Genomic DNA, 56,799 nt, shown 5'->3' on the forward strand with positions numbered 1-56,799 from the left:
TGAATGCGGGCGACCTGATCAGCGAAGTCTGCCTCGCGATCGAAATGGGTGCGGATGCAACGGATATCGGTAAGACGATCCACCCGCATCCGACACTCGGCGAATCGGTCGGCATGGCCGCCGAGTTGTACGAAGGCGTCTGTACGGATCTGCCGCCGGTGAAAAAGAAGTAGTAGGGCGGTTCGGCTCGCCTGCTTCATGCAGGCGGCTCGACAGAGCTCGAGCCCATGAAAAAACGGCGCGCCCCGCAAAGGGCGCGCCGTTTTCTTTTACGCACGTACGTACCAACCAAAAGCCACCCACCAGCACCGCGTTGCCGTCCAACTGCCGTGACACCGTTCGACGCAGGACACATCAGGCCCGGCGCCCAAAAAAATCCCGGCCATTCGCCGGGCAAACGATACGTCGTTCAACGTATCGGAGCGTCCAGCCAATTAACACCGTGTGAGCGGCAACGGCGCGACGCTGTTGCTTAAGATAACGCCGGCGCCGCGAAAGAGCGGGGGCCGGCGTGTAGTGCTACGAATGCTGCCTGAAACTAGTGCTGTCTAAAAACTTAGACGGCCTTCTTGGCCGAGCGCGATGCTTGTGCAGCGGCTTGCGAAGCAGCCTTCGAAGCGGCCGTTGCGGCTGCATTGAAGTTGCTTTCGGCGATTTCAACAGCTTGCTTCGTTGCCTTGTGAACCGTTTCGTACGTCGTGTTAGCGGCGGTGATCGCCGACTTGATCACGGCGACAGCCGTTTCCGAACCAGCCGGTGCGTTCTTCGCAACGTTTTCGACGAGCGACTGAACCTTGCGGTTTTGCTCTTCGAATTGCGCTTCAGCGACGCGGGTGAATTCACCTTGCGTTGCCGAGACGATTTCATACACGTGACGGCCGTACGACAGCGCCTTCTCAGCAACCGGTTGCGCGAGGCTGGCTTGCAGTGCCAGCAATTCCTGGCCGTCCTTGACCGACAGCGCGCGTTGGGCATTTTCCTGGCTTTCCGCAATCGTCGACTTCACAACTTGCAGGTTCAGCTCAACCAGCTTTTCGACGCCTTCAAATGCCTTGGTCGTCAGGCCGAACAGCGTTTCAAAGTTGGCTTTCTGGGCTGCAGCGAATTGCTCAGGGGTCAGCAGAGTCATGGTTTACGCTCCTGGATTGCGGTCTGTCTGTGCGGACCGCTTTGGGTAAGTGGCGAGACGCCTTGAAGCTCGTCCCGCCGAACCGCGATGTATTGTGCATCGCAGCAATGGTTCCCATTTTAGGATGGCTGTGAGGAATGTCAAGCGCTTTTTGTGCGCCGCACAATATTAAGAAAGTGTTGATAAAACAATACCTTATGCAGCCAGCATGACGATCGTATGACGCAAGTTAAATTGACTGTCGCACTGCGCTGGTGCGCGATAGATCCGCATTTGTTACCGATCCCATGAGGTGTTTTGACCATCCGGCAGCGAGAAATGGTGCGAGGCGGTAACATCTGATCTGTGACAAAAAATCCGTAATCGACAAATCGATGTAAACCGGAAACTGTCACGGAACGTTAATGCGCTATGCGTGTCGAATGCGCGTTGGCGGTTTCCAGCAGGCGTTTAACAGCGGCGCAGCGAGACCCCAGCGACGTTCCATGGCACGGGCAATGCGTCACCCGCCTGTGCTCTGACCGTATTTCCCCTGATCAAGGTTGTCTCGATATTGCCGTTATGCTGGAAGAATCATCTCGATTCGATTGCATGGCGGCGACGACGGGGCGATGCCCGGTAGCGATTGTTTTTTTCGATCGACCGGTGGCACTTATTTGTGTTTTTGCGATCGGAGCTTACAAGCCGGTTTAAGGAGCGCGTATAAGTGCTTAAAATTGCTAATTTTTCGTTGTTTTACTACACTTGCGGAAACCTCTCGCCGCTCCCTACCGAACACCCATGAAAACCGACATGTTTTCGTCGCTAAAAGTGATCCACGGCGCGGCCCGCAGCACCGCTCTGTCGGTGGCCGCCTCCATGGTCATCGCAGCGGCGTTCGCCACGCCCGTCAGCGCTTTTGCCGCCACACCCGCCGCAGCACCCGCAAAAACCGCCAAACACGCTAAAACCGCCAAAAAGCCGGCCGCCGCTACCGCCAAGGTAGCGAGCAAGTCGGCCAAGGCCGGTAAAGGCGCGGCCGTGAAGGCCGTCGCCGCGGACGACGACGCGCCCCGCGCGAGCGTCAAGCGCAAGCGCGTGACATACACGTCGAACGGCCGCCGTCATACGGTGGTGCGCCGCGTCGCGTACGAACCGCGTCAGCCGACCGTCGGCCAGGCATTCGGTCTGCACGAAACGCCGGACGCGCTGATGCTGCGTTCGAGCGTCGCGTACGTGATCGATCAGAATTCCGGCGAATCGCTGTTCGACAAGAACTCGCGCGCCGTGGTGCCGATCGCGTCGATCACCAAGCTGATGACGTCGATGGTCGTGCTCGATTCGAAAGAGCCGATGACCGACCAGATCGAAGTCACGGACGAAGACCGCGACTACGAGAAGAACACCGGCTCGCGTCTGTCGGTGGGCTCGGTGCTGTCGCGTGAAGACATGCTGCACATCGCGCTGATGGCGTCGGAAAACCGTGCCGCCGCTGCGTTGTCGCGCTACTTCCCGGGCGGCCGTCCGGCGTTCCTCGCGGCGATGAACGCGAAGGCCAAGCAACTCGGCATGACCGACACGCACTTTGAAAACCCCACGGGTTTGACGAGCCAGAACGTGTCGAGCGCGCGCGACCTCGTGAAGATGGTCAACGCGGCGTATCAATATCCGCTGATCCGCAAGTTCTCGACCGATCACAGCTACGAGGTGTACACCGGCAAGCGTTCGCTGGCGTACAACAGCACCAATGCGCTGGTGCGTAACCCGACGTGGGACATCGGTCTGCAGAAGACCGGCTTCATCAACGAAGCAGGCGAGTGTCTGGTGATGCAGGCAACCATTCACGGCCGTCCGATGATCATGGTGCTGCTCGATTCGTCGGGTAAGTACTCGCGTTTCGCGGACGCGACGCGTCTGCGCACGTGGCTCGACAATGGCGGCGATCAGGCGCGTATTACCAGCGCGGATGCCGGCGGTCCGGGCACCTGAAGCGGTTCAGCGGCCGGTTCTTCGTGAACCGGCTGCGCCATGAAAAAAGCCTCGCAGCATGTATGTGCTGCGAGGCTTTTTTCTATCCTGCGTTTCGGCGCGAACTCTCGTTACCGAAGACTCACGCGTGATGGCCGTGCGAATGGTCCTGCGGGATTTGCGGCCGATACCCGAGCGACGCGGAAATCAGCAGCGCGGTCTGGCTGAGCTGGCCGAGCCAGGAGTCCTGCAGACGATCCGCCGGCGCGGACAGCGACAGCCCGGCGACCAGCTTGCCGGTGTCGTCGTAAATGCCGGCCGCGATACAGCGCACGCCCAGTTCAAGCTCTTCGTTGTCGCGCGCGGAGGCTTGCTGGCGAACGATCGACAACTCACGTTCGAGTTTCGTCAGATCCGTAATGCTGTTCTGCGTGTGGCCCGACAGGCCGGTACGTGTGGCATAAGCGCGCACGCGGGTCGATTCGTCGGCGGCGAGGAACAGTTTGCCGACCGAGGTCAGATGCAGCGGTGCCCGCCCGCCGATTGCCCGCACCACCTGCATGCCCGAGCGCTCGGAATAGGCGCGCTCGATATACACGATCTCGTCGCCCTGGCGCACCGACAGATTCACCGTTTGCCCTGTCTGGCGATGCAGTTCGCGCATCGGCGTGAGCGCCGCGTCGCGTACGGACAGGCGCGCTTTCACCAGATTGCCCAATTCGAGCAGGCGCATGCCGAGACGGTACGTGCCGGGGTCCGAACGGTCGACCAGCCGGCACATCACCATATCGTTCAGGATGCGGTGCGCGGTGGACGGATGCAGTTCCGTACGGATGGCGAGTTCTTTCAGGCTGACCGGGTCGCTGTGCGCGGCGAGGGCGTCGAGCAAGCGCATCATGCGTTCGATCACCTGGATCGAAGTTTTGGGATCCGGGTTCGTGTCGCTCATGGGAGGAATCGGTTGACGCGTCAAACAGCGGAAATTGATTGTATCTCGTATTGTGAAAAAAGCGAACGCGGTTGGAAAACCTATTCCAATTTAGCGCGTCGTTCGTCTTATGGCTTCCGGCCGTTGGTATTGTCCGCCAAACAGCGGATAATCAGGCACGTTTTCCCGAAGGAGGGCTCATGCGAGTCGGATTGTTCGTCACCTGCCTGATCGACCTGATGCGGCCCGAAATCGGTTTTTCAGTGATCAAGCTGATCGAAGGCGCCGGTTTCGAGGTGATCGTGCCGCCCGCGCAAACCTGCTGCGGACAGCCGGCTTACAACTCGGGGGAGCGGCGTATCGCACGCGATCTGGCCGAAAAAACGCTGCGCGAGTTCGAGCAGTTCGACTACGTCGTCGTGCCGTCCGGCTCGTGCGGCGGCATGATCCGCGCGCACTACGGCGACCTCTTCGCCGACGATCCCGAGATGATGAACCGCTTCGGCAGGCTGCGCGCCAGGGTGTTCGAACTCACGGATTTTCTCGTCAACGTGGCTAAGGTGCAGTTGCAGCCGGGCGAATTCGCGGGTCAGGTGACTTATCACGATTCCTGTTCCGGCTTGCGCGAACTCGGCGTCAAGGCCCAGCCGCGCGCGCTGCTCAAGCAGGTGGGCGTGGCCGTGACGGAAATGAAGGATTGCGAGCACTGCTGCGGCTTCGGCGGCACGTTCGCGGTCAAGTACGGCGATATTTCTACGGCGATCGTCGACGAAAAATGCGCGAATATCGGCGCGAGCGGCGCGGGCACGGTGGTGCTCGGCGACCTCGGCTGCATGCTCAATATAGAAGGCCGTCTGCGGCGCACCGGCGATTCCACCACGCGGGTGCTGCATATCGCGCAGGTATTGGCCGGCGACGTGTAACGGCGTCGGCGGCGCAGCGTGTGATCGACCGCGCTGCGCACCACGCCGGTTCGCATCGTTCTTTTCATGCATATCGTTTCGCGCGTGTTGGTGCGCGCGTTCCGATTCGCGTTCTGATTCGATTACGCATAAGGCGGCTATGCAAGTTCAAACGATGCAATTCAAGGCGCGCGCCGGGCAAAAGCTCGCCGACCAGCGTCTGCAGCAGAACCTGACCAAGCTGTCGACCAAGTTCGTCTCGGCACGCGCCGCGTCCATGAACGCGATCGACTTTCCGGCCACGCGCGCCGCGCTCAAGGAGCGCCGTGACCGCGCGCTGGAGCATCTCGACGTGTGGCTCGAAACGTTCGAGCGCGAGGCCGGCCGGCGCGGCGTGACCGTGCTGTTCGCGGAGACGACGCAGGAGGCCGCGCGGCTCGTCGGCGATATCGCGCGCCGGCATGACGTGAAGAAGGTGATCAAGACGAAGTCGATGGTCACCGAAGAAATGCGCCTGAACGAGGTACTCGGGCAGATGGGCGTGGAGTCGATCGAAACCGATCTCGGCGAGTACATCCTGCAGATCAACGGCAACGAGCCGCCGAGCCACATCATCGCGCCGGTCGTCCACAAGGATAAGGACGAGATCGCCGATCTGTTCGCGAAGACCCACGGTCGGCCGCGTCTGACTGAAGTCACCGACATGACGCGGGAAGCGCGCGAGGTGCTGCGTCCGCATTTCATGACGGCGGACATGGGCGTGACGGGCGGCAACTTCGTGGTGGCGGAAACCGGCTCGGTCGTGCTCGTCACGAACGAGGGCAACGAGGGCATGTGCACGGTGATGCCGCGCGTGCACGTTGCCGTCACGGGCATCGAGAAAGTGTTGCCGACGCTGGAGGATCTCGCGACGGCAATGCGTCTGTTGCCGCGCTCCGCGACCGGGCAGGCTACGTCGAACTATTTTTCCCTGCTGACCGGACCGCGCGGCGACGGCGACCAGGACGGCCCCGAGCATATGTATGTGGTGCTGGTGGATGGCGGCCGCACGGGGCTGATCGGCGGCGACTTTCAGGAGATGCTGCGCTGTATCCGGTGCGGCGCGTGCATGAACCATTGTCCGGTTTATCAGAAGGTGGGCGGACACGCGTACGGGTGGGTTTATCCCGGCCCGATGGGCTCGGTGTTGACACCGAGTTATGTCGGCATCGACAAGGCGCTCGATTTGCCGCAGGCCGCGACGTTATGCGGCGAGTGCAATAGCGTGTGTCCGGTGGGCATTCCGCTGTCGGATCTGCTGCGCAAATTGCGCGAGAAACAGGTGGAGCGACGGCTGCGGCCGTGGAAGGAGCGGGCGGGGCTGGCGGTGTGGGGTTTTCTGGCGCTGCATCCGGACGCCTATGCGCTGTTCACCAAGCTGGCCGTGCGGGTGCTGGAGCGGATGGGCGGCAGAAATCGTTCGATCGCGAAGCTGCCATTGGGCGGCGCCGGCTGGACCAACACCCGCGATATGCCTGCGCCGGTCGGGCGTACGTTCAGGGAGTTGTACGCGGCGCAGCGCAGTCATATTGGGTGAGACGGGGCTCCGTAGCTCGCCACCGCGCCTGCAACTTTTAAGCTGTTTGGCCTTCAGGCGCCGAATCTGAGGAAAGAGTGCCGGTCGAAAATCAGGGCCGACCTGCACTCGTTGCCGACTTGGTCACCACCCGCCTCAATGATTCGTCATCCCGGACGGGTTTCGGCCTTCGTCGCCTCGAGGCCGGCTCTGATTACCGCCGCCACCTCCGTTACCTCGTCCACCGCCGTTACCCGCTTGTTGTGGCGGTGACGGCGGTGGCCCGCCGGCACCCGGTCGCGGTCCGCTCGAGCCACCTGGCCCACCCGGGCCGCCCGCTGAGCCGCGCGGCGGCGGTCCGCCTTGCCCGCCGCCATTGGGCTGGCCATGCCAGCCGCCACCCTGGCCGCGATTGCCGTTGCCATTGTTCGGCCAATCGCCCCGATTTCCTGGATTGCCGCGATAACCCGGCCCCGGCCCGTAGTAACGCCCGGGTCCGTCGTAGTATCCCGGCCCCGAATAACTGCCATAGCCAAGATAGACGTTGCTTTGCGGCACGACCGGCACGCCGGGCGCGTAGCCGTCGTAACTGTCATAGCCGCTGTAGCCGCCGCCGTAGCCGTTGCCGACCATCGGCGTGCCGTCCGGATAGACCGCGCAGCCGCCTAGCAAGGCCGCGGTCGCGAGTCCGATAAGTGGAGCAATGCGTTTCATGTGATGAGCCGGCGCGAGGTTGTCATGTTTGTAAGACCGCCATTATCGCCAGTCGTCGCCAAAGCTTTGTATGTGTTTGTAAGGAATATTTCTCGCCGCGCGCCTTGCGTCAAGCCGGTGAGGGACAGGCGCGTCAATGCACTGTTCCAGTTGGAGCAACGCTGTATCTCGGTTGGCTGGGTTTTTCCCGATTGCGTATTCCTATAGGATTTCGACTGGGCATAGTGAGCCGCAAGCTCATCCGCCCCTAATCGGAAGAAACGACATCATGAAAAAGACAATATCGGTGTACTGGCCCCTTGCCCTCGTCGCAACCCTCGCTGTGGCAGCTTATTTGCATATTTGCGGCGACGCCGCGTCGCGCGCGAAGCAGGCGCCGCTCGCGGCCGACCAGTTGACCGCTGAACTCGCACGCGCTGTGTCCTACGGCATGATCGACGACACCTCGACGCTGCCGGCAAAACCGCTGCGCGCGGTCACGACGATGCCGATGGCGGAAGCGTCGTAAGCACTGGGTAAATCGCATCACTGCCGGGGAGGCGGGAACACGCTTGCATGAACCCGCCAGCCGGGGCTGACGCGCCTGAGCCGCCTCCGGCAAGATTTCTCCCTGCTTTGTATAATCGCGCCACCGTTTTCCAACGGCCGTTCCACGCGTTCACTACCGCGCCCTGAAGCGCCTGAAAACCTCTGATGAAAACCGTGTCCATCTGCTTCGTCTGCCTCGGGAACATCTGTCGTTCGCCGACCGCGGAGGGCGTGATGCGGCGTCTGGTCGACGAGGCGAAACTGGCGGAGCGCATCCTGATCGATTCGGCCGGCACGGGCGACTGGCACATCGGCCAGGCGCCTGACGAGCGCGCGCAGCAGGCCGCGGGCCGGCGAGGTTACGAGCTGGCCGCGTTGCGCGGCCGCCAGATCGGCGCCGCGGATTTCGAGCGTTTCGACCTGCTGATCGCGATGGACGACAAAAACGTTGCCGCGCTCCACCAGGTCAGCGCGCCCGCGCAGCGCGAGAAGATCCGCCTGCTGATGGAATTCGTGCCAGAAACGGATGCGCGCTGGGGTGGCGCCCGCGAGGTCGTCGATCCGTATTTCGGCGGTGCGGAAGGTTTCGAGCAGGTGCTGGACCAATGTGAAGCCGCGTGCCGTGGGCTGATCGCCGCGTTGCGTCCCCAGTTGCTCACGTAACTCAGATAGCTCCCGCGCCGGGGCGCCAGACATGGCGTCCAGGCGTATCCAGCAATTAAGCAAATGACCCAAATCGCGGTAGGGATACTTGACTAAATCGCTCATGTATTTATACTTGACCAAACTTGTCGAGAATTGCGGTCCCCACACCATATGAGACTCACCACGAAAGGCCGTTTCGCCGTCACGGCGATGATTGACCTGGCACTGCGCCAGGAGCAGGGCCCGGTGACGCTTGCAGGTATCAGCCAGCGCCAACACATCTCCCTGTCGTACCTCGAGCAGCTGTTTGGCAAGCTGCGTCGTCATGAAATCGTCGAGTCCGTGCGCGGACCGGGCGGCGGCTACAATCTGGCCCGCCGCGCTGAAGACGTGACCGTGGCCGACATCATCATCGCGGTCGACGAGCCGCTCGACGCCACCCAGTGCGGCGGCAAGGGCTCGTGCGAGGGCACCAAGCAGCACGACGGCCACTGCATGACGCATGAACTGTGGTCCACGCTGAATCAGAAAATGGTCGAGTACCTGGACTCGGTGTCGCTCAAAGACCTGGTCGATCAGCAGCGCTCGCGCGAAGGCGCGCCGGCGGTGTTGCGCGACCGGCGCAACGAAGCGCAGGCGGTCGAGCCGGTGCGCGTGGCGCCGAAAGGGCCCAACTCAGTTTTCAACATGGCCGGTTCGTAGCGCGCGGTGCTTGCAGTAGAGCGAAGCATCGCAGCGAGATAAAAGAACCCAAGAAGCCAGAGCATATGACGTCCCCGGAGCAATTGATGAATAACGACTCTCTCCATCTGCCCATCTACATGGACTACAGTGCGACGACGCCGATCGATCCGCGCGTGGTGGACAAGATGATTCCGTACCTGCGCGAGCAGTTCGGCAACCCCGCATCGCGCAGCCACTCGTATGGCTGGGACGCGGAGCGCGCAGTCGAAGAAGCGCGTGAGAACGTTGCGAAGCTGGTGAACGCCGATCCGCGCGAAATCATCTGGACGTCGGGCGCGACGGAGTCGGACAACCTCGCGATCAAGGGTGCCGCGCACTTCTACAAGAGCAAGGGCAAGCACGTCATCACGGTGAAGACCGAGCACAAGGCCGTGCTCGACACCTGCCGCGAACTCGAGCGTGAAGGCTTCGAAGTGACGTATCTGGATGTGAAGGACGACGGTCTGATCGACCTCGACAAGCTGAAGGCGGCGATCCGCCCGGACACGATTCTGGTGTCGATCATGTCCGTGAACAATGAAATCGGCGTGATCCAGGACATCGAGGCGATCGGCGAGATCACCCGTGAAAAGGGCATTATTTTTCACGTCGACGCGGCGCAGGCCACCGGCAAGATCGAGATCGATCTGCAAAAGCTGAAGGTCGACCTGATGTCGTTCTCGGCGCACAAGACCTATGGTCCGAAGGGCATCGGCGCGCTGTACGTGCGTCGCAAGCCGCGTATCCGGATCGAAGCGCAAATGCACGGCGGCGGTCACGAGCGCGGCATGCGTTCGGGCACGCTGGCTACGCACCAGATCGTCGGTATGGGCGAAGCGTTCCGTATCGCGCGTGAAGAAATGGCGACCGAAAACGAACGCATCCGCATGCTGCGCGACCGTCTGCTGCGCGGCCTGTCGGAAATGGAGGAAACGTATGTGAACGGCGACATGGAAAAGCGTGTGCCGCACAACCTGAACATCAGCTTCAATTTCGTCGAAGGCGAATCGCTGATCATGGCGGTGAAGGATGTGGCGGTGTCGTCGGGTTCGGCATGCACGTCGGCTTCGCTGGAACCGTCGTACGTGTTGCGCGCGCTGGGTCGCAACGACGAACTCGCGCACAGCTCGATCCGCTTCACGGTGGGCCGCTTCACGACCGAGCAGGACGTCGATTACGTGATCAACCTGCTGAAGACCAAGATTTCGAAGCTGCGCGATCTGTCGCCGCTGTGGGAAATGCACAAGGACGGGATCGATATTTCGACCATCCAGTGGGCAGCGCACTGACGCGCCGTGCTGGACGACATCGAATTTATCGAATTGCAAATTGCAGGTTGAAATGGATCAAGGAGTGTAATCATGGCTTATAGCGAAAAGGTGCTGGACCATTACGAAAACCCGCGCAACGTCGGTTCCTTCGCGAAAGACGACGACGCGGTCGGCACCGGCATGGTCGGTGCGCCGGCTTGCGGCGACGTGATGAAGCTGCAGATCCGCGTGGGCGCGGACGGCATCATCGAAGACGCGAAGTTCAAGACGTACGGCTGCGGTTCGGCCATCGCGTCGAGCTCGCTCGTCACCGAATGGGTAAAGGGCAAGACGCTCGACCAGGCCATGTCGATCAAGAACACGCAGATCGCCGAAGAACTGGCGCTGCCGCCGGTCAAGATCCACTGCTCGATCCTCGCGGAAGACGCGATCAAGGCAGCGGTCGCCGACTACAAGCAGCGTCATGGCGAAGCAGTCGTCGCAGGCGACAAGCAACACGCGTAAAGCGGTTGCGGCGCGAGCCGGGTTTCACGCCTGGGTCGCGTCTGAGTGAATCGAAGCGGGCGGCAAAGGTGGAACGCGCCGTCCGGTATGAGCGATATTTGATGCAGGCAGGGTCGCAGCGCCTGAACTGCCGCGTGGGCCATCAAACGTCCACGCAAGCAGACAGACAGGCGCCGCGCAATGAGAAACGCTATGGCAATTACGTTGACCGAAAAGGCAGCACAGCACGTCCAGAAGTATTTGATCCGTCGCGGTAAAGGCGTCGGCCTGCGCGTGGGCGTGCGCACCACCGGTTGCTCCGGCTTGGCCTACAAGCTCGAGTACGTGGACGAACTCGCGCCCGAAGACGAAGTGTTCGACTGCAACGGCGTGAAGATCATTGTCGACCCGAAGAGCCTCGCGTATATCGACGGCACGGAACTCGACTTTGCGCGCGAAGGGTTGAACGAAGGCTTCAAGTTCAACAATCCGAACGTGAAGGACGAATGCGGCTGCGGCGAGTCGTTCCGGGTGTAAATCCGGGCATTGCCGCGTGCAGCGGATCAAAGGCGGCGCGTGCCGCCTTTTTAGTTTGATCCGCGCATTCGCCCTGGGCCGAGCGCCGCTTGCCATTTACCGCGCCTTCGAGCCGCGTTTTTAGACTGCACCCCGGTGCGCTTTCCTGAACGGACTCCTTCTATCCGATGGCCTCGCTGAACGACAGCCACTTCGACCTGTTCGATCTTCCGGCGCAATTCGCGCTCGACGCCGCAGCGCTCGACCATGCGTACCGCACGGTGCAGGCGCAAGTGCATCCGGACCGCTTCGCGGCAGCCGGTGACGCGCAAAAGCGCATCGCGATGCAATGGGCGACGCGCACCAATGAGGCGTACCAGACGCTGCGCGATCCGCTGAAGCGCGCCACTTATCTGCTGTCGCTGCGTGACGTCGATGTCGGCGCGGAGAACAATACGGCGATGGAGCCGGCGTTCCTGATGCAGCAGATGGAATGGCGCGAAGGCATTGAAGACGCGGCCGCGGCGAAGAACGTCGACGCGCTCGAGGCCTTGCTCACCGAACTGCGCGACGAAGAGCGCGTGCGCTTCAGCAAGCTCGGCGCGTTGCTCGACAGCGGCGCGAATCAGGCGGCGGGCGAGGCGGTGCGGCAGTTGATGTTCATCGAGCGGGTGGCGTCGGAAATCGGCACGCAGATCGAGCGGCTCGAGAACTAGTCGCACAGGCGGGCAGGGCGCTCCAGCGCGGCGGCGTTCCGTGCAAGCCGGCGCCGCGCAGAGAGTGCGCAGACCCACCGCCCAGACACATACGCAGTCGTAGCAATACATCCAGCAACGCGAAAATTCAGGACGGGGCGAAACGGCCCCGAGAAGATCCAGATGGCCCTACTGCAAATCTCCGAACCCGGCATGGCGCCGGCGCCCCATCAGCGGCGTCTGGCGGTCGGTATCGATCTCGGCACCACCAATTCCCTCGTCGCCGCCGTGCGCAGCGGCGTGCCCGACGTGCTGCCCGACGAAGACGGCCACGCGCTGCTGCCGTCGGTGGTGCGCTACCTGGAAAAGGGCGGCCGCCGGATCGGCCGCACGGCCAAGGCCGAAGCGGCAACCGATCCGCGTAACACGATCGTGTCGGTCAAGCGCTTCATGGGCCGCGGCAAGGCGGAAGTGGAAGGCGCCGAAAACGCGCCGTACGATTTCGTCGACGCTCCCGGCATGGTGCAGATCCGCACCGTCGACGGGGTGAAGAGCCCGGTCGAAGTGTCAGCGGAAATTCTCGCGACGCTGCGCCAGCGCGCCGAAGACACGCTCGGCGACGAGCTGGTCGGCGCGGTCATCACGGTGCCGGCTTACTTCGACGAAGCGCAGCGCCAGGCCACCAAAGACGCCGCGCGTCTGGCCGGTCTGAACGTGCTCCGTCTGCTGAACGAGCCGACCGCAGCCGCGATCGCCTACGGCCTGGATAACGGCTCCGAAGGCCTGTTCGCGGTGTACGACCTCGGCGGCGGCACCTTCGATCTGTCGATCCTCAAGCTCACCAAGGGCGTGTTCGAAGTGCTGGCGGCCGGCGGCGATTCCGCGCTCGGCGGCGACGATTTCGACCACGCGCTGTATCGCCACGTGCTGGAGCAGGCGGGCATCGCGCCGCAAACGCTGGCCCCCGAAGACGTGCGTCTGCTGCTGGACAGCGTACGCGTGACCAAGGAGGCGTTGTCGAGCGCGCCCTATGCAACCCTCGCGGCGACGCTCTCGAACGGCACCCGCCTCGATCTGACGATCGACGAGGCTACTTTCGAGTCGATCACCCAGGCGCTGGTGCAACGCACGCTCGGTCCGACGAAGAAAGCGCTGCGCGACGCCAAGGTCACCACCAAAGAGATCAACGGCGTGGTGCTGGTCGGCGGCGCGACGCGCATGCCGGTGGTTCGCCGTGCGGTCGAGTCGCTGTTCGGCCAGCCGCCGCTCACCAATCTCGACCCGGATCAGGTCGTCGCGCTCGGCGCGGCGATTCAGGCCGATCTGCTGGCCGGCAACCGCGGCGCGGACGGCGACGAGTGGCTACTGCTCGACGTGATTCCGCTGTCGCTCGGCGTCGAGACGATGGGCGGTTTGACCGAGAAGATCATTCCGCGCAACTCGACGATTCCGGTCGCGCGCGCGCAGGATTTCACCACCTTCAAGGACGGCCAGACGGCGATGGCGATCCACGTGGTGCAAGGCGAGCGCGAGCTCGTCAGCGACTGCCGTTCGCTCGCGCGCTTCGAGCTGCGCGGCATTCCGCCGATGGCGGCCGGCGCGGCGCGGATTCGCGTCACGTATCAGGTGGACGCGGACGGTCTGCTGTCCGTGTTCGCGCGTGAGCAGGGCTCGGGCGTGGAAGCGTCGGTGGTGGTCAAGCCGTCCTACGGTCTCGCCGACGACGACGTCGCCAGAATGCTCGAAGAGAGCTTCTCGACCGCCGAAGTCGACATGCGCGCCCGCGCGCTGCGCGAGGCGCAGGTCGAAGCGCGCCGTCTGGTCGAAGCGACCGACGCGGCGCTGGTCGCCGACGCCGAGTTGCTCGACGACAGCGAACGCGCCGAGCTCGACGCGTTGCTGACCGCGCTGCGCGACATTGCCGGCAGCGACAACGCCGACGCGATCGAAGCCGCCACCAAAACGCTCGCCGAAGGCACCGACGAATTCGCCGCGCGTCGCATGAACAAGGGCATTCGCCGAGCGCTGGCCGGCCGCAAGCTCGACGAGATCTGAATCAACGCGCATGCCGGCCGGCTTGCAGGCCGCCGGCATGCGCACGTCACAACCGAAGCGCGTCGCGTGGACTTAAAAACTCCGCGCGACGCCAGTAAAATGGCGCGGAGCCTGCTGGCCGCCGCCGTGCCTCAGACCCAAACGGAAAATGTATGCCTCAAATCGTTGTGCTGCCTCACGTCGAACTGTGCCCGGAAGGCGCGGTGATCGATGCCGTGCCCGGCAAGAGCATTTGCGACAACCTGCTCGAACACGGCATTGAAATCGAGCACGCGTGCGAGAAGTCGTGCGCCTGCACGACTTGCCACGTGATCGTGCGTGAGGGTTTCGCCGCCTTGACGCCGTCCGAGGAAGACGAGGACGATCTGCTGGACAAGGCGTGGGGGCTCGAACCGGCCTCGCGTCTGTCGTGCCAGGCGATGATGCCGGCCGAGCAGGATCTGGTCGTCGAGATCCCGCGCTACTCGATCAATCACGCGAAGGAAAACCACTAACAGGAGGTTGCAGCCATGAAGTGGACCGATACGCAAGACATCGCGATGGCCCTGACTGACAAGCACCAGGACATCGATCCGCAGCAGGTGCGCTTCACCGATTTGCACCGCTGGGTCATGGAGCTGGAAGGATTCGACGACGATCCTGACCGGTCGAACGAAAAGATCCTCGAGGCAATTCAGGCTGCATGGATTGAAGACGCGGATTATTGATCGCGCTTCACCCTACTGGCGGTAAACAGAAAAAGGCGATTCCATCTGGAATCGCCTTTTTTTACGCCTGCCGGAAAGGCTGAAAAGCCCAAAAAAGCTCAGGCCGTCTGCGGCTAGCTTGCCACCAGCGTACCGTTCTCGATCCGCACGCGTTGTCCTTGCTGGAACGGCGGCGCTTCGTGGTACGTGAAGTAGCGGGTCTTGCCGCTTTCCATATGCACGCGCACCGAATACGCGGTCGTGCTGCGGATATGCTTCTCGACCGAGTTACCCGCGAAACCGCCGCCGAGCGCGCCGAGCACCGTCATCGCGGTACGTCCGCCGCCGGCGCCGAACTGATTGCCGACCAGCCCGCCGGCCACTGCGCCGCCGACCGCACCGATACCGGTGCCATGACCTTCCTGACGCACAGCCGAAATCGCGACTACCGTGCCGCAGCTCGAGCAGTACGCCGGTTGTGCCGGTTGCTGCTGCGCGTATTGCGGCGCGGCCTGGCCTTGCTGTTGTTGAGCATATTGTTGCTGCTGGGCGGGTGAGGGCACCGGTGCGCTTGGCGCCGGTTGCTGAGCCTGCTGCACAGCTTGCGCTTGTTGAGCTTGCTGCGCTTGTTGCTGCTGTTGTTGCGCCGACGGGTTAGCTGGCGCCGCCGAGTCGACCACGCCCGGCTGGGTCGTGACCTGCGCGGCCTGAGTCTGGTCGTTCTGCGCGCCGTTGCTCGACGCCTTGGGGAACAGACCCGTGACGGCGGCTGTGGCGGCCAGACTCGCGATGATGATTGCGCCCGCCGCAGTAGCGACGAGCGGGTGAATACGACGTGATTGCGTGGTTGGGTTCGGGTTGTCCATATTGGCCTCCGTCTTGCAGAGTCGACTGTTATTGAGACTCAGTGTCGGGCAAATCGATTCCGGCAGGGTTTCAATTTGTAACGAGCTACACGCAATCATCGTACCCAAACCGCGTCAAAGGCGCGCGCCGGCTGCCAGGCGCCTTGATTCTTCAGCGTTTGCCGGGCTTGGCAGGGCGGCGCGCATAGCGCGCTATGCGCAGCTTTTACCGACGGTTACAAAGCGTTGGCCGCTGCGGTAGCCGCTTTCAGCGGGATTTCTGCGATTTTTCCGTTGCGGCATAAAAAACCGCCCGGCATCGACCGGGCGTTTTTTGCTGCATACCACACGCAAACATCGGCGCGCCGGGCGCGCGACGCTCAGTCTTCGCGACGCAGATGCGGGAACAGAATCACGTCGCGAATGCTCGGGCTGTCGGTCAGCATCATCACCAGCCGGTCGATGCCGATCCCGCAACCGCCGGCCGGCGGCATGCCGTATTCCAGCGCGCGAATGTAGTCCGCGTCGTAGAACATGGCTTCTTCGTCGCCGGCGTCTTTCTGGTCGACCTGCTTCTTGAAGCGGGCGGCCTGGTCTTCCGGATCGTTCAGTTCCGAGAAGCCGTTGGCGATTTCACGGCCGGTGATGAACAGCTCGAAACGCTCGGTGATGCTCGGCGCCGCGTCCGACGCGCGCGCCAGCGGCGACACTTCGACCGGGTAGTCGATGATGTAGGTCGGCTCCCACAATTGCGACTCGGCGGTTTCTTCGAACAGCGCCAGTTGCAGCGAGCCGACGCCCGCATTCAGGAACTGCGGCTTCGACGCGTCCACGCCGAACTTCTTCAGTTCGGTGCGCAGGAAGTCGCCGTCGGCCAGTTGCTCGTTCGTGTATTGCGGTGCGTACTTCTGGATCGCCTGGGTGATCGTGAGGCGATGGAACGGCTTGGCCAGATCCAGTTCACGACCCTGATAGCTGATCGTGGCGGTGCCGAGCGAGTCGATCGCCGCCTGGCGGATCAGTTGCTCGACGAAATCCATCAGCCACTTGTAATCGGTGTACGCCGCGTAGAACTCGATCATCGTGAATTCCGGATTGTGGCGCACGGAGACGCCCTCATTGCGGAAGTTACGGTTGATCTCGAACACACGCTCGAAGCCGCCGACCACGAGGCGCTTCAGATACAGTTCCGGCGCGATACGCAGGAACATCTGCATATCCAGCGCGTTGTGGTGCGTGGTGAACGGCTTGGCCGCGGCGCCGCCCGGAATCGGGTGCAGCATCGGCGTTTCGACTTCCATGAAGTCGGCGTCGGACATGAACTTGCGGATCGACGAAATCGCCCTGGTGCGCGCGACGAACGTGGCGCGCGTTTCCGGCGTGACGATCAGGTCGACGTAGCGCTGACGGTACTTCATTTCCTGGTCGGCGAGACCGTGGAACTTGTCCGGCAGCGGACGCAGCGACTTCGACAGCAGACGCAGTTCGGTGCAGCGCACCGACAGCTCGCCCTTGTTGGTGCGGAACAGCACGCCGCGCGCGGCGACGATGTCGCCCATGTCCCACTTCTTGAACGCGTCGTACGTTTCCTGACCGACGTCGGCCGGCGTGATGAAGAACTGGATCGGACCCGAGCCGTCGCGCACGGTCGCGAAGCTGGCCTTACCCATCACGCGCTTGAGCATCATGCGGCCGGCGATCGCGACCTCGAGCGGATTCGCTTCGAGCGTTTCCTTGTCGGTCTCGGCGTACTGCGTTTGCAGATCGGCGGCGTGGTGGGTGGGGCGGAAATCGTTCGGATAGGCGACGCCCTGCTCACGCAACTCGCGCAGCTTTTCGCGGCGCTCGGTCATGATCTTGTTGTCGTCGCCTTCGGGCGCCGCACTCGGCTGGGTCGTTTCGGTCATGATGATTTGGTATTCGGTGGCCCGCGGGGAACGCCCCACATGCGGGTGGCCAGTCAGTGTAAAAACCTCAGGCGGTAAAAAGAGGCGGCGCGGCAGTGCAGGGCATGACCCAGGGCACCGCCGCGCCGTGTGCGCTTAAACGCCCTGTTTCAGGCTTGCGCTGATGAACGGATCGAGGTCGCCGTCGAGCACGCTCTTGGTATTGCTGATTTCGACGTTGGTGCGCAGATCCTTGATACGGCTGTTGTCCAGCACGTACGAACGGATCTGATGACCCCAGCCCACGTCGGTCTTGCCGGCTTCGAGCTTGTCCTGCTCTTCCTGACGCTTGCGGATTTCCGCTTCGTACAGGCGCGATTTCAGCATGGCCATGGCTTCGGCGCGGTTGCGGTGCTGCGAACGGTCGTTCTGGCACTGCACGACGATGCCCGACGGCATGTGCGTGATACGCACTGCGGAATCGGTCTTGTTGATGTGCTGACCGCCCGCGCCGGACGCGCGGTACGTGTCGATACGCAGATCGGCCGGGTTGATGTCCACTTCGATCGAGTCGTCGATTTCCGGGTACACGAACACCGACGAGAACGACGTATGACGGCCGCCCGACGAGTCGAACGGCGACTTGCGCACGAGGCGGTGCACGCCGGTTTCGGTGCGCAGGAAGCCGTACGCGTATTCGCCTTCGATCTTGATCGTGGCGTTCTTGATACCCGCGACGTCGCCGTCGGTCTGTTCCAGTACTTCGGTCTTGAAGCCCTTGCGCTCGCAGTACCGCAGGTACTGGCGCAGCAGCATGGACGCCCAGTCGCACGCCTCGGTGCCGCCGGCGCCGGCCTGGATGTCGAGGAACGCGTTGTTCGGGTCTGCCGGATGCGAAAACATGCGGCGGAATTCCATGTCGCCGACGCGCGCCTCCAGGCCTTGCGCGTCGGTTTCGCAGGCGATCAGCGTTTCGTCGTCGGCTTCTTCACGGGCCATCTCGAACAGGTCGAGCGCGTCGCGCAAGTCGTCGTGCAGTGCGGTGAGTTTGCCGACCGTGTCGTCGAGCAGCTTCTTTTCCCGGCCGAGGGCCTGGGCGTGTTTCGAGTCGTTCCAGACGTTCGGGTCTTCGAGTTCCCGGTTGACTTCGATTAGACGCAGTGCTTTGTCGTCGTAGTCAAAGATACCCCCGTAGGTCGGCCGCGCGCGTGCGCAGGTCCACCAGAGAGGCTTCGATCGCGTTGAGACGTTCCGCTTCCATGTCGATCTTTTATAGCTTCGTAAAAAGGGGAAATTATAGCCGATCGGCGTGCCGCGCCGATCACTCTTGAGCGATCCGGCGCGGGTTTGGGGTTGATTTTGCGGAGAATTTCGCCGCTTTGGGCGGGACCGCGAGCGACCCGCCCGAGCTTCGATCCGCTCGTTCAGCTCGCCGCGTGCTCGACGATCAGCTGCACGCGCGACACGCCGTTCCACGTGTCGCTGGCGAGCCGGTACGCGACGGTGGTGCGCGCGGGCAGCGTGTCGGTGTGGTTGAACCAGATCGCGTTGAAGCGCTGGCGGCCGCGAACGAGTTGCAGCTTCAGATGCTTGTCCTTCACCAGCGCCTGCGACGCGATATCGAATTCGCCCGAAAACACCGGCGCCGGGAAGCCTTGGCCCCACACGGCGGCGTCGAGCATTTCGACGAATTGCGGCGTGAAGTAGGCGTCTTCGAGTTCGCCGTCGGTTTCCACGGTGCGCGACAGCGCCTCTGCGGACAGCCATTCGCGGCCGACCGCCTCGAACGCGGCGGTGAAGCGCGGCACGTCGGCGGCGGCGAGCGTCAGGCCCGCGGCCATCGCGTGGCCGCCGAATTTGGCGATCAGGCCCGGCTCGCGCTTCGAGATCAGATCGAGCGCGTCGCGCAGATGGAAACCCGCGATCGAGCGGCCCGAGCCCTTGACGGTCTGGCCGCTGTCGTCGGCGAGCGCGAAGGTGAACGAAGGCCGGTGGAATTTCTCCTTCAGGCGGCCCGCGACGATGCCGATCACGCCCTGATGCCAGCTGGGATTGAACAGCGTAATGGTGCTCGCGCCCTCCGGGTCGATTGCCGAGAGGTCCTCGAGCGCCTGCTGCTGCATGCCGGCTTCGATTTCACGGCGCTCGCGGTTCATTGTGTCGAGCTGCTGCGCGAGGTCCCATGCGCGGCCGATGTCGTCGGTGGTCAGGCATTCGATCCCGAGCGACATGTCCGACAGACGGCCCGCGGCATTCAGCCGCGGCCCGAGCGCAAAGCCGAGGTCGAAGCCCGACGCGCTGCGCGCCTCGCGCGCGGCGGCGCGAAACAGCGCGGCGATGCCCGGCTGCATCTTGCCTTTGCGGATGCGCTGCAAGCCCTGCGCGACCAGCACGCGGTTATTGCCGTCGAGCTTGACGACGTCGGCGACCGTGCCGAGCGCGACCAGATCGAGCAGGCCGTCCAGACGAGGCTCCGGAAAGTCGTCGCCGAACGCGCCGCGGCGGCGCAATTCCGCGCGCAGCGCCAGCAGCACGTAAAACATCACGCCGACTCCGGCAATGCACTTGCTCGGGAACGTGCAGCCCGGCTGGTTCGGATTGACGATCGCGCGGGCGGCCGGCAGTTCGTCGCCGGGCAGGTGGTGGTCGGTGACCAGCACGTCGATGCCGAGCGCGTTGGCGGCTTCCACACCGTCGACGCTGGCAATGCCGTTGTCGACCGTGATCAGCAGTTCCGGTTTGCCCGCCGGGTTGCGCGCGGCCAGCGCGACGATCTCCGGCGTCAGGCCGTAGCCGTATTCGAAGCGGTTCGGCACCAGATAGTCGATCTGGCCGCCGAACATGCGCAGGCCTCGCACCGCGACCGCGCAGGCGGTGGCGCCGTCGCAATCGTAGTCGGCGACCACCAGCATGCGGCGCTTCTGCTGGATTGCGTCGGCGAGCAGCGCGGCGGCCTCTTCGCAGCCTTTGAGGCCGGCGGGCGGCACGAGCCGCGCGAGGCCGGTTTCGATTTCATCCGGCATGCACACGCCGCGCGCCGCATAGAGACGCGCAAGCACCGGATGCAGGCCGTGGCGGGTGAGCACTTCGGCGTCGACGGGGGAGCAGGTGCGCGTAACGATTCGAGTCATTCGGAGAGGCCGTGGGTCATGCGATCGATCTCGTGCAATCAATCATTCGATGAAGAGCGACGCGAGCACCCGCCGCCGCCAGAATTTGCGCAGGTCGCCGCGCGTGACCGTGAGCGTCACCGAGCCGGTGTCGCCGCACAGGGTCAGGCCGAGTTCGCTGAGTTCGCCGGATTGCAGCGCGGCGAGCGCGGGGTCGAACCAGTCGGTTTGCAACGCGGCGAAGGCGTCGTTCCAGCGCGCCCAGTCCTGCTCGATGTAGGGCGCGGAGAAGGGATCGAGTTCGATGAGGGTAATGCCGTCGGTGCCGGCGGTGTGCGGCGTGGACGGCGCGTTGGTCACGTTGTTCACGTTGGCCGAACCCGCCGCGTTAGCCGGCTGAGTCATGCCGCCGCCCGCGCTCGCTGCCCGCAGCGTCGCGAACGACGCCGGCGGCGCGCCGGTTTCCACGCCCGCCGTCATGGCCAGACCGCGCGTGGCCGCCGCGTCGGAAAGCACCCGGGCAAACGGGCTGCGCACCGGCTGCACGGCGCCTTGCGCGTGAAACCAGATCGAGTTCACCGCCGGCAGGCCGCGCGCCTCGCGCGCTTCGTTGATTGGGTGCTCGAACCAGGCCATCTGCACTTCGTTCTGCAGCTTCATCCACGCGCGCGACCGTTCGCCGGAATGCGCCTCGTGCGGCAGCCAGATTTCGATGTTGCGGCCGCTCGCGCGCAGCGGCGACGCGCCCGCCAAGGTGCCGAAACCGTCGCCGGACAGATACCAGCGCGCCGGTCGCGGCGCCTCGATGCGCACGCCGAGTTCTTCGATCAGCGGCCGCGCGACCGCGAGCAGCGCGCCGGCTTCGTCGTCGGACAAATCGAGCGAGGCGGGATCGATCAGCACCAGATGATCATGCGCGATGCGTACGTGCACCGGCTGCACGCACGCCCACGTCGCCGTGCCGGGGTCGCCGCCGTCGGCGCGCAGCATGTACGGGGCGAGCGGGGCTTCGTCGGCGGCGGCCGCGCCGCTGGGCAGCGCGCCGAATTGGCGCGCCACCCAACGTTCGTGCGGCAGCGTGCGCTGAAAGTCTTCGCCGACCACGCGTTCCACCAGCGTCGCGCGGGCGACCAGCCGGTCGAGAGCGGGACTCTGTATGTCGTGTAGCGCGGTGGAGGCGTCCGCTGCGGCGGGTAGCGCGAAGGGGAGAAGAAGATGGAGACGGTTGGCGTGCATGATGCTGCGCATTGTAGGGCAAAGAGTGCGAGTATTCAGACCATCGCAGACCAGACATAGCTGACATCGCCTGCCCATTCGACGGATCGCGGCGGGCGGTCGACCGGTGCGCCGCCGTCCAGGCGTCGCAGCAGCCGCGCGCGGCGGAACCGCGCTCATAAAGAGGGAGACGGGTATGCCGCGTGAACTCAAAAGCGAGCAGGAACTGCTCGCGCTGGTCGTGAAGGCGCTCGATGCCGATCCGGCCACCGCCGGCTGGATTCCAACTGGCTTTCACGAGACCGAGGACGACGAGCGGGGCTGCAACTGGGACATCAGCCATCTGCACCGCGACCGCCGCGACGCCGATGCGCGCGGGGTGGCCAGCAAGGCCGCCGCGGACATTATCAACGGGCTGCGCGAGCGCTATAACCTGCTTTAGCGGCGGCCGCGACCTGCTTCAGCGGCGACAACAAGGCTGCAGTCCGCGAGTCCGCGGGATTGTATGGCAAACTTCGCGCTTGATCGGCGGTGACGACCGCAGTGGCCGGCTTTTCAATGAGAGGTGGCGCTGTGCGGCGGCGGTGAGCCGTGGCGCGCGCATTGCTACGAGCTGGCGCGCCGCACCGGAACCATCCGCGTCGCCGCGACACCAATGATCACGACGCTCGGGCCGCACGACAGGCGCTTCACGCCCGCGTGCGCGGCACGAAGCCGAAGAACGCAGAAAAGGATTCGCTTGAAATTTCCCTACGAATGGCAGATTGGCTGGCGCTACACCCGCGCCGGCAAACGCACGACCGGTAACGGCTTCATCTCCTTCATCGCGCTGGTGTCGATGTCCGGCATCGCGCTCGGCGTCGCGGCGTTGATCGTCGTGTTGTCGGTGATGAACGGTTTCCAGAAAGAGGTGCGCGACCGCATGTTGTCGGTGCTCGCGCACGTCGAAATTTTTTCGCCGACCGGGTCGATGCCCAACTGGCAACTGACTGCCCAGGAAGCGCGCCAGAACAAGGAAGTGATCGGCGCGGCCCCGTATGTCGAGGCGCAGGCGCTGCTCACGCGTCAGGACGCCGTGAGCGGCGTGGCGCTGCGCGGCGTCGAGCCGTCGCTGGAGCCGGAAGTGTCCGACATCGGTAAGGAGATGAAAGGCGGCACGCTGAACGCGCTGGTGCCGGGCGACTTCGGCATCGTGCTGGGCGCCGATCTCGCCACCAATCTCGGCGTGCAGGTCAACGACAAGATCACGCTGGTCGCGCCCGAAGGCACCATCACGCCTGCCGGCATGCTGCCGCGGCTGAAGCAGTTCACGGTGGTGGGCATCTTCGAGTCCGGGCATTACGAGTACGACAGCACGCTCGCGCTGATCAATATCAAAGACGCGCAGGCGCTGTTCCGGCTGCCCGCGCCGACCGGCGTGCGCTTGCGCCTGACCGACATGCAGCGCGCGCCGGAGGTCGCGCACCAGCTCGCCCGGACCTTGTCCGGCGACCTCTACATTCGCGACTGGACGCAGCAGAACAAGACCTGGTTCTCGGCGGTGCAGATCGAAAAACGCATGATGTTCATCATCCTCACGCTGATCATCGCGGTGGCGGCGTTCAATCTGGTGTCGTCGCTGGTCATGACCGTGACCAACAAGCAGGCCGACATCGCGATTCTGCGCACGCTCGGCGCGCAGCCTCGCTCGATCATGAAGATTTTCGTGGTGCAGGGCGTGACGATCGGCTTTATTGGCACGGCGACGGGCGTCGCGCTCGGCTGCCTGATCGCGTGGAGCATTCCGTGGCTCGTGCCGATGATCGAGCATGTGCTCGGCGTGCAATTCCTGCCGCCGTCGGTGTACTTCATCAATGAACTGCCGTCCGAACTGATTCCGGCCGACGTCGCCCGGATCGGGCTCATCGCCTTCGCGATGTCGGCGCTGGCCACGCTTTACCCGAGCTGGCGCGGTGCGAAAGTCCGCCCTGCGGAGGCACTGCGCTATGAATGACCGAACCGCAACTTTACCCATGACTTCTCAGGACAACGTGCCGTATCCGTACGTGCTCGAAGCGACCGGCATCTCCAAAGCGTTCGTGCAGGGCGGCTTGAACGTGCAGGTGCTCAACAACACGCAACTGAGCGTGCGGCGCGGCGAAAAACTGGCGATCGTCGGCGCGTCGGGTTCCGGCAAGAGCACGTTGCTGCATGTGCTTGGCGGGCTCGACGATCCGAGCACGGGTCAGGTGTCCGTGATGGGCAAGCCGTTCACGAAACTCTCCGAGCGCGAACGCAACGACCTGCGCAATCGCGCGCTGGGTTTCGTCTATCAGTTCCACCATTTGCTGCCGGAATTCACCGCGCTCGACAACGTCGCGATGCCGCTGCGGATTCGTCGCCTGCCGACCGAAGTCGCGCGCCGCGAAGCGCTCGCAGTGCTGGAGCGGGTCGGCATGGGGCATCGTGCGAAACATCGTCCGGGCGAGTTGTCGGGCGGCGAGCGTCAGCGGGTGGCGATTGCACGGGCGCTGGTGACCAAACCCGCCTGCGTGCTTGCCGATGAACCGACCGGCAATCTCGACGGCGGCACTGCGGATACCGTGTTCAATCTGATGCTCGAACTGTCGCAAACCATGGAGACCAGCTTCGTGATCGTCACGCACGATCCCGAGCTGGCCGGACGTTGCGACCGCATCATGCGGCTGCGCGAAGGCGTGCTCTACGAAGAACCGGCGGTGCCGGTTTGAGCGGCCTGATTACACCGGCGATCTGATCGTCTGATCGTCTAACGCTGCGCGCATAGCCGGACACGCCATGTGGATCGATACCCACTGTCATCTCGACGCTTCCGAATTCGACGCCGACCGCGATGCCGTCGCGGCGGCGGCGCGCGCGGCGGGCGTCGGACGGATCGTGATTCCGGCGATCGGCCGCCAGAATTTCGCGGCGGTGCGTGAGTTGGCGCATCGGGTCGAAGGCGGCGCGTACGCGCTCGGCATTCATCCGCTGTTCACGCCGGGCGCGCTGGACAGCGATCTCGATTTGCTGCGCATGGAGATCGAGGCGAGTCTGGACGATCCGCTGTTCGTCGGCATCGGCGAGATTGGGCTCGATTATTTCGTCGACGGTCTCGACGACGCGCGCCAGCAGTTTTTCTATAACGGACAACTGCAGCTCGCGCGCGAATTCGATCTGCCGGTGATTTGCCATGTGCGCAAATCGCAGGATCAGGTGATCGCGGGGCTGCGGCGGCAGCAGATTCATCGCGGCATCGCGCACGCGTTCAACGGCAGTTTTCAGCAGGCGCAAGCCTATCTCGATCAGGGCATGCATCTCGGCTTCGGCGGCAATCTGACGTTCGAGCGCGCGCGGCAGATCCGCCGGCTCGCCGAGCAATTGCCGTTCGATGCGCTGGTCGTCGAGACCGATGCGCCGGACATCGCGCCTTCGTGGATCTATAAACAGCGCAACTCGCCGGAGCAGATTCCGGCGATCGGCGCGGGCCTCGCGCAACTGCGCGGCATGAGCGCCGACGAAGCCGCCCTAGGCACAACGGCTAACGCGCTCGCCGCGTTGCCGCGGCTGGCGCTTTCCTCTGCATAATTGACTCGATGGTTTGAAGGGTTCGCGCCGGGCGATATCCACGTCCGGCGGGCTTGCTGACGCCTGTTCGTTGGACGTTGTGCTGTCCGGCGATGGCTGGGCGGAGGCGGTATGCGGGCGTGGTGGTGCGGGTTTGCGTTGGGTGTGGCCGGGTTGCAGCGGCAGGCGGTGTTGCCGGGGTGGTGGGGGTGGCTTGGGTTGGTGGTGGTTGGGGGAGTGGGGGTGGCTGTTGCGGTTTGGGGAGCGCGTGAGGGTGGGGCCAGGGCCACCAACGCAGCTGCCGGTTTCGCTGCGGCCGCCCATATCGCCGCGGCTCCGGCTCCGGCCACGGCCAAGGCCACGGCCACGGCCACGGCCACGGCTTGGCGGCGGACTTCTGCATGGGTCGCGGCGTCTGTTCGCGCATGGAGCGTCCGCATACGCGCCATCTGTTGCAACCGGCGTCTAAGGACCTTTGCCATCTGGACCGGCATCTGGTGCGCGGCAATCTGCGCAGGCTTCGGCTATGCCGCGTGGCGCGCGGACGTACGGCTCGCCGTGGGCCTGCCGAACGACTGGGAAGGCCGCGACATTGTCGTGACCGGCAGCATCAAAGGCCTGCCGTCGCGCGATGAAAACGGCGCCCGGTTTCTATTCGAGGTCGAGTCGGCCGACGCGCCGATCGCCGCCTTCCCGCGCGTGATTCAACTGTCGTGGATCGCCCAGGAAGCGCCGCCACCGCCGCTCGAACCGGGCGAGCGCTGGCGTCTGACGGTGCGTCTCAAACGTCCGCACGGCAACGCGAACTTCGGCGTGCGCGACGCGGAAGCGAACCTGCTCGCCCGCAACGTGCGAGCGACCGGCTACGTGAGCGCACCGGCTTTGGCTTCTCGATTGCCCGGTGCCGCGCACGGTGTGAGCGTCACTGTGGATCGCTGGCGCGCGGCCTTGCGCGCACGGATCGACGCCGTGCTCGCCGACGCGCCGCATCGGGGCATCGTCGTGGCGCTGGCGATCGGCGCGCAGGACGAAGTCAGCGCGGCCGACTGGCTGCTGATGCGCGGCACGGGCACGAGTCATCTGGTGGCGATCTCGGGATTGCACATCGGCTTCGCCGCCGGTCTCGCCGGATGGCTGGCGGGCGCGCTGTGGCGGCGCTCGGGCTGGATCGGCCGTGACTGGTCGTTGTGGCTGCCCGCGCAGATTGTCGCGGTGGCGGGCGGCGCGCTGTTCGCGGCCCTGCATGCCGCATTGGCCGGTTTCAACGTGCCGGCGCAGCGCGCGCTATGGATGGCCGGTGTCCTCGCGCTGGCGTTTGTCAGTGACCGGCATGTCGCCCGTTCGGTGGTGCTGGTGTGGGCGCTCGGACTGGTGCTGCTGATCGATCCGTGGGCGGTGGTGTCGGCGGGATTCTGGCTGTCGTTCTGCGCGGTGGCGGCGATTCTGTTCGCGGTGTCGGGGCGGCCGCGCGTGCAGGATCACGAACAGCACCATGGGGAAGAGGGCGACGAAGCCGAAGCCGAAGCCGAAGCCGAAGCCGAAGCCAACGCCGACGCCGACGCCGAAGCCGACGCCGAAGCCAACGCCGCGTCGAGCCGGTGGTCGAGCGTGCGCGCCGATCTGCGTCGCCGTGCTCGGGCTTTCGTCGAACGCCTGCGTAGCGCCGCGCATGTGCAGTTCGCGGTGACCGTCGCGCTCGCGCCGCTGACTGTCTACTGGTTCGCGCAGATTCCGCTGGTCGGCCCGCTTGCGAACGCGTTCGCGATTCCGTGGGTGAGCCTGTTCGTCACGCCGGCGGTGCTGGCCGGCGTCGTGCTGCCCGCGCCGTTCGATGCCTACGCGTTCCAAAGCGCGCATGCGTTGCTCGATTGGCTGACGTCGGGTTTGCAGATGCTGTCCGGTCCTGCGTGGGCGTTGTGGCGGTTGCCGCAACCGGACGCCTGGACGCTCGCCGCGGCGACGGTCGGTGTGCTCTGGTGTCTCGCGCCGCGCGGCTGGCCGTTGCGCTGGGCCGCGCCGCTCACCTGGTTGCCGCTGCTGCTGCCGCCGTCCAACGGACCTTTGCCTGGTGGTTTCCGTTTAACCGCGCTCGACGTCGGCCAAGGCACGTCGGTGCTGATCGAAACGGCCCATCACAGGCTGCTGTTCGACGCCGGGCCGGGACCGGAATCGACCCACGCGGGCGAGCGCGTGGTCGTGCCGTTTTTACAGGCGCGTGGCGTGAACGCGCTCGATACGCTGATCATCAGCCACGCCGATTCCGATCACTCGGGCGGCGCGCCCGCCGTGCTCGACGCGATCGAGGTTCGTCAAATGGTGGCGGCGTTGGCGCCGGAGAACGCGTTGTGGTCGAACGCGAAGCAGCACGGCGCCGAGACGCTGCCCTGTGCGGCGGGGCAGCGCTGGCAGTGGGACGGCGTCGAGTTCGCGATGTTGTGGCCGGACGCCGGGCCGCTGCAAGGTAAGCCCAATGCGCATTGTTGTGTGCTGCGGGTCAGTACGTTGGGGGCTGCAGACGGGTCAGGATCGGATTCGTTGAGCGGTTCCGGCGGTGGCCCGCGATCGGCTGCGCCGTTCGTTGCCTCAGCCAACACCGCAACCGACCTATCCACGAGCCCACCTCTCGCGCCCGTTCAAACGCCGCCCCCGCGCATCGCGGCCTTGCTGACGGCGGACATCGAGGCGCCGGTCGAACGCGTGCTGCTCGCGCGCGCCCGCGACGCGTTGCGCGCGCAGGTGCTGGTCGTGCCGCATCACGGCAGCAAGACCTCGTCGACCGAGCCGTTCCTCGACTCTATCGAGCCGCTCATCGCGCTATTTCAGGTAGGCTATCGCAACCGTTTTCATCATCCGGACGCGGGCGTGTTCGAGCGCTACCGGGCAAGGCGGATCGAGCTGGGGCGCAGCGATGCGGACGGTGCGGTGCGGGTTGAAGTCGAGGTCGATCCGGCGCGTGGCGCGCAAACCGGCTCGGGCACGCAAGGCGTCACGCTGACGCTCGAGCGTTATCGCGACGTACAGCGCCGCTACTGGATGGATCGCTGACTGGATCGCCGGCCCGATCGTCAAAAAACGGGCGACCACCGGCCCCGCTCGAAAAAAACAGAACGGAGATAGCCGCAGTTGAAAAACATCATTCACTTCTCGCACGCGAACGGTTTTCCGGCGTCGACCTATCGGACGATCTTCGCCGAACTCGCCGACGACTACGACCTGCGCTCCATCGAGCGCATCGGTCACGACGCGCGTTACCCGGTGACCCAGGACTGGCCGCATCTGGTCGAGCAACTGCTCGACGACATCGGTCGCGCGTACGAGCAGCCGGTCTGGCTGGTGGGCCATTCGCTCGGCGGTTATCTGTCGCTGATGGCCGCGCTGAAAAAGCCGCAGTGGGTGAGGGGCGTAGTGATGCTCGATTCGCCGGTGATCGCCGGCTGGCGCAGCAGCATGTTGCGCGTGTCGCAATGGACCGGCCTCGACGAACGCCTGTCGCCCGCGGCCGCCACCCGCACGCGGCGCACCCAGTGGGCGAGCCGCGACGAGGCGTGGCGGCATTTTCATTCGAAGCCGGCGTTCGCGCGCTGGGACGAACGCATGCTGTCCGATTACATCGACTTCGGTATTCCGCAAACTTCGGTCGACGGCGCCCGCGCACTGGCGTTCGATCGCCGTACCGAATATCAGATCTACAAGACCTTGCCGCATACGCTCGGCTCGCGGCTCGCCCGGGGCGCGCCGGTGCCGGTCGGGTTTATCGCCGGCACGCGGTCCAAGGAAATCCGCCAGGCCGGTCTCGATGCGACCCGCCGCGCGACCGGCGGTCATGTGGAGTGGATCGAGGGCAGCCATCTGTATCCGATGGAAAAACCGCTCGAAACCGCCCGCGCCGTGCAGCGGATGTTGCGCGAGCTGGAGCGGTGAGCTCGACGTGAGGCCGTGGGCCTCGAGAACGCCGTGACGGAAAAACGGTGCATGATCGGCGCGGCGCAAGTGCCGCCGCCATGACACAGTCACGTACAGATGTCGCTCGGATTTTGCTGGGTTGAGACCCTGCTTTACGGTATAATCCGTTTTTCCCGCGAGCATCCAGCGATGACCAAATATGTTTTCGTCACCGGCGGCGTAGTATCTTCCCTCGGCAAGGGTATTGCCGCCGCTTCCCTCGCCGCGATCCTCGAATCGCGCGGTCTTAAAGTCACCCTCCTCAAGCTCGATCCGTACATCAACGTCGACCCCGGCACGATGAGCCCGTTTCAACACGGCGAAGTGTTCGTTACGGAAGACGGAGCAGAGACTGACCTCGACCTTGGCCACTATGAGCGCTTCATCAGCACGAAGATGCGCAAGGCCAACAACTTCACCACAGGCCAGATTTACGAATCGGTAATCCGCAAGGAACGCCGCGGCGATTATCTCGGCAAGACGGTGCAGGTCATTCCGCACATCACGAATGAAATTCAGGCGTTCGTCGAACGTGGCGCAGCGTCGGCCACCTGCGGCGAGCCGGACGTCGCGATCGTCGAAGTGGGCGGCACCGTGGGCGACATCGAATCGCTGCCGTTCCTCGAAGCCGCGCGCCAGATGAGCCTGCGCATGGGCCGCAACAGCGCGTGCTTCGTGCACCTCACGCTGGTGCCGTGGGTTGCCACGGCCGGCGAGCTGAAGACCAAGCCCACCCAGCACAGCGTGCAGAAGCTGCGCGAAATTGGCATTTCGCCGCACGTGCTGCTGTGCCGTGCCGACCGCCGCATTCCGGACGACGAGCGCGCCAAGATCTCGATGTTCTCGAACGTGCCGGAAGACGCGGTGATCTCCGTGTGGGACGCCGACAGCATCTACAAGATTCCGCAAATGCTGCACGATCAAGGCCTGGACGCGATCATCTGCGAAGAGCTCAAGCTCTCGCCGAAGGCCGCCGACCTGTCCATGTGGTCGGGCCTCGTCGACAAGCTCGAGCATCCGAAGCACGAAGTCACGATCGGCATGGTCGGCAAGTACGTCGACCTGACCGAGTCGTACAAGTCGCTGATCGAAGCGCTGCGCCATGCGTCGATGCATACGTCGACCAAGGTCAACATCGAGTACATCGATTCGGAAGAAGTGGAGACGCACGGCGTCGACGGCCTCCGGCATCTGGACGCCGTGCTCGTGCCGGGCGGTTTCGGCCGTCGCGGCACCGAAGGCAAGATCGCCGCGATCCGCTATGCGCGTGAAGCGAAGGTGCCGTACCTCGGCATCTGCCTCGGCATGCAACTGGCCGTGATCGAATTTGCCCGCGACGTGGTCGGCCTGAAGAACGCGAACAGCACCGAGTTCGATCCGGAAACGGATAACCGTGTGGTCGCGTTGATCACCGAGTGGTACGACCGCGAAGGCAAGGTCGAAAAGCGCACCGAAGAATCGGATCTGGGCGGCACGATGCGCCTCGGTTCGCAGCGTTGCCCGATCAAACCCGGCACGATGGCCGAAGAGATCTATGGCAAGGATGTGAACGAACGCCATCGCCACCGTTATGAAGTCAATAACCGCTTCGTGCCCCAACTCGAAGCCGGCGGCCTTATCATCAGCGCCCGTACCCCGAGTGAAGATCTGCCGGAAATGATGGAATTGCCGCGCAGCATGCACCCGTGGTTCGTCGGCGTGCAGTTCCACCCGGAATTCACGTCCACGCCGCGTGACGGCCATCCGCTGTTCAAGTCGTTCGTCGAAGCGGCGCTCGCGGGTCAGCAGTCCCGCGCGGCAGCCGAAGTCGGGGAGAAAGCATGAAACTGGGCGATTTCGAAATCGGGCTCGACAAGCCGTTTTTCCTGATCGCGGGCACCTGTGTCGTCGAATCCGAACAGATGACGATCGACACAGCGGGCCGGCTGAAGGAAATCTGCGCGAAGCTGAACATTCCGTTCATCTACAAATCGTCGTACGACAAAGCCAATCGCAGCAGCGGCAAGTCGTTCCGCGGTCTGGGCATGGACGAAGGTTTGCGGATTCTGTCGGAAGTGAAGCGCCAGCTCGGTTTGCCGGTGCTGACCGACGTGCACGCCGAGCACGAGATCGAGCAGGTCGCGTCGGTGGTCGACGTGCTGCAAACGCCCGCGTTTCTGTGCCGTCAAACGGACTTCATTCATGCTTGCGCGCGTTCGGGCAAACCGGTCAACATCAAGAAAGGCCAGTTTCTCGCACCGGGCGACATGAAGAACGTGATCGACAAGGCGCGCGATGCCGCGCGTGAAGCCGGTTTGTCGGAAGACCGCTTCATGGCGTGCGAACGCGGCGTGTCGTTCGGCTATAACAACCTGGTGTCGGACATGCGCTCGCTGGCGATCATGCGCGAAACCCACGCGCCGATCGTGTTCGACGCAACCCACTCGGTGCAGTTGCCGGGCGGGCAGGGCACGAGCTCGGGCGGCCAGCGCGAATTCGTGCCGGTGCTGGCGCGTGCGGCGGTGGCGGTCGGTGTGTCGGGGCTCTTCATGGAGACGCATCCGAATCCGGCCGAAGCCAGGTCGGACGGTCCGAACGCCGTGCCGTTGCATCGCATGGCGGATCTGCTCGAGACGCTGGTTACGCTCGATCAGGCCGTCAAGCGCGCGCCGTTCCTCGAAAGCAATTTCAACTGATTCAGGCATTCGTCGCGTGTCACGATCGGCTTGCATAATGAGCCCGGTCGCCGGCATGCGGGGAGTGCACGCAATGGTCGTCGAACGTATCGGCGCGCAAGCAGTTTGCCGGGGAGACCGGTTTTCTGCATCGCGATATGCGCCTGGTACAGTGTCACAGTAAAGAATTCAACGTCATTTCTTGAGGAAACCATGAGTGCTATCGTAGATATCATCGGTCGAGAGATTCTCGATTCGCGAGGCAACCCCACCGTCGAATGCGACGTGCTGCTCGAGTCGGGCACGATGGGCCGCGCGGCGGTGCCGTCGGGCGCGTCGACCGGTTCGCGTGAAGCCATCGAACTGCGCGACGGCGAAACCGGCCGTTACGGCGGCAAGGGCGTGCTGAAGGCTGTCGAGCACATCAACACCGAAATCTCCGAAGCGATCATGGGCCTCGACGCTTCCGAGCAGGCCTTCCTCGACAAGACCCTGCTGGAACTTGACGGCACCGACAACAAGTCGCGCCTCGGCGCGAACGCGATGCTGGCTGTCTCGATGGCCGTCGCGAAGGCTGCCGCTGAAGAAGCCGGCCTGCCGCTGTACCGTTACTTTGGCGGCTCGGGCGCCATGCAATTGCCGGTGCCGATGATGAACATCGTCAACGGTGGCGCGCACGCGAACAACAGCCTGGACATCCAGGAATTCATGATCGTGCCGGTCAGCCAGCCGACCTTCCGCGAAGCACTGCGCTGCGGCGCCGAAGTGTTCCACGCGCTGAAGAAGATCCTGTCGGACCGCGGCATGAGCACGGCGGTGGGCGACGAAGGCGGCTTCGCGCCGAACTTCGGCAGCAACGACGAATGCCTGTCGACCATCCTGCAAGCGATCGAAAAAGCGGGCTACCGCGCCGGTGAAGACGTGCTGCTCGCGCTCGACTGCGCAGCGAGCGAGTTCTACCACGACGGCAAATACCAACTGGCCGGCGAAGGCCTGCAACTGTCGTCGACGGAATTCGCGGACTACCTGGCGAACCTCGCCGACAAGTTCCCGATCGTCTCGATCGAAGACGGCATGCACGAAAGCGACTGGGCTGGCTGGAAGACGCTGACCGACAAGCTCGGCAAGAAGATCCAGCTGGTCGGCGACGATCTGTTCGTGACCAACACGCGCATCCTGAAGGAAGGCATCGAGAAGGGCATCGCCAACTCGATCCTGATCAAGATCAACCAGATCGGTACGCTGACGGAAACCTTCGCGGCCATCGAAATGGCCAAGCGCGCCGGCTACACGGCCGTGATCTCGCACCGTTCGGGCGAAACCGAAGATTCGACGATTGCGGACATCGCGGTCGGCCTGAATGCCGGTCAGATCAAGACGGGTTCGCTGTCGCGTTCGGACCGCATCTCGAAGTACAACCAGTTGCTGCGTATCGAAGAAGACCTCGGCGATATCGCAAGCTACCCGGGCAAGTCGGCGTTCTACAATCTGCGCTAATGTGTGTTCTGGCCAAACTTCTGGTCACGCCACCCGCGCTAACCGATGAGCCGGTTACCCTTCGTTTCTGATTCACCTCGCCGCCCTGCGTATAGCGCAGGGCGGCGCGTATTTATTGTGCTTACTTCATGCGGCTTGTCACTGCTGTCCTGATCGTTCTGCTGGCGCTGATCCAGTACCCGCTCTGGTGGGGACACGGCGGCTGGTTGCGCGTGCACGAGTTGCAGCAGCAACTGGCGCAGCAACTGCAGAAGAACGCCGATTCGAAAGTGCGCAACGAGCGTATTCAGGGCGAAGTCCAGGATTTGCAGAACGGCACGGCCGCGGTGGAAGAGCGGGCGCGCTACGAAATGGGCATGGTGAAAGACGGCGAAGTGTTCGTGCAGTTCGTGTCGCCGAACGCGCCGTTGCCGGCCGCGAACACGCCGTCGGTGACGACGTCGACGCGCGGCGAGGTTTCGGCGGCGCCGCTGCATATGGTGCCGAATCCGGAGTCGCGTGCGAAGCCGGATCGCAAGCACGGTGCGAAGAGCGCGGCGAAAGAGAAGAAGCCCGCGCATTGAGTCGGGTCGTGCAACGCGCGATCAATGCCTGCTGAGTGTGAGTCGCATGAGAACTAAAAAAGCCGCTTAAAAAGCGGCTTTTTCTTTGGGCGATGCCTCTGCACGTGGGCGCCGCCAGGCGAGGCGTTCACCAACCCCAGTACGGCGAATACCCGACCCCGACACCCGTGCCCCAGCCACGGCCCCAACCACCACCGCCGTAATAGCTGCCATACACGGAAACCGGTTGCGGCGAGTAGTAACGCGACCACGCCTGCGCCGCGTTTTCGGCGGCAATGGCCTGATTCTGCTCGGTCATGACCTGTTGATCGATCGCGTCGTAGCGCTGGCGCTCTTCAGGCGTGAGCGGCTGCGCGGTGGCGGCCATGCCCGACTGATCGGCCGGCAAACGGCTATAAATTGGCGACGGCCCCGGCGGGTCCATCACGCAGCCGGTCAATGCGGCGCTACCGGCCACGACGGCCGACACCGCGAACAGTCGTGCGTAGCGGTTCAACGAAACGGTTTTATTCATGTTCGATCTCCATCGGCCGGATGCGGGGCGAATGATTTGCAGCGTGGCCAGCCAATGATTCAACACAATGATCAAAAATAGCGCGCCGCTGGAACCCCATGAAGGCGACGGGCGGCGCGCTATTTTCCTGCCGTGATGCACGAGCGATGAACCGGCTCATCGCTCGAAAGGGCATGAAAGCCCGCGTCGGTCAGCCGTTTCAGTGCCGCTGGTCGGCCGCCGGCGACACCCCTTGTGAGAGCGCATTGGCGACAAAAAGTTGCGCCACGTCGACCGGATCGAATTCATAGCGCTGGTTGCAGAACTCGCAATGAATCTCCACGTGACCGCGCTCTTCGATCACGCTGTCCACCTCTTCGCGGCCCAGCATTTTCAGCATCGCGCCGACTTTTTCGCGCGAGCAGGTGCATTCGAAACGCGCCTGCGCAGGCTCGAAGTGCTGGACGTTTTCCTGCCAGAATAGACGGCGGAACACGGTTTCCGGCTCTTCCTTCAGCAACTCGTCTTGCGACAACGTGCCGCCGAGCGTGCAGACGCGTTCCCACGTATCGGCGTCCAGTTCACCCGGATGCGGGACGATGCCGCCGTCGCCGGGCAGCTTTTGCAGCAGCATGCCGACCGCGCGCTCGGTGTTCGCCGCGAGCCACAGGCGCGTGTCGAGCTGCTCCGAGTGATGCATGTAGTGCTCGAGCACTTCGGCCATCGACTTCAGCGGGCCGTCCACGCCCGACAGCGGCACGATACTTTGATACGGCTGCTGGCCCGGCTGCTTCTCCGCGGGGTCGAGCGTGATCACGCAACGGCCGTGGCCGCTCGCGTTGAGCAGGTCGATCATGCTGGTGGTTTCGTCGATCGTTTCGGCCGATTCGCCCGACAGCTTGGCGGTGGCGCGCATCGACAGATCGGAGCCGCACTGGACCACCAGCATCTTGACCGGGCCGTCGCCGAAAATCTGCATGATGAGGGTGCCGTTGAACTTGAGGTTCGCCGACAGCAGCGCGCACGCGGCCATCATTTCGCCCAGAATCGTCCGCACGGGCGCCGGATAATCACGGCGCGTCAGCACTTCCTGCCAGGTATTGCGCAGCGAAACGATCTCGCCGCGCACCGGCGCCGCGCTGAACATGAATTTTTGCAACTGGTCGCTCACAACTTTTCCTCGGTCGAATGACGCGGCCTGATGCCGCGCCTTGCGCGCCGCGCGCTCCGGCTGATTAGCCGATGCGCACGAGCTGCGCCTTGAAATACTCGCGGCGTTCGGCATAGCTTGCCGTGCCGCGCTGCATATTGGCGATATCCGTTTCGTTCAGTTCGCGCACCACTTTGGCGGGCGCGCCGAGAATCAGCGAATTGTCGGGAAACACTTTGCCCTCGGTGACGATGGCGCCCGCTCCGACCAGACAGTTGCGGCCGATTACCGCACCATTCAAGACCACCGCCTGAATTCCGATCAGCGAGCCTTCCTTGATCGTGCAGCCGTGCAGCATGACCTGATGGCCGATCGTGACGTTCTGCTCGATGGTGAGCGGAAAACCGGGGTCGGTGTGCAGCACCGAGTTCTCCTGCACGTTGCTGCCGGTGCCGATCGTGATCGGCTCGTTGTCGCCCCGAAGCGTCGCGCCGAACCAGACGCTGGCATTGGCCTCGAGCGTCACATTGCCGATGATGTTCGCCGAATCCGCGACGAACACGCTTTCGTGGATGGTCGGTGCGGCGTCGCCGAGCTTGTAAATGGTCACAGTGTCTCCTGTCGGGCCGGCGTTGGCGCGTTCGCGCTGACGCCGGTCCCATGCATCGTTGCTGTTGATCGGTCGCTGCGCGCGCTGGATGGGCCGCAAGCCTTCTGGCATGCCGGGTTTGCCCGGCTCGTGCCGCTTCGCCAGCGCGGTGGGCGCGCTGGATTGTCGAATCGAGTATTGTAAACGGTTGTGTGGTTGGGGTGCCTGAGTGCGTCGAAGCGCGCTTGGCCCGTTGCTTTGCCGTTGTCGTCCGTCGTTCCGATCACCTGTCCGTCTGCCGATCCGCTTGCCATGATGTTTGCCGCCTCGTCCGCTTTGTCTGCTTCGTCCATTCCGCTGGTTTCACCGGGTTTGGTGCCCGCTCAGTCGTCTGGTGCACCGTCTGCGGCTCATGACGGTGCTCCGGAGGCCGGCGAGGCATGCGTCGGCGTTCTGGCGTATTGCGCGCGCACCGCGGCGCTTGCCGCGCTGCGCGAAGCCGATCCTGTGATCAAGGCCGCAGCCGCTCGCACGCTTTACACCGACGTGCTCGAAGGCCGCGCCACTTGCTCCGCGCACCTCGAACTCACCGAGCCCGAGGGCTTGCCGGGCCGTCCCGCGCGGCCCGAACTGGTCGATCCGCGTCAGTTGAAGCGGCGCAGCATGCAATCGCCGCAAGGTCGCGCCGTTCTGCTGCATGCGCTCGCGCACATCGAATTCAACGCGATCAATCTCGCGCTCGACGCCGTCTGGCGCTTTTCCGGCATGCCGGCCGCGTTTTACGTCGACTGGCTCAAAGTCGCCGCCGAAGAGGCGTATCACTTCTCGCTGCTGAGCGCGCGTCTCGCGGAATACGGCCACGTGTACGGCGATTTTCCCGCGCACGACGGCCTGTGGGACATGTGCGAGCGCACGCGCGGCGACGTGCTGGCGCGCATGGCGCTGGTGCCGCGCACCCTCGAGGCGCGTGGCCTCGACGCGTCGCCGCCGATCCGCGCGCGACTGCAGCAGGCGGGCGATCAGGCATCGGCAGCGATTCTCGATGTGATCCTGCGCGACGAGATTGGCCATGTACTGATCGGCAACCGCTGGTTCCGTCATTTGTGCGAGGGCGGGGCGCTCGATCCGCATGAGACCTACGCGCGCCTTGCCGACCAGTATCACGCACCGAAATTACGCGGTCCGTTCAATTTCGAAGCGCGCCGCGAGGCCGGTTTCGATGAGGCGGAGCTAGCCGCGCTGACGGTGCTGGCGGGGCTCGATGCGAGTTCGGGGTCGTCTGCGGAAGCGGTGGTGTTGACAGAGCGGCCTGAGGCGGAGGGGTGACGGTGAAGCCGGCAGCCTTACCGGCAGCCACGCCAACAACCACGCAGACAACTGCGGAGGCAACTGCGCCAGCAACCTTGCCAACAACGCCGCAGGCAACCACGGCGACGCCGCCGCCGCCAACCCCGCTGGCAATCCCAGCCGCCACCGCCACATCCCCGAGCGCTTCTTCCAACCCATGCCCCGCGCATAATCCCGCTATCTCGTTATAATCGAACGACCATTCTTTTTTCGGGCGAGCCGCTCATGACCACCTCCCAGTCTGAATTCGTCGCTGTGCGCGGCATCCGTCTGCATGTGCGCCGCTGGGGCAATCCGGACGCGCCGATCCTGTTCATGCTGCACGGCTGGATGGACGTGGCGGCGTCGTTCCAGTTCGTCGTCGACGCGCTGGGTGGCGACTGGCAGGTGATCGCGCCCGACATGCGCGGCTTCGGCCTGTCGGACTGGCCGGTCGCGGAGCAGGGCGGCGGCAACTACTGGGTGCAGGACTATCTCGCCGATCTCGACGCGCTGCTCGATCACTACGCGTCGACCGGCGAGGTGAATCTCGTCGGCCACAGCATGGGCGCCAATATCGTGTGCCTGTACGCGGGTGTTCGGCCGGAGCGGGTGCGGCGGGTAATCGACCTGGAGGGCTTCGGACTCGCGCCGTCGCACGCGGCGCAAGCACCGAAGCGCTTGCGCAACTGGCTCGACGACTTGCGCGATCCGCCGCAACTGAAGCGCTACGCGTCGCTCGACGACGTCGCCGCGCGCCTGATCAAGACCAATCCGCGGCTCGCGCCGCAGCGCGCACAGTTTCTCGCCCAGCACTGGTCGAAGCCGGATGGCGAAGGGCGCTTCATGTTGCTCGCCGATCCGGCGCACAAGCTGCGCGGCCCGACGCTGTACCGCCTGGATGAAGTGATGGCGGTCTGGCGCAAGGTGAGCGCGAAGGTGCTGCATGTCGAGGCCGCCGGTTCGCCGACGCTCGCGCAGATTGCCGGCGAGATACCGCTCGACGAATTCAAGGCGCGTTTTCAGGCGTTCCCGAACTGGCGGGAAAAGATCATCGACGAAGCGGGGCACATGGTGCACCACGACCAGCCGGAGCAGGTCGCCGCGCTGATCGAGGGCTTCTGCGCGTAGGGCGTGAGGGCGCAAGGGCGTAGGCGGCGAGGCATCCCGCCCACGAGATAGCGCTGCGCCCACTTACTGCGTTGCAGTAAAATAGTCGTAGATCCCTTTGAATACGACGATGAACGCCGACCTCCACTGTCACTCCACCGTTTCCGACGGCCAATTCGCGCCGGCCGACGTCGCGCGCCGCGCGCACGCGGGCGGCGTGACGCTGTGGGCGCTGACCGATCACGACGAACTGGGCGGCCAGCGCGAAGCGCGCAGCACGGCTGAGGCGCTCGGCATGAAGTACCTGAGCGGCGTCGAGATTTCAGTGACGTGGGCGTCGCGCACGGTGCACATCGTCGGGCTGGGTATCGATCCGACCAGTTCGATCCTGATCGACGGTCTCGCGCGCACCCGCAGCGGGCGCGCCGCGCGCGCCGAAGCGATCGGCGAACAACTCGCCACGCTCGGCGTGCCGAATGCCTACGAAGGCGCGCTCAAATACGTGTCGAACCCGGACATGATTTCGCGCACGCATTTCGCACGCTTCATGGTCGAAAGCGGTTATTGCACTTCCACACAAGACGTCTTCACCCGCTATCTCGGCGACGGCAAGGCGGGCTTCGTGCCGCACCGCTGGGCCAGGCTGAGCCATGCGGTCGGCTGGATCCAGGCCGCCGGCGGCGAGGCCGTGGTCGCGCATCCGGGTCGCTACGAGTACTCGCCGGTCGAATTCGACGCGTTTTTCGCCGAATTCATCGATCTTGGCGGCAAGGCGATCGAAGTGGTGACCGGCAGCCACACGCCCGATCAGTACCGCGAATATGCGGACGTCGCGCGCCGCTTCGGTTTCGAGGCATCGCGCGGGTCCGATTTCCACGCACCCGGCGAAGGCCGCGTCGACCTCGGCACGCTGCCGCCGCTGCCTTCCGACCTCAAGCCCGTCTGGGAACGCTGGCTGTGATCGCGCGCCGTGCCCTGGCGGCACGTCGTCCGCGAGAGCCGGCCCGGGTGCGCTGCCGTCCGGTTCCGCGGTTCGCCGCGCTGTTCACTGCGTTGTTCGCTGCACTGTTCGCTTCCTCCGCCGGCGCGGTCGTCCGATCCTCAGTCCGCCCTTCGCTTGCAACCCGCATTTCGCAACTCAGCCGCGCTTTCCAACGTGGTTTCCACGACGTGTTCCCGTGGATTCCGCGCGTCCCCAAGTAGCCACAGTTAGCGATCATGTCCCAATACTTCCGGCTTCATCCTGACAATCCCCAGCCGCGCCTCGTCAAACAGGCCGTGCAGATCATCAAAGACGGCGGCGTGGTCGCCTTGCCGACCGATTCGAGCTACGCGCTTGCCTGTCATCTCGACGACAAGGACGCGGTCGAGCGTCTGCGCCGCATTCGCGGACTCGACGAAAAGCAGCTGCTGTCGCTGCTGGTGCGCGACCTGTCGGAACTGGCGAACTTCGCGATGGTCGACAACCGCCAGTACCGGCTGATCAAATCGGTGACGCCGGGTCCGTACGTGTTCGTGCTGCAAGCCACCAAAGAAGTACCGCGGCGCCTGTCGCACCCATCGCGCAAGACCATTGGCCTGCGGGTGCCGGATCACGCGATCACGCTGGCGATTCTCGAAGAACTCGGCCAGCCGCTGCTCGGCTCCACGCTGATCATGCCTGGCGAGACCGAGCCGCTGAACGAGCCGGAAGAAATCCGCGAGCGGCTGGAAAAACAGCTGGACCTGGTGATCGACGGCGGCCCCTGCATCTGCGAGCCGTCGACCGTGATCGACCTGACCGGCGCGGCGCCGGTGCTGGTGCGGCCCGGGCGCGGCTCGCTCGCGCCGTTCGGGCTCGAAGAAACGGCATGATGGAAAGCGGACAGACGCCCGCCAGCGCGTTGTTACAATAGCGAGTTATGGATTCTTCCCTGATACAAACCATTGCGGTGTACGCGCTGCCGGTGATTTTCGCCATCACGCTGCATGAGGCCGCGCATGGCTACGTCGCGCGCTGGCTCGGCGACAACACCGCGTACGTGCTCGGCCGCGTCTCCATCAATCCGATGCGGCACATCGACCCGCTCGGCACGATCGCGATTCCGTTGCTGCTGTATTTCGCCACCAGCGGTGCGTTCATGTTCGGCTACGCGAAGCCGGTGCCGGTCGCCTTCGGCAATCTGCGCAATCCGCGCTGGGGCAGTCTGTGGGTCGCGGCGGCGGGGCCGGCGTGCAATTTCGTGCAGGCGCTGGTGTGGTACATCGTGTTCGTGACGCTGCTCGGTCTGAATGTCGACGAGGCGTTTTTCATCGGTATGGCGAAAGCCGGTGTCTATTTCAACCTCGTGCTCGGCGTGCTGAACCTGTTCCCACTGCCCCCGCTCGACGGCGGCCGCGTGCTGCTGGCGCTGTTGCCGCCGCGCCAGTCGATCGCGTTGTCGCGAATCGAGCCGTACGGTTTCTTCATCGTGATGGCATTGGTGATGACGGGCACGCTGTCGCGCTACTGGCTGAATCCGCTCGTGAATATTGGCTACGGCGCGATTACGGCGATCATGTCCCCACTCGTTTCGCTTTTTTAAAGAACCATGTTCCCAGACCGTATCTTTTCCGGCATGCGGCCCACCGGATCGCTGCACCTCGGCCACTATCACGGTGTGCTGAAAAACTGGGTACGGCTGCAATCCGAGTACCCGTGTTTCTTCTGTGTGGTCGACTGGCATGCGCTGACCACGCACTACGAAACGCCCGAGGTGATCGAGAAGAACGTGTGGGACGTCCTGATCGACTGGCTCGCTTCCGGCATCGATCCGGCGCAGGCTACGCTGTTCATCCAGAGCAAGGTGCCCGAGCACGCGGAGCTCGCGCTGTTGCTGGGCATGAGCACGCCGCTCGGCTGGCTCGAACGCGTGCCGACCTACAAGGAGCAGCAGGAGAAGCTGAAGGACAAGGACCTGTCCACCTACGGCTTTCTCGGCTATCCGGTGCTGATGGCGGCGGACATTCTGCTGTATCGCGGCTCGCTGGTGCCGGTCGGTGAAGATCAGGTGCCGCACGTCGAAATGACGCGCGAAATCGCTCGCCGTTTCAACTATCTGTACGGCCGCGAACCGGGCTTCGAAGTGAAGGCCAACGAGGCGGCGAAAAAGCTCGGCGGCAAGCGCTCCAAGCTCTATCACGAGCTGCGCAACGCGTATCAGCAGGAAGGCGACGACGAAGCGCTCGAACAGGCGCGCGCCATGTTGCAGGAATCGCAGAGCCTGTCGATGAGCGATCGCGAGCGTCTGTTCGGCTATCTCGAAGGCTCGCGCAAGATCATCCTCGTCGAGCCGCAGGCCATGCTGACCGAGGCGTCGCGTATGCCGGGCCTCGACGGCCAGAAGATGTCGAAGTCGTACGGCAACACGATCGGTTTGCGCGAAGACGCGGAAACCATCACGAAGAAAGTCCGCACCATGCCGACCGACCCGGCCCGCGTGCGCCGCACCGATCCGGGCGATCCGGACAAGTGCCCGGTCTGGCAACTGCACCAGGTCTACACGAACGACACCACGCACCAGTGGGTCGAGCAGGGTTGCCGGACGGCGGGCATTGGTTGTCTCGAGTGCAAGCAGCCGGTGATCGAAGGGATTCTGCGCGAACAGCAACCCATGCTCGAGCGCGCCCAGAAGTACATGGACGACCCGTCGCTGTTGCGCGCGATCGTCGCCGACGGCTGCGACAAAGCCCGCCGATTCGCCACGGAAACGATGCGCGACGTCCGCGAGGCGATGGGTCTGTCGTACAACTGAGCGGACGTCGAACCGATGAGCACTCCCGTCGCAGCCATGCATGGATCGGGCGAGCCGTCGCGCTGGGTGCGCCATTGGGCGCATCTGGTCGCGGCGGGCGGCGCGGTGCTCGATGTCGCGTCGGGGGCGGGGCGGCATGCGCGGCTTTTTGCGTCGCTGGGGCATCCGGTGACCGCCGTCGATCGCGACGCGGCCGCGCTCGACACGATGCGCGACGCGCCGCTGATCACGCCGTTCGTGGCCGACCTCGAAGGCGCCGCCTGGCCGTTACCCGGCAACGCGAAATTCGCCGCCGTGATCGTGACCAACTATCTGCATCGCGCACTGTTTCCGCAGTTGTTGGATGCGCTCGCACCGGGTGGCGTACTGGTTTACGAGACCTTCGCGCAAGGAAACGAACGCGTCGGCAAACCCTCTAATCCGGCGTTTCTACTCGTGCCCGGCGAGCTGCTCGAGGTCGTGCGCGGCCGGCTCCGGGTCGTCGCTTTTCAAGACGGTTTTCTCGCGCAGCCGCGCCCGGCTTACGTCCAGCGCATCTGCGCAATTCTGGAGGCGGAGCGTTCAGCCGACCCCGCGCAGGCGGCACCCCCGCCTTGTTACGAGTTGGCTGGCTAATCCGCTACAATCGCGGTTTACCTGATCAAATTCATGGCGTTTCATGACTAACGGCAATCACAGCGGCACCCACGGCAGCAACGACAGCGTGCAGATTCGCGGCAGCATTCCTGCCATCATTACCCCGATGCTCGAAGACGGCGGCCTCGATTTGCCGGCGTTTCGCAAACTGATCGATTGGCACGTCGCCGAGGGCACCAATGCACTCGTCGTGGTCGGCACGAGCGGTGAGTCGGCTACCTTGTCGGTCGAAGAACACGTGCTGATGGTTAAAACCGCGGTCGAGCACACAGCGGGCCGGATTCCGGTGATCGCGGGCTCGGGCGGCAACTCCACCACCGAAGCCATCGAACTCACGCAGCAAGCCAAAGACGTCGGCGCGGACGCTACGTTGCAGGTCGTGCCGTACTACAACAAGCCGACTCAGGAAGGCATCTATCGCCACTTCGCGAAGATCGCCGAAACCGTCGATCTGCCGGTGATCCTGTACAACGTGCCGGGCCGTACCGTTGCCGACATGAGCAACGAAACGATTCTGCGTTGCGCGCAGGTGCCGGGCATCATCGGTGTGAAGGAAGCGACCGGCAACATCGACCGCGCCGCGCATCTGATCAAGTCGGCGCCCGCGCACTTCGGCATCTACAGCGGCGACGATCCCACCGCGATCGCGCTGATGCTGCTCGGCGGCCACGGCAATATTTCGGTCACCGCGAACGTCGCACCGCGCGCCATGAGTGAGTTGTGCAAGGCCGCGCTCGCCGCGGACGCGAAGACCGCGCGCGAAATTCATCTGAAACTCCTGTCGCTGCATAAGAACCTGTTCATCGAATCGAATCCGATTCCGGCGAAATGGGCGTTGCAGCAATTGGGTCGTGTGCAGGGCGGAATCCGCCTGCCGCTTACGCCGCTCGACGCGCAATACCACGAAGTGGTGCGTGGCGCGCTGCGCGAAGCGGGTCTGTTGGGCTAAGCGGATCGACCGCGGCACCCACCAGCGCCAACGAAAGCCTGCTACCGGCACTCCCTTAACCGACGTCGATCCAGCCCACGTTCCCTGCACACAGAACCAGGCACCGCGTTCCAGCATCACGAAGGACCTCATGAAACGTTCCGCACTTTCCCTCCACGCAACCCGCATGGCGGCGCTGGCGCTTGCCCTGGTGACGCTCGCCGGCTGTGACACGCTGAACGACTGGTTCGCTTCCGACCGCGTCAACTACAAGGGCGCCGGCAGCGCGCCGCCGCTCGCCGTTCCGAACGATCTCAGCACCACCAAGACCGACGAGCGCTACGTCGCGCCGCCGACCAATCTGGCCCTGGGCGGCGCGCCGACGCGCGCAATCACGGCGGCGGGCAATGCCACCGAAGGTCAGCCGAGCGCGCAAGATCCGCTCGGCATGCATATCGAGCGCGACGGCGATCGCCGCTGGCTGGTGGTCGACGGCCGCTCGCCGGAACAACTGTGGCCGCAACTGCAGGAGTTTTGGCAGGAAAACGGCTTCGCGCTGAAAACCGACGCGCCGGCCACCGGCATCATGACGACCGACTGGGCGGAAAACCGCGCCAATATTCCGGACGACTGGTTCCGTCGTACGGTCGGCAAGGTGATCGACTTCGCGTATTCGTCGGGCACCCGCGACAGCTTCCGCACGCTCGTGTCGCGCGCACCGGGGGACACCACGGACATCTCGATCACGCACAGCGCGATGGAAGAAATGCTGACGGGGCAGGACAAGACGTCGTCGCGTTGGGAAGAGCGTCCGCGTGACCCGGCGCTCGAAGCGCTGTTCCTCACCAAGCTGATGCAGAAGTTCGGCCTGACCGAAGCGCAGTCGAAGCAACTGCTGACCGATGCGCGTCCGGCTGTCGCACCGGCCACGATCGACCAGAGCGCGGGCACGTCGACGCTCGACCTGCCGGAGTCGTTTGACCGTGCCTGGCTGCGTGTGGGCCTTGCGCTCGACCGCACCAACTTCGCTGTCGACAACCGCGATCGCGCAAAGGGCATCTACTATGTGCGCTACGCCGACTCGATGCAGGAATTGAAGAAAGAAGGCCTGTTCGGCAAGCTGTTCTACAGCGGCAATTCGGCGAAGAAGCCGGGTCAGGAATTCCTCGTCAACGTACGCTCGAAGGGCGACGCGGTGACGCAGGTGGCCGTGCTGGATGCGAACGGTCAGGTGGACAATTCGTCCGACGCGCAGCGCATCGTGACGCTGCTCCACGCGCAGCTGAACTAAGCGGACCGTGAGGTTCGCAAGTCTCGGCAGCGGTAGTGAAGGAAATGCGTTGCTGGTGGAAGCGCAAAGCGGCGCGACCACCACGCGCGTGCTTCTCGACTGCGGCTTTTCGGCCAAGGAAGTCGAGCGGCGTCTGAACCGGCTTGGCGCGAGCGCCGAAGGTCTCGACGCCATTCTGATTACGCATGAACACAGTGACCACATTGGCGGCGCGCTGACGCTGGCGCGCAAGTGGTCGATTCCGCTGTACATGAGCTGGGGCACCGCCCGTGCGGTAGGCGCCGACGAAGCTGACATCGACTTGCAGGTGCTGTGGGGCGACGAAGCGGTTGCAATCGGCGACCTCAGCATCCTTCCCTATACCGTTCCTCACGACGCCCGCGAGCCGCTGCAGTATGTGCTCTCGAACGGCGCGAGCCGGCTCGGCGTATTGACCGATGTCGGCACGTCCACGCCGCATATCAGCTCCGTGTTGAGCGGTTGCGATGCGCTGGTGCTTGAATGCAATCACGACGTCCAGATGCTGGCGGGCAGCCGCTATCCGCAGTCGCTAAAGGCGCGCATCGGCGGTAATCATGGGCATTTGAACAACGAGGCGGCGGCTGAAATCCTGGCTTCGCTCGACCGCTCGCGTTTGCGACATCTGGTCGCGGCGCATCTGAGCCAGCAGAACAATTCGCCGGAACTGGCGCAGGCCGCGATGGCCGGCGTGCTTGGCGCGGCGCCGACGGAAGTGGTGGTCGCTACACAGGACGAAGGCTTTGCGTGGTTGAACCTGTAGCGCCAACCCGATAGCGTCGCAACCAACGCGGCAAAGTAAAAAGCCCATAACGATCGCTCGTTATGGGCTTTTTCTTCAAGACGGGCGCCTGAGGCGCCACGCCCTGGGTCAAACTTAGTTGCGGTTGCCGCCGAAGATGCCGAGCAGCGCGAGCAGGTTCACGAACACGTTGTACAGATCCAGGTAGATCGCGAGCGTGGCGGTGATGTAATTCGTTTCACCGCCGTTCACGACGCGCTGGACGTCGAACAGCATGTAGGCCGAGAAGATCACGATGGCCAGCACGGACACGGTGAGCATCAGCGCCGGCAGATGCAGGAACACGTTCGCGACCGAAGCCAGCAGCAGCACGATCACGCCCATGAACAGCCACTTGCCGAGACCCGAAAAGTCGCGCTTGCTGACCGTGGCGATGGTCGCCATCGACGCGAAGATCACACCAGTGCCACCGAAGGCGAGCATGATCAGCGACGGGCCGTTAGAAAAACCGAGCACGAAGCTCAGGATGCGCGACAGCATCAGGCCCATAAAGAACGTGAAGCCGAGCAGTACGAACACGCCCGCCGCGCTGTCTTTGGTCTTCTGGATCGCAAACATGAAGCCGAATGCGATCGCGAAGAACGCCAGCATGCTCATGGCCGGGCTGGTGGCCGCGAACAGTGAAAAGCCGGTGGCGAGGCCAACCCATGCGCCGAGCACGGTCGGAATCATGGACAACGCCAGTAGCCAGTAGGTGTTCCGTAGCACGCGGTTACGCGTTTCGACCGTGCTGACTGCGCCATTGCGGCCAAAGCTATACGGATGATCGTTCATGGTCTCTCCTTACCTCAGAAGCGTGTTGCGTATGGTTGTGAAGCGGTGGTAACGGCGGTGCAGCGGTTGCAGCCGGTCGTGCAGCGAAGGCGGGATTTTTGCCGCCGGTCGCGAAGTACCCAATCCTAAGATTGGCGCCGTGGCGGGGAGTTTCAATGCCCAGAAAATACCCGCACAACCAACGCTACCAGTATTCGGAAACTCCTGCCTGGAGTCTTTCAATGCTGTAAGGGTTCAATCGCAATCATACACGGGAACATGCTACAATAGCGGATTCATTTGAATCTGTAACCTCTTAATTTTTTGGAGTTTTTATGGCGATCGAACGCACCCTGTCGATTATCAAGCCGGACGCAGTGGCCAAGAATGTGATCGGCCAGATCTACAGCCGTTTCGAAAACGCTGGTCTGAAGATCGTGGCTTCGCGCATGGTTCATCTGTCGCGCGCCGACGCTGAGAAGTTCTACGCTGTGCACGCTGCACGCCCGTTCTTCAAGGACCTCGTCGACTTCATGATTTCGGGCCCGGTGGTCGTGCAAGCGCTGGAAGGCGAAAACGCGATCCTGAAGCACCGTGACCTGATGGGCGCAACGGACCCGAAGAAGGCAGAAAAGGGCACGATCCGCGCCGATTTCGCCGACAGCATCGACGCTAACGCGGTGCACGGTTCGGACGCTTCGGAAACGGCAGCAGTTGAAATCGCTTTCTTCTTCCCGCAAGTGAACGTTTACTCGCGTTAAGTCCTGCCGTTGCGGGCGGTCCGTGCAGCCGAAACTGATTTATCGCACGAATCGTCCGGCAAAGTAGTAAGGTAAAAGCAGCAGGAATGGGCGCGAACGGCATTGCGTTCATGCAGCTTGTTGCATGAACGTAGTCTCGCACTGAAATGGCAGGATTCGATATGACGAGCAGTTCCACCGTCAACCTTCTCGACCTCGACGCCCAAGGGCTCGTCGCTTACTGCGACAGCCTGGGCGAGAAGCCGTTTCGCGCCAAGCAATTGCAGCGCTGGATTCACCAGTACAACGCTGCCGACTTCGACGGCATGACCGATCTCGCGAAGTCCTTGCGCGAAAAGCTCAAAGGGCGCGCCACGATCTCGATGCCGGGCATCGTCAGCGACCATATTTCGACCGACGGCACACGCAAGTGGCTGATCGACGTCGGCAACAGCAACGCGGTCGAAACCGTCTACATCCCGGAAGAAACGCGCGGCACGTTGTGCGTATCGTCGCAGGCCGGGTGCGCGGTCAACTGCCGTTTCTGTTCGACCGGCAAGCAGGGTTTCTCCCGCAATCTCTCTACCGCTGAAATCATCGGCCAGTTACGCATGGCCGAATTCGCGCTGCGCGCCACGCGCGGTGGGGACGGCGGCCGCGCCACGGGTGGTGACGGCAAGGGCGATCGCGTCGTCACGAACGTCGTGATGATGGGTATGGGCGAGCCGCTGCTGAACTACGACGCAGTCGTGCCGGCCATGCGCCTGATGCTCGACGACAACGCTTACGGCCTGTCGCGCCGGCGCGTCACGCTGTCCACGTCGGGCGTCGTGCCGATGATGGACCGGCTCGGCGCCGATCTGCCGGTAGCGCTCGCCGTGTCGTTGCACGCACCGAGCGATCCGCTGCGCGACATGCTGGTGCCGCTGAACAAGAAGTACCCGCTGCGCGAACTGATGGCCGCTTGTCAGCGCTATCTGAAAGTCGCGCCGCGCGATTTCATTACGTTCGAATATTGCATGCTCGACGGTGTGAACGACAGCGAGGCGCAAGCGCGCGAATTGCTGGCCGTCACGCGCGACGTCCCGTGCAAGTTCAATCTGATTCCGTTCAATCCGTTCCCCGAATCGGGCCTTTTCCGCTCGAAGCCGGAACAGATCAAACGGTTTGCACAAGTGTTGATGGACGCGGGCGTCGTCACCACGGTGCGCAAAACACGCGGCGACGATATCGACGCAGCCTGCGGTCAGTTGGCCGGTGCGGTGCAAGACCGCACGCGCCTCGCTGAGCGCACCGGGAAGGCGGCGAAGATTATCGAGGTTCGGGCCGTGTAATCGTTCGGGCGGGCAGGGTGCCGGCGTTCGGTGGAGTGTTTCCTCGAACGTGCAGAAAGGGGCCTTGCCACCCACGATTGAAAAGAAAGTTTGCAGAAGCGATCGGAAGCGGCACACAAGGCCGCACATTTTGTTATAAACGGTCTGCGATTCGGGCGTGAGGCGTGAGCCCGTCCGAATGGCACGAGTTAAAAAGAATCGACGCGAAAGGATTTGGGATGAGTGAGCCGCAGCACCCGCAGCCGCAGGACACAGACACGAACGAAGGCCATCCGGCGCCGGTCGCACGGGCGGTGGTGCAGCCCGTTGTGCAGCCGGGCTTGGATTCGTTGGCGGCAGTTGGCGCGCGCTTGACCCAGTTGCGTGAGTCGAAAGGCTGGACGATCGAGGACGTGTCCGCGCGTCTGAAAGTCTCCGTCGTCAAGTTGCGTGCGCTCGAATCGGGCGACATCAGCCACTTGCCGGATACGACCTTCGCGCTCGGCGTCGTGCGCAGCTATGCGAAGATGCTGGGCGCCGATCCCACGCCGTTCACGCAGGCCTTGCGTCGCGAGAAGGGTGTGCCTGCGCCGGACCTGTCGATGCCTGCATCGTCGGGCAAAGATTTGCCGCGCGGCAAGGTGTCGCTGTCGCTCGGCGGAAGTGGGCAAAAGAGCCGTTCGTGGTTATGGGGCGTGGCGGCGGTGATCGTCGCGGTGATCGCGTTGGGCATGTGGCATACCAACGGCGGCGATTCGTCGGTGTGGCTTGCTCGGTTGAAGGCGAGCGCGAATGGCGCCGCGGGTGGCGCGACCGGTGCATCGGGCGCGGTGGCACAGAGTCAGGCGGCGGGTTCCGACGCCACGACGGAAGAGGCGGCGTCCGCACCGGACACGCAAGCCGCGGCAGACAGCGCAGCGTCGGGTACGCCGATGCCCGCGCCGTTGGCTACGGGCGCCGCGCCGTCGTCGGCATCGGCCGTGACGGCAACGGCGGCTGCACCCAAGGCGGCTTCGCAGGCGGAGGCTGTTGTCGCACCGGCTGCAAGCGCGCCGGCGGCGATCGTTGCTGACGCATCGTCGGCGGCAGTTGACACGGCGGGCGGCGGCGAGGCGATCGTCGCACTGCGCGTGACGCAAGATAGCTGGTTCAGCGTGCGTGGCAAGGACGGCAAGGAAGTGTTCTCCGGCCTCGTCCACGCGGGCGACACTAAAGAAGTGACGGGCGTGGCGCCGTTCAAGGTCACGCTGGGCAACAAGGCCGGTCTTGAGTCTTTGACGCTCGACGGCCAACCGGTTGATCCGGCCAAATATTCGGCAGCTAAAGGTAACGTGGCGCGCTTCGCGTTGCCTTGACAGATACGGTGTGCGCCGCGGCCAAACCGGTCCGCGGCGCTTTTTCAATTCAGGCGCTACGTCTTTGTGTGGCGCATGCGGCGTAAATGGGTTTTTCGATGCAATCCGAAGCTCAATCCCAATCCAGTAGCAAGATCGTTTCCAATGAACCGGTGTTCGGCGGCCACGCGGCGCGGCGCAAGTCGCACGCGGTCGACGTCCGTTGGGGGGGGCAGATCGTCACGATCGGTGGCGACGCACCCGTGCGCGTCCAGTCCATGACCAACACGGACACTGCGGACGCAATCGGCACAGCCATCCAGATCAAGGAGCTGGCGCAAGCCGGTTCGGAACTGGTGCGTATCACGGTGAACACGCCGGAAGCGGCTGCGGCCGTGCCGGCCGTGCGCGAGCAGCTCGACCGCATGGGCGTGTCGGTGCCGCTGGTCGGCGACTTCCATTACAACGGCCATTTGCTGTTGCGCGACTATCCCGGGTGCGCGGAGTCGTTGTCCAAGTATCGGATCAATCCGGGCAACGTCGGTCACGGCGCGAAGCGCGACACGCAGTTCGCGCAGATGATCGAAGCGGCGGCGAAGTACGACAAGGCAGTGCGTATCGGCGTCAATTGGGGCAGTCTCGACCAGGACCTGCTCGCGAAAATGATGGACGAAAACGCGGCACGTTCCACGCCGTGGGAAGCGCAAAGCGTGATGTACGAAGCGCTGATCCAGTCGGCGATCGGCTCGGCCGAACGCGCGGTCGAAATCGGCCTGCCGCGTAACAAGATCATTCTGTCGTGCAAGGTCAGCGGCGTGCAGGACCTGATCGCCGTGTATCGCGAACTCGCGCGCCGTTGCGACTTCGCGCTGCATCTTGGCTTGACGGAAGCGGGCATGGGCTCGAAAGGTATCGTCGCGTCGACGGCGGCGCTGTCGGTGCTGTTGCAGCAAGGTATCGGCGACACGATCCGGATCTCGCTGACACCGGAACCGGGCGGCCCGCGTACCGGCGAAGTGATCGTCGGCCAGGAAATTCTGCAGACCATGGGTCTGCGCTCGTTCACGCCGATGGTGATCGCGTGCCCGGGTTGCGGCCGTACTACCAGCACGCTGTTCCAGGAGCTGGCGTCGCAAATCCAGACCTATCTGCGCACGCAGATGCCGGTGTGGCGCGACCAGTATCCTGGCGTCGAGAAGATGCACGTCGCGGTGATGGGCTGCATCGTCAATGGTCCGGGCGAGTCGAAGCAGGCCAATATCGGCATCAGCTTGCCGGGCTCGGGTGAGAATCCGGCCGCGCCGGTGTTTATCGACGGCGAGAAGGTCAAGACGCTGCGCGGCGAGCACATCGCGCAAGAATTCCAGCAAATCGTGAGTGACTACGTCGAGCGCCGCTATGGCCGCGCCGAGGCACTCAACTAAATATCGGCTATCGAAAGACAGATGACTGAACAGAAGAAAAAGCTCGAAAAGTTGTCCGGCGTGAAGGGCATGAACGACATCCTTCCGCAGGAAGCCGGGCTGTGGGAATTTTTTGAAATGACCGTCAAGTCGATGCTGCGTTCGTACGGATACCAGAATATCCGTACGCCGATCGTCGAGCATACGCAGCTGTTCAAGCGCGGTATCGGTGAGGTGACCGACATCGTCGAAAAAGAGATGTACAGCTTTACCGACGCGCTGAACGGCGAGAACCTGACCATGCGCCCGGAAAACACCGCGGCCGTGGTGCGCGCGGCGATCGAACACAACATGCTGTACGACGGCCCGAAGCGCCTGTGGTACGTCGGTCCGATGTTCCGCCATGAGCGTCCGCAGCGCGGCCGTTATCGCCAGTTCCATCAGGTGGGCGTGGAAGCGCTGGGCTTTGCCGGCCCGGACGCCGACGCTGAAATCATCATGATGTGTCAGCGTCTGTGGGACGACCTCGGCTTGATGGGCATCAAGCTCGAACTCAACTCGCTGGGTCTGGCGCATGAACGCGCGGCGCATCGCGTCGAACTGATCGCCTACCTCGAAAAGCACATGGACGTGCTCGACGAAGAAGCGAAACGTCGTCTGTACACGAACCCGCTGCGCGTGCTGGATACGAAGAATCCGGCCATGCAGGAAGTCGCGCAGAACGCGCCGAAGCTGATCGATTTTCTCGGCGAAGAATCGCTCGCGCACTTCGAGGGACTGCAGCGCATTCTGAAAGCGAACAACATTCCGTTCAAGATCAATCCGCGTCTGGTGCGCGGTCTCGATTATTACAATCTGACCGTGTTCGAATGGGTGACTGACAAGCTGGGCGCGCAAGGCACCGTTGCCGCTGGCGGCCGTTACGATCCGCTGATCGAACAGCTCGGCGGCAAGCCGACCGGCGCGTGCGGTTGGGCAATGGGCGTCGAGCGGATTCTCGAGTTGCTGAAAGAAGATCAGCTTGTGCCGGACGACGAAGGTTGCGACGTCTATGTCGTCCATCAGGGCGATGCGGCGCGCGAGCAGGCCTTCATCATCGCCGAACGTTTGCGTGATACGGGTCTCGACGTCATTCTGCATTGCAGCGCCGACGGTCAAACCGCCAGCTTCAAATCGCAGATGAAGCGCGCGGATTCAAGCGGCGCCGCCTTCGCGGTGGTGCTCGGCGAAGACGAAATCGCGAACGGTACGGTCGGCGTCAAAGCGCTGCGCGACACGAGCAACGGCGCGGCTAACGGCGGTAAGAGCGAGCAACAGAACGTGCCCGCCGAAGACTTGACCGAATTTCTAATCAATGCGATGGTTGCAACCGCCGAAGACGGCGACGACTGATCGCGATGTCGTCGAGCCCGTTGGCTCCTGATTGGCTCGACAAGCACACGTATCAAGAAAGAGGAAATCGCCGGGCGATGAGTTACCACGACGAACAAGAATCGATAGAAAGTCTGAAGGCATGGTGGACGCAATGGGGCAATGCAACCACATGGATCGTGCTGGTGGTCCTGGTTGCGGCTGCCGGCTGGAACGGCTGGAATTTCTGGCAACGGCGCCAGGCGGCGGAAGCTGCCGTGCTGTATGACCAGGTTCAGCAAGCAGTGGCCTCGGGCGACAAGGCGAAGGTCACGCGCGTCGCCACCGACATGGAAGACAAGTTCAGCGGCACCGCATATGCGCAGATGACCGCGTTGGGCGCGGCCAAGGCGCTGTACACCGCGGGCGACGAAGCCGGTGCGAAGGCCCAGTTGCAATGGACCATCGATCACGCGAAAGACGACGAGTTCAAGCAGATCGCCAGGTTGCGCCTTGCTTCGCTGCTGCTCGACGACAAGGCTTACGACCAGGGCCTGGCGCTGCTCGCCGAACCTCAGTCCGACGCCTTCAAGGGTCTCGTGGCGAATGGCCGTGGCGACCTGCTGGCCGCCCAGGGCAAGCGTGACGATGCACGCACGGCCTACAAGCTCGCGCTCGACACGCTGTCGAAAACCGATAGCTCGGCACGTCAGTTGATCCAGTTCAAGCTGGATGCACTAGGCGGCTGATCGCGCCGCATGCCACGACCAACCGGTCTCCTTTAATCCATTTCCTGAATGCTTCGTCCACCGATGAATCTGCTGAAACGTTACGCTGTGCCCGTTGCCTGTGCGATGACCGTGCTCACCCTGGCGGCTTGCTCATCCACGAAAGACGAACGCCGCGTGCCGACGCCGCTGACCGAGTTCAAACCCGTGCTCGACGTGCAGCAGGCCTGGAAGGCAAGCGTGGGCAAGGCGGGCCGTTACCTGTTCTCGCCGGTCGCGGTCGGCAACGCGGTGTACGCGGCGGGCGCAAACGGTTCGGTCGCGAAGATCGACGCGCAAACCGGCAAAGACATCTGGCGCGTCAAGTTGCACGACGACCTGTCGGCGGGCGTCGGTAGCGACGGTACGCTGGCTGCGGTCGGCGGTCTGAAGGGTGACGTCTACGTGCTCGGCGCGGACGGCAAGCAGCTGTGGACCGCTAAAGCGCCGGGCGAAATCATCTCGCCGCCGCTAGTCGGCAATGGCCTCGTAGTGGTGCGTACGGTCGACGGTCAGATCGTCGCGTTCAACGCGCAAACCGGCGAGCAGAAGTGGAACTATCGCAACCGCGCGGTGCCGCTCAATCTGCGGGTGTCGTCGGGTATGACGTTCGCGGGCGACGCGGCGGTGCTGGCCGGTTTCCCGGGCGGCTCATTCGCGGCGATCAATCTGCAAACCGGCGACAATTACTGGCAAACGCCGGTGTCGTATCCGAAGGGCGTGACGGAAGTGGAGCGCATCAACGACGTGACCGGTCCGCCCACGCTGGTCGGTTCGGAAACCTGCGCGGTGACGTTCCAGGGCCAGATTGGCTGTTTCGACGCGAACTCGGGCCGTGCGCTGTGGGAAAAAGCCTTCTCGAGCACGAGCGGTCTGGCGCAGGACGATCGCGCGGTCGTCGCGGCTGACGACTGGTCGGTCGTCTCGGCGTTCGACGTCACCAGCGGCGCGCCGCTGTGGAAGAACGACAAGCTGAAGAATCGCGAACTCAGCGTGCCGTACCTGCTGGGCCGCGCCGCTGTGCTGGGCGACTATCAGGGTTACGTGCACTTCCTGTCGCGCGACGACGGCACGCTCGTCGCCCGTGTGAAGACCGACGGCAGCCCGATCACCGCGGCGCCGGTGTTGGCCGGCGACACGCTGGTCGTGTTGACGCACGACGGCGATCTGTACGGCTACCGCCCGCGCTAAGCGCGCAGGCAAGTCGGCGAAGTTGCCGTTCAGCGCGCAGGCCGGCTTTGCCGGCCGTGCGCGTTTCTGTAGAACTCGAGTCGTAGAGCAAGTAGAAGAATCGCGCCGGACTGGCTGGTCCGGCAAGTCGGATCAGGAAATGGTCAACGCGCCGCAGAGGCATCGCGTGCGTGGCCATCGGTGGCTGCTTGCGGCGCCACCGTCGGCGGTTGCTCCGCAGGTCGTCAGAGATTTCGCAGAGCACCGTCAGCTCCCAGGCGTGCGAGCCGTCGAGCAGGAAAGACTGAACCTGGCGGCCCATTAGCGCCGCCCCAACCAGCCAAACTCCCGTCCGCCCGGGTGCGCAAATTGACAGCGTATCCGGGGCCGGTCGAATTCGTGCTAATTTTCGTCAAACGCTGCCGTGTAGCGGCCGCATGGCGTCGCTACGCGGGCGGTCGATTTCGATCCCGCGTTTCACCGTGAACAACATCTGATGAAACCCGTTATTGCCCTCGTCGGGCGCCCCAATGTGGGGAAATCCACGCTATTCAACCGGCTCACGCGTTCGCGTGACGCGCTGGTTGCCGACCTGCCCGGTCTCACCCGCGATCGCCACTATGGCGAAGGGCGCGCTGGCGACCGGCCGTATCTGGTCGTCGATACCGGCGGCTTCGAGCCGGTCGCGAAAGAAGGCATCATGCACGAGATGGCGCGTCAAACCCGCCAGGCGGTCGAGGAATCGGACATCGTCGTGTTCATCTGCGACGGTCGTAACGGCCTTGCGCCGCAGGACAAGACCATCGCCGATTACCTGCGCAAGGTCGGCCGGCCGATTTTCCTCGTCGTCAACAAGGCGGAGGGGATGAAGTACAGCAACGTCGCCGCCGACTTCTACGAACTCGGCCTCGGCGACCCGCGCGCAATTTCGTCCGCGCACGGCGACGGCGTGACCGAAATGATCAACGAAGCGCTCGAGGTCGCGTACGCCGGCCAGCCGGAAGAGAGCGACGAAGAGAAAGCGGCGCATGGCGTGAAGATCGCGATCGTCGGCCGCCCGAACGTGGGCAAGTCGACGTTGATCAATTCACTGGTCGGCGAAGAACGCGTGATTGCGTTCGACATGCCCGGCACCACGCGCGATTCGATCTACGTCGACTTCGAACGCCAGGGCAAACCGTACACGCTGATCGACACGGCCGGCCTGCGCCGTCGCGGCAAAGTGTTCGAGGCGATCGAGAAGTTCTCGGTGGTGAAAACGCTGCAGTCGATCTCCGACGCGAACGTCGTGATCCTGCTGCTCGACGCGCGCCAGGACATCTCCGAACAGGACGCGCACATTGCCGGCTTCGTGGTCGAGCAAGGCCGCGCGCTGGTGGTGGGCGTGAACAAGTGGGACGGACTCGATTCGCATGTACGCGAGCGCACCAAGGCGGACCTCGAGCGCAAACTAAAATTTCTCGACTTTGCCAAATTCCACTTCATTTCCGCGACGGAAAACACGGGGATTGGCCCGCTGATGCGCTCGGTGGACGACGCGTACAAGGCTGCGATGGCCAAGCTGCCGACGCCGAAGCTCACGCGCGCGTTGATCGAGGCCGTGGAGTTCCAGCAACCGCGTCGTCGCGGTCCGGTGCGTCCGAAACTGCGCTATGCGCACCAGGGCGGACAGAACCCGCCGCTCATCGTGATTCACGGCAACGCGCTCGACGCGATCACCGACACGTATAAACGCTACCTCGAAAACCGCTTCCGGGAAACTTTCAAGCTGATTGGGACTCCATTGCGCATAGAGTTCAG

Annotated in this window: 54 protein-coding genes (2 of these 54 only partly in view); 42 read left to right on the forward strand and 12 right to left on the reverse strand. The window is 63.7% G+C overall.

Annotation, left to right across the window (positions count from 1 at the left end):
• On the forward strand, nt 1-173 hold the final stretch of the coding sequence (gene lpdA, locus HWY05_RS23265; RefSeq protein WP_176059787.1) for a dihydrolipoyl dehydrogenase. It extends 1,633 nt beyond the left edge of the window; the window shows 173 of its 1,806 coding nt (coding positions 1,634-1,806); its start codon lies beyond the left edge, outside the window; it ends in the stop codon at nt 171-173.
• A 383-nt stretch (nt 174-556) separates the two neighbouring features.
• Here the strand turns inward: lpdA and HWY05_RS23270 are convergent, their stop codons facing one another.
• A complete protein-coding gene (locus HWY05_RS23270) occupies nt 557-1,129 on the reverse strand; it encodes a phasin family protein (protein ID WP_035546507.1) in 573 nt (190 codons plus the stop codon).
• 780 nt (nt 1,130-1,909) lie between these two features.
• Between HWY05_RS23270 and pbpG the strand changes: the two genes are divergently transcribed.
• Nucleotides 1,910-3,097: a D-alanyl-D-alanine endopeptidase gene (gene pbpG, locus HWY05_RS23275; RefSeq protein ID WP_176059788.1), complete on the forward strand. Its 1,188-nt coding sequence runs from the start codon at nt 1,910-1,912 to the stop codon at nt 3,095-3,097.
• A 121-nt stretch (nt 3,098-3,218) separates the two neighbouring features.
• On the opposite strand, the gene HWY05_RS23280 is transcribed toward pbpG, so the two are convergent.
• A complete protein-coding gene (locus HWY05_RS23280) occupies nt 3,219-4,025 on the reverse strand; it encodes an IclR family transcriptional regulator (RefSeq protein WP_035546503.1) in 807 nt (268 codons plus the stop codon).
• Between the two features lie 179 nt (nt 4,026-4,204).
• On the opposite strand from HWY05_RS23280, the gene HWY05_RS23285 reads away from it, so the two are divergent.
• Nucleotides 4,205-4,927, forward strand: coding sequence for a (Fe-S)-binding protein (locus HWY05_RS23285; RefSeq protein WP_035546502.1), 723 nt, complete (start codon nt 4,205-4,207; stop codon nt 4,925-4,927).
• Nucleotides 4,928-5,066: 139 nt separating this feature from the next.
• Complete coding sequence (locus HWY05_RS23290) at nt 5,067-6,482, forward strand: lactate utilization protein B (protein WP_176059789.1); 1,416 nt, start codon at nt 5,067-5,069, stop codon at nt 6,480-6,482.
• 135 nt (nt 6,483-6,617) lie between these two features.
• On the opposite strand, the gene HWY05_RS23295 is transcribed toward HWY05_RS23290, so the two are convergent.
• Nucleotides 6,618-7,175, reverse strand: a complete 558-nt coding sequence (locus HWY05_RS23295) for a hypothetical protein (RefSeq protein ID WP_035546499.1) — start codon at nt 7,173-7,175, stop codon at nt 6,618-6,620.
• Nucleotides 7,176-7,443: 268 nt separating this feature from the next.
• On the opposite strand from HWY05_RS23295, the gene HWY05_RS23300 reads away from it, so the two are divergent.
• From HWY05_RS23300 to iscX, 10 genes are all read left to right on the forward strand, one after another.
• Nucleotides 7,444-7,683 (forward strand): hypothetical protein, encoded by a 240-nt coding sequence (locus HWY05_RS23300; RefSeq protein ID WP_035546497.1) that lies wholly within the window; start codon nt 7,444-7,446, stop codon nt 7,681-7,683.
• Nucleotides 7,684-7,868: 185 nt separating this feature from the next.
• Complete coding sequence (locus HWY05_RS23305; protein ID WP_035546495.1) at nt 7,869-8,366, forward strand: low molecular weight protein-tyrosine-phosphatase; 498 nt, start codon at nt 7,869-7,871, stop codon at nt 8,364-8,366.
• A 153-nt stretch (nt 8,367-8,519) separates the two neighbouring features.
• Nucleotides 8,520-9,050 (forward strand): Fe-S cluster assembly transcriptional regulator IscR, encoded by a 531-nt coding sequence (gene iscR / locus HWY05_RS23310; RefSeq protein WP_035546494.1) that lies wholly within the window; start codon nt 8,520-8,522, stop codon nt 9,048-9,050.
• Nucleotides 9,051-9,136: 86 nt separating this feature from the next.
• On the forward strand, nt 9,137-10,360 hold the full coding sequence (locus tag HWY05_RS23315; RefSeq protein WP_176059790.1) for an IscS subfamily cysteine desulfurase: 1,224 nt from the start codon (nt 9,137-9,139) through the stop codon (nt 10,358-10,360).
• A 72-nt stretch (nt 10,361-10,432) separates the two neighbouring features.
• The gene (iscU, locus tag HWY05_RS23320; RefSeq protein ID WP_035546491.1) at nt 10,433-10,846 is read left to right on the forward strand and encodes a Fe-S cluster assembly scaffold IscU; all 414 of its coding nucleotides are present in this window, start codon (nt 10,433-10,435) and stop codon (nt 10,844-10,846) included.
• Between the two features lie 192 nt (nt 10,847-11,038).
• Entirely contained in the window at nt 11,039-11,362 is a 324-nt protein-coding gene (iscA, locus tag HWY05_RS23325; protein ID WP_035546490.1) for an iron-sulfur cluster assembly protein IscA, read from the forward strand.
• A 167-nt stretch (nt 11,363-11,529) separates the two neighbouring features.
• A complete protein-coding gene (hscB, locus tag HWY05_RS23330; RefSeq protein WP_035546488.1) occupies nt 11,530-12,057 on the forward strand; it encodes a Fe-S protein assembly co-chaperone HscB in 528 nt (175 codons plus the stop codon).
• 162 nt (nt 12,058-12,219) lie between these two features.
• Entirely contained in the window at nt 12,220-14,091 is a 1,872-nt protein-coding gene (gene hscA, locus HWY05_RS23335; RefSeq protein WP_176059791.1) for a Fe-S protein assembly chaperone HscA, read from the forward strand.
• Nucleotides 14,092-14,243: 152 nt separating this feature from the next.
• On the forward strand, nt 14,244-14,585 hold the full coding sequence (gene fdx, locus HWY05_RS23340) for an ISC system 2Fe-2S type ferredoxin (RefSeq protein ID WP_035546484.1): 342 nt from the start codon (nt 14,244-14,246) through the stop codon (nt 14,583-14,585).
• A 15-nt stretch (nt 14,586-14,600) separates the two neighbouring features.
• Nucleotides 14,601-14,798 (forward strand): Fe-S cluster assembly protein IscX, encoded by a 198-nt coding sequence (gene iscX, locus HWY05_RS23345; RefSeq protein WP_035546481.1) that lies wholly within the window; start codon nt 14,601-14,603, stop codon nt 14,796-14,798.
• Nucleotides 14,799-14,911: 113 nt separating this feature from the next.
• Here the strand turns inward: iscX and HWY05_RS23350 are convergent, their stop codons facing one another.
• The 5 genes from HWY05_RS23350 to HWY05_RS23370 all read right to left on the reverse strand — a co-directional run bounded on the left by HWY05_RS23350 (nt 14,912) and on the right by HWY05_RS23370 (nt 21,866).
• Entirely contained in the window at nt 14,912-15,643 is a 732-nt protein-coding gene (locus HWY05_RS23350; RefSeq protein WP_035546479.1) for a glycine zipper 2TM domain-containing protein, read from the reverse strand.
• 359 nt (nt 15,644-16,002) lie between these two features.
• The gene (gene lysS / locus HWY05_RS23355; protein WP_176059792.1) at nt 16,003-17,529 is read right to left on the reverse strand and encodes a lysine--tRNA ligase; all 1,527 of its coding nucleotides are present in this window, start codon (nt 17,527-17,529) and stop codon (nt 16,003-16,005) included.
• A gap of 135 nt (nt 17,530-17,664) precedes the next feature.
• Nucleotides 17,665-18,769, reverse strand: a protein-coding gene (gene prfB / locus HWY05_RS23360; protein ID WP_156126497.1) for a peptide chain release factor 2 whose coding sequence is annotated in 2 segments (ribosomal slippage) — nt 17,665-18,687 and nt 18,689-18,769 — 1,104 coding nt in all. Because the reading frame shifts where the segments join, the coding sequence is not laid out codon by codon here.
• Between the two features lie 163 nt (nt 18,770-18,932).
• A complete protein-coding gene (recJ, locus tag HWY05_RS23365) occupies nt 18,933-20,639 on the reverse strand; it encodes a single-stranded-DNA-specific exonuclease RecJ (protein WP_176059793.1) in 1,707 nt (568 codons plus the stop codon).
• Between the two features lie 42 nt (nt 20,640-20,681).
• Nucleotides 20,682-21,866, reverse strand: coding sequence for a hypothetical protein (locus HWY05_RS23370; protein WP_035546473.1), 1,185 nt, complete (start codon nt 21,864-21,866; stop codon nt 20,682-20,684).
• A 163-nt stretch (nt 21,867-22,029) separates the two neighbouring features.
• On the opposite strand from HWY05_RS23370, the gene HWY05_RS23375 reads away from it, so the two are divergent.
• The 10 genes from HWY05_RS23375 (at nt 22,030) to ftsB (ending at nt 34,053) form a co-directional block, all read left to right on the forward strand.
• A complete protein-coding gene (locus tag HWY05_RS23375; RefSeq protein ID WP_176059794.1) occupies nt 22,030-22,275 on the forward strand; it encodes a hypothetical protein in 246 nt (81 codons plus the stop codon).
• A gap of 297 nt (nt 22,276-22,572) precedes the next feature.
• Nucleotides 22,573-23,826 (forward strand): lipoprotein-releasing ABC transporter permease subunit, encoded by a 1,254-nt coding sequence (locus HWY05_RS23380; protein WP_176059795.1) that lies wholly within the window; start codon nt 22,573-22,575, stop codon nt 23,824-23,826.
• Nucleotides 23,819-24,562: a lipoprotein-releasing ABC transporter ATP-binding protein LolD gene (lolD, locus tag HWY05_RS23385; RefSeq protein ID WP_035546469.1), complete on the forward strand. Its 744-nt coding sequence runs from the start codon at nt 23,819-23,821 to the stop codon at nt 24,560-24,562. The genes HWY05_RS23380 and lolD overlap by 8 nt, the downstream gene beginning before the upstream one ends.
• 67 nt (nt 24,563-24,629) lie before the next feature.
• On the forward strand, nt 24,630-25,418 hold the full coding sequence (locus tag HWY05_RS23390; protein WP_176059796.1) for a TatD family hydrolase: 789 nt from the start codon (nt 24,630-24,632) through the stop codon (nt 25,416-25,418).
• Nucleotides 25,419-25,529: 111 nt separating this feature from the next.
• A complete protein-coding gene (locus tag HWY05_RS23395) occupies nt 25,530-28,442 on the forward strand; it encodes a ComEC/Rec2 family competence protein (protein WP_176059797.1) in 2,913 nt (970 codons plus the stop codon).
• A gap of 78 nt (nt 28,443-28,520) precedes the next feature.
• Entirely contained in the window at nt 28,521-29,318 is a 798-nt protein-coding gene (locus HWY05_RS23400) for an alpha/beta hydrolase (protein ID WP_176059798.1), read from the forward strand.
• A gap of 171 nt (nt 29,319-29,489) precedes the next feature.
• Nucleotides 29,490-31,163: a CTP synthase gene (locus HWY05_RS23405; RefSeq protein WP_035546463.1), complete on the forward strand. Its 1,674-nt coding sequence runs from the start codon at nt 29,490-29,492 to the stop codon at nt 31,161-31,163.
• Complete coding sequence (gene kdsA, locus HWY05_RS23410) at nt 31,160-32,014, forward strand: 3-deoxy-8-phosphooctulonate synthase (protein ID WP_035546462.1); 855 nt, start codon at nt 31,160-31,162, stop codon at nt 32,012-32,014. The genes HWY05_RS23405 and kdsA overlap by 4 nt, the downstream gene beginning before the upstream one ends.
• Before the next feature lie 192 nt (nt 32,015-32,206).
• Nucleotides 32,207-33,490, forward strand: coding sequence for a phosphopyruvate hydratase (gene eno / locus HWY05_RS23415; RefSeq protein ID WP_035546460.1), 1,284 nt, complete (start codon nt 32,207-32,209; stop codon nt 33,488-33,490).
• Nucleotides 33,491-33,618: 128 nt separating this feature from the next.
• Nucleotides 33,619-34,053 carry a cell division protein FtsB gene (ftsB, locus tag HWY05_RS23420; protein WP_176059799.1) on the forward strand — a complete coding sequence of 145 codons (435 nt, stop codon included), beginning with the start codon at nt 33,619-33,621 and terminating at the stop codon, nt 34,051-34,053.
• Between the two features lie 127 nt (nt 34,054-34,180).
• On the opposite strand, the gene HWY05_RS23425 is transcribed toward ftsB, so the two are convergent.
• From HWY05_RS23425 to HWY05_RS23435, 3 genes are all read right to left on the reverse strand, one after another.
• Nucleotides 34,181-34,567, reverse strand: a complete 387-nt coding sequence (locus HWY05_RS23425) for a hypothetical protein (RefSeq protein ID WP_176059800.1) — start codon at nt 34,565-34,567, stop codon at nt 34,181-34,183.
• A 199-nt stretch (nt 34,568-34,766) separates the two neighbouring features.
• Complete coding sequence (gene hslO, locus HWY05_RS23430; protein WP_035546454.1) at nt 34,767-35,717, reverse strand: Hsp33 family molecular chaperone HslO; 951 nt, start codon at nt 35,715-35,717, stop codon at nt 34,767-34,769.
• A 64-nt stretch (nt 35,718-35,781) separates the two neighbouring features.
• Entirely contained in the window at nt 35,782-36,306 is a 525-nt protein-coding gene (locus HWY05_RS23435; RefSeq protein ID WP_035549129.1) for a gamma carbonic anhydrase family protein, read from the reverse strand.
• A 291-nt stretch (nt 36,307-36,597) separates the two neighbouring features.
• Between HWY05_RS23435 and HWY05_RS23440 the strand changes: the two genes are divergently transcribed.
• From HWY05_RS23440 to HWY05_RS23485, 10 genes are all read left to right on the forward strand, one after another.
• The gene (locus tag HWY05_RS23440; protein WP_244146681.1) at nt 36,598-37,611 is read left to right on the forward strand and encodes a ferritin-like domain-containing protein; all 1,014 of its coding nucleotides are present in this window, start codon (nt 36,598-36,600) and stop codon (nt 37,609-37,611) included.
• A gap of 246 nt (nt 37,612-37,857) precedes the next feature.
• Nucleotides 37,858-38,742, forward strand: a complete 885-nt coding sequence (locus tag HWY05_RS23445; RefSeq protein ID WP_176059801.1) for an alpha/beta hydrolase — start codon at nt 37,858-37,860, stop codon at nt 38,740-38,742.
• A gap of 109 nt (nt 38,743-38,851) precedes the next feature.
• Entirely contained in the window at nt 38,852-39,682 is an 831-nt protein-coding gene (locus HWY05_RS23450) for a 3',5'-nucleoside bisphosphate phosphatase (protein WP_035546450.1), read from the forward strand.
• Between the two features lie 257 nt (nt 39,683-39,939).
• Entirely contained in the window at nt 39,940-40,575 is a 636-nt protein-coding gene (locus HWY05_RS23455; protein ID WP_035546449.1) for an L-threonylcarbamoyladenylate synthase, read from the forward strand.
• Nucleotides 40,576-40,622: 47 nt separating this feature from the next.
• Nucleotides 40,623-41,285 (forward strand): site-2 protease family protein, encoded by a 663-nt coding sequence (locus tag HWY05_RS23460; RefSeq protein ID WP_035546447.1) that lies wholly within the window; start codon nt 40,623-40,625, stop codon nt 41,283-41,285.
• Nucleotides 41,286-41,291: 6 nt separating this feature from the next.
• Nucleotides 41,292-42,494 carry a tryptophan--tRNA ligase gene (locus HWY05_RS23465; RefSeq protein WP_176059802.1) on the forward strand — a complete coding sequence of 401 codons (1,203 nt, stop codon included), beginning with the start codon at nt 41,292-41,294 and terminating at the stop codon, nt 42,492-42,494.
• 15 nt (nt 42,495-42,509) lie between these two features.
• Entirely contained in the window at nt 42,510-43,109 is a 600-nt protein-coding gene (locus HWY05_RS23470) for a class I SAM-dependent methyltransferase (protein WP_176059803.1), read from the forward strand.
• A gap of 43 nt (nt 43,110-43,152) precedes the next feature.
• Nucleotides 43,153-44,079, forward strand: coding sequence for a 4-hydroxy-tetrahydrodipicolinate synthase (gene dapA / locus HWY05_RS23475; protein WP_035546441.1), 927 nt, complete (start codon nt 43,153-43,155; stop codon nt 44,077-44,079).
• 130 nt (nt 44,080-44,209) lie between these two features.
• Entirely contained in the window at nt 44,210-45,349 is a 1,140-nt protein-coding gene (gene bamC / locus HWY05_RS23480; RefSeq protein WP_035546440.1) for an outer membrane protein assembly factor BamC, read from the forward strand.
• A gap of 7 nt (nt 45,350-45,356) precedes the next feature.
• Nucleotides 45,357-46,130 carry an MBL fold metallo-hydrolase gene (locus HWY05_RS23485; protein WP_176059804.1) on the forward strand — a complete coding sequence of 258 codons (774 nt, stop codon included), beginning with the start codon at nt 45,357-45,359 and terminating at the stop codon, nt 46,128-46,130.
• A 114-nt stretch (nt 46,131-46,244) separates the two neighbouring features.
• Here HWY05_RS23485 and HWY05_RS23490 read toward each other — a convergent pair whose 3' ends face one another.
• Nucleotides 46,245-46,943, reverse strand: coding sequence for a Bax inhibitor-1/YccA family protein (locus tag HWY05_RS23490; protein ID WP_007181342.1), 699 nt, complete (start codon nt 46,941-46,943; stop codon nt 46,245-46,247).
• A gap of 314 nt (nt 46,944-47,257) precedes the next feature.
• On the opposite strand from HWY05_RS23490, the gene ndk reads away from it, so the two are divergent.
• The 8 genes from ndk to der all read left to right on the forward strand — a co-directional run.
• Nucleotides 47,258-47,683, forward strand: a complete 426-nt coding sequence (ndk, locus tag HWY05_RS23495; RefSeq protein WP_035546436.1) for a nucleoside-diphosphate kinase — start codon at nt 47,258-47,260, stop codon at nt 47,681-47,683.
• Between the two features lie 161 nt (nt 47,684-47,844).
• Nucleotides 47,845-48,996 carry a 23S rRNA (adenine(2503)-C(2))-methyltransferase RlmN gene (gene rlmN, locus HWY05_RS23500; protein ID WP_035546434.1) on the forward strand — a complete coding sequence of 384 codons (1,152 nt, stop codon included), beginning with the start codon at nt 47,845-47,847 and terminating at the stop codon, nt 48,994-48,996.
• 218 nt (nt 48,997-49,214) lie between these two features.
• Nucleotides 49,215-50,330: a RodZ domain-containing protein gene (locus tag HWY05_RS23505; RefSeq protein WP_035546432.1), complete on the forward strand. Its 1,116-nt coding sequence runs from the start codon at nt 49,215-49,217 to the stop codon at nt 50,328-50,330.
• Between the two features lie 86 nt (nt 50,331-50,416).
• Nucleotides 50,417-51,733, forward strand: coding sequence for a flavodoxin-dependent (E)-4-hydroxy-3-methylbut-2-enyl-diphosphate synthase (gene ispG, locus HWY05_RS23510; RefSeq protein WP_035546430.1), 1,317 nt, complete (start codon nt 50,417-50,419; stop codon nt 51,731-51,733).
• A gap of 21 nt (nt 51,734-51,754) precedes the next feature.
• Nucleotides 51,755-53,104 carry a histidine--tRNA ligase gene (gene hisS, locus HWY05_RS23515; protein ID WP_035546428.1) on the forward strand — a complete coding sequence of 450 codons (1,350 nt, stop codon included), beginning with the start codon at nt 51,755-51,757 and terminating at the stop codon, nt 53,102-53,104.
• A 77-nt stretch (nt 53,105-53,181) separates the two neighbouring features.
• On the forward strand, nt 53,182-53,811 hold the full coding sequence (locus tag HWY05_RS23520) for a tetratricopeptide repeat protein (protein ID WP_176059805.1): 630 nt from the start codon (nt 53,182-53,184) through the stop codon (nt 53,809-53,811).
• A 63-nt stretch (nt 53,812-53,874) separates the two neighbouring features.
• Nucleotides 53,875-55,020 carry an outer membrane protein assembly factor BamB gene (gene bamB, locus HWY05_RS23525; protein WP_035546424.1) on the forward strand — a complete coding sequence of 382 codons (1,146 nt, stop codon included), beginning with the start codon at nt 53,875-53,877 and terminating at the stop codon, nt 55,018-55,020.
• 475 nt (nt 55,021-55,495) lie between these two features.
• A protein-coding gene (der, locus tag HWY05_RS23530) for a ribosome biogenesis GTPase Der (protein ID WP_035546423.1) crosses the window boundary here: on the forward strand, nt 55,496-56,799 show its 5' portion. The gene runs 34 nt beyond the window's last position; 1,304 of the gene's 1,338 nt are visible here — the first part of the coding sequence; its start codon is at nt 55,496-55,498; its stop codon lies off the right edge, out of view.

It is taken from the genome of Paraburkholderia sp. BCC1876, assembly GCF_902833695.1.
GTDB lineage: Bacteria > Pseudomonadota > Gammaproteobacteria > Burkholderiales > Burkholderiaceae > Paraburkholderia.

Excerpts from the sequence above, each read along its gene's own strand:
- HWY05_RS23270 (WP_035546507.1), bottom strand. The coding sequence starts at position 1,129 with ATGACTCTGCTGACCCCTGAGCAATTCGCTGCAGCCCAGAAAGCCAAC.
- pbpG (WP_176059788.1), top strand. The coding sequence starts at position 1,910 with ATGAAAACCGACATGTTTTCGTCGCTAAAAGTGATCCACGGCGCGGCC.
- HWY05_RS23280 (WP_035546503.1), bottom strand. The coding sequence starts at position 4,025 with ATGAGCGACACGAACCCGGATCCCAAAACTTCGATCCAGGTGATCGAA.
- HWY05_RS23285 (WP_035546502.1), top strand. The coding sequence starts at position 4,205 with ATGCGAGTCGGATTGTTCGTCACCTGCCTGATCGACCTGATGCGGCCC.
- HWY05_RS23290 (WP_176059789.1), top strand. The coding sequence starts at position 5,067 with ATGCAAGTTCAAACGATGCAATTCAAGGCGCGCGCCGGGCAAAAGCTC.
- HWY05_RS23295 (WP_035546499.1), bottom strand. The coding sequence starts at position 7,175 with ATGAAACGCATTGCTCCACTTATCGGACTCGCGACCGCGGCCTTGCTA.
- HWY05_RS23300 (WP_035546497.1), top strand. The coding sequence starts at position 7,444 with ATGAAAAAGACAATATCGGTGTACTGGCCCCTTGCCCTCGTCGCAACC.
- HWY05_RS23305 (WP_035546495.1), top strand. The coding sequence starts at position 7,869 with ATGAAAACCGTGTCCATCTGCTTCGTCTGCCTCGGGAACATCTGTCGT.
- iscR (WP_035546494.1), top strand. The coding sequence starts at position 8,520 with ATGAGACTCACCACGAAAGGCCGTTTCGCCGTCACGGCGATGATTGAC.
- HWY05_RS23315 (WP_176059790.1), top strand. The coding sequence starts at position 9,137 with ATGAATAACGACTCTCTCCATCTGCCCATCTACATGGACTACAGTGCG.
- iscU (WP_035546491.1), top strand. The coding sequence starts at position 10,433 with ATGGCTTATAGCGAAAAGGTGCTGGACCATTACGAAAACCCGCGCAAC.
- iscA (WP_035546490.1), top strand. The coding sequence starts at position 11,039 with ATGGCAATTACGTTGACCGAAAAGGCAGCACAGCACGTCCAGAAGTAT.
- hscB (WP_035546488.1), top strand. The coding sequence starts at position 11,530 with ATGGCCTCGCTGAACGACAGCCACTTCGACCTGTTCGATCTTCCGGCG.
- hscA (WP_176059791.1), top strand. The coding sequence starts at position 12,220 with ATGGCCCTACTGCAAATCTCCGAACCCGGCATGGCGCCGGCGCCCCAT.
- fdx (WP_035546484.1), top strand. The coding sequence starts at position 14,244 with ATGCCTCAAATCGTTGTGCTGCCTCACGTCGAACTGTGCCCGGAAGGC.
- iscX (WP_035546481.1), top strand. The coding sequence starts at position 14,601 with ATGAAGTGGACCGATACGCAAGACATCGCGATGGCCCTGACTGACAAG.
- HWY05_RS23350 (WP_035546479.1), bottom strand. The coding sequence starts at position 15,643 with ATGGACAACCCGAACCCAACCACGCAATCACGTCGTATTCACCCGCTC.
- lysS (WP_176059792.1), bottom strand. The coding sequence starts at position 17,529 with ATGACCGAAACGACCCAGCCGAGTGCGGCGCCCGAAGGCGACGACAAC.
- recJ (WP_176059793.1), bottom strand. The coding sequence starts at position 20,639 with ATGACTCGAATCGTTACGCGCACCTGCTCCCCCGTCGACGCCGAAGTG.
- HWY05_RS23370 (WP_035546473.1), bottom strand. The coding sequence starts at position 21,866 with ATGCGCAGCATCATGCACGCCAACCGTCTCCATCTTCTTCTCCCCTTC.
- HWY05_RS23375 (WP_176059794.1), top strand. The coding sequence starts at position 22,030 with ATGCCGCGTGAACTCAAAAGCGAGCAGGAACTGCTCGCGCTGGTCGTG.
- lolD (WP_035546469.1), top strand. The coding sequence starts at position 23,819 with ATGAATGACCGAACCGCAACTTTACCCATGACTTCTCAGGACAACGTG.
- HWY05_RS23390 (WP_176059796.1), top strand. The coding sequence starts at position 24,630 with ATGTGGATCGATACCCACTGTCATCTCGACGCTTCCGAATTCGACGCC.
- HWY05_RS23395 (WP_176059797.1), top strand. The coding sequence starts at position 25,530 with ATGCGGGCGTGGTGGTGCGGGTTTGCGTTGGGTGTGGCCGGGTTGCAG.
- HWY05_RS23405 (WP_035546463.1), top strand. The coding sequence starts at position 29,490 with ATGACCAAATATGTTTTCGTCACCGGCGGCGTAGTATCTTCCCTCGGC.
- kdsA (WP_035546462.1), top strand. The coding sequence starts at position 31,160 with ATGAAACTGGGCGATTTCGAAATCGGGCTCGACAAGCCGTTTTTCCTG.
- eno (WP_035546460.1), top strand. The coding sequence starts at position 32,207 with ATGAGTGCTATCGTAGATATCATCGGTCGAGAGATTCTCGATTCGCGA.
- ftsB (WP_176059799.1), top strand. The coding sequence starts at position 33,619 with ATGCGGCTTGTCACTGCTGTCCTGATCGTTCTGCTGGCGCTGATCCAG.
- HWY05_RS23425 (WP_176059800.1), bottom strand. The coding sequence starts at position 34,567 with ATGAATAAAACCGTTTCGTTGAACCGCTACGCACGACTGTTCGCGGTG.
- HWY05_RS23440 (WP_244146681.1), top strand. The coding sequence starts at position 36,598 with ATGATGTTTGCCGCCTCGTCCGCTTTGTCTGCTTCGTCCATTCCGCTG.
- HWY05_RS23445 (WP_176059801.1), top strand. The coding sequence starts at position 37,858 with ATGACCACCTCCCAGTCTGAATTCGTCGCTGTGCGCGGCATCCGTCTG.
- HWY05_RS23450 (WP_035546450.1), top strand. The coding sequence starts at position 38,852 with ATGAACGCCGACCTCCACTGTCACTCCACCGTTTCCGACGGCCAATTC.
- HWY05_RS23455 (WP_035546449.1), top strand. The coding sequence starts at position 39,940 with ATGTCCCAATACTTCCGGCTTCATCCTGACAATCCCCAGCCGCGCCTC.
- HWY05_RS23460 (WP_035546447.1), top strand. The coding sequence starts at position 40,623 with ATGGATTCTTCCCTGATACAAACCATTGCGGTGTACGCGCTGCCGGTG.
- HWY05_RS23465 (WP_176059802.1), top strand. The coding sequence starts at position 41,292 with ATGTTCCCAGACCGTATCTTTTCCGGCATGCGGCCCACCGGATCGCTG.
- HWY05_RS23470 (WP_176059803.1), top strand. The coding sequence starts at position 42,510 with ATGAGCACTCCCGTCGCAGCCATGCATGGATCGGGCGAGCCGTCGCGC.
- dapA (WP_035546441.1), top strand. The coding sequence starts at position 43,153 with ATGACTAACGGCAATCACAGCGGCACCCACGGCAGCAACGACAGCGTG.
- bamC (WP_035546440.1), top strand. The coding sequence starts at position 44,210 with ATGAAACGTTCCGCACTTTCCCTCCACGCAACCCGCATGGCGGCGCTG.
- HWY05_RS23490 (WP_007181342.1), bottom strand. The coding sequence starts at position 46,943 with ATGAACGATCATCCGTATAGCTTTGGCCGCAATGGCGCAGTCAGCACG.
- ndk (WP_035546436.1), top strand. The coding sequence starts at position 47,258 with ATGGCGATCGAACGCACCCTGTCGATTATCAAGCCGGACGCAGTGGCC.
- rlmN (WP_035546434.1), top strand. The coding sequence starts at position 47,845 with ATGACGAGCAGTTCCACCGTCAACCTTCTCGACCTCGACGCCCAAGGG.
- HWY05_RS23505 (WP_035546432.1), top strand. The coding sequence starts at position 49,215 with ATGAGTGAGCCGCAGCACCCGCAGCCGCAGGACACAGACACGAACGAA.
- ispG (WP_035546430.1), top strand. The coding sequence starts at position 50,417 with ATGGGTTTTTCGATGCAATCCGAAGCTCAATCCCAATCCAGTAGCAAG.
- hisS (WP_035546428.1), top strand. The coding sequence starts at position 51,755 with ATGACTGAACAGAAGAAAAAGCTCGAAAAGTTGTCCGGCGTGAAGGGC.
- HWY05_RS23520 (WP_176059805.1), top strand. The coding sequence starts at position 53,182 with ATGAGTTACCACGACGAACAAGAATCGATAGAAAGTCTGAAGGCATGG.
- bamB (WP_035546424.1), top strand. The coding sequence starts at position 53,875 with ATGAATCTGCTGAAACGTTACGCTGTGCCCGTTGCCTGTGCGATGACC.